Source organism: Chitinimonas violaceus, from assembly GCF_052601015.1.
Genome location: NZ_JBQXDJ010000005.1, coordinates 1 through 57,671, shown reverse-complemented (window position 1 = coordinate 57,671; position 57,671 = coordinate 1). Strand labels below are relative to the sequence as shown.

At 54.7% G+C, this 57,671-nt stretch carries 50 protein-coding genes, 1 tRNA gene, 1 other RNA gene and 1 riboswitch (1 of these 53 running past the window's edge); of the genes, 23 read left to right on the top strand and 29 right to left on the bottom strand.

Annotation, left to right across the window (positions count from 1 at the left end):
* The 9 genes in view from ftsW to mraZ are tightly spaced (at most 30 nt apart) and all read right to left on the bottom strand, a layout consistent with a single transcriptional unit that may run on beyond the window.
* On the bottom strand, positions 1-352 hold the start of the coding sequence (gene ftsW / locus ACUHMQ_RS03045) for a putative lipid II flippase FtsW (protein ID WP_445293972.1). It extends 818 nt beyond the left edge of the window; the window shows 352 of its 1,170 coding nt (coding positions 1-352); the start codon lies at positions 350-352; its stop codon lies beyond the left edge, outside the window.
* 30 nt (positions 353-382) lie between these two features.
* Positions 383-1,759, bottom strand: a complete 1,377-nt coding sequence (murD, locus tag ACUHMQ_RS03040; RefSeq protein ID WP_445293971.1) for a UDP-N-acetylmuramoyl-L-alanine--D-glutamate ligase — start codon at positions 1,757-1,759, stop codon at positions 383-385.
* 12 nt (positions 1,760-1,771) lie between these two features.
* Positions 1,772-2,857, bottom strand: a complete 1,086-nt coding sequence (mraY, locus tag ACUHMQ_RS03035) for a phospho-N-acetylmuramoyl-pentapeptide-transferase (RefSeq protein ID WP_445293970.1) — start codon at positions 2,855-2,857, stop codon at positions 1,772-1,774.
* 1 nt (position 2,858) lies between these two features.
* Positions 2,859-4,244, bottom strand: a complete 1,386-nt coding sequence (locus ACUHMQ_RS03030) for a UDP-N-acetylmuramoyl-tripeptide--D-alanyl-D-alanine ligase (protein WP_445293969.1) — start codon at positions 4,242-4,244, stop codon at positions 2,859-2,861.
* A gap of 3 nt (positions 4,245-4,247) precedes the next feature.
* Positions 4,248-5,738: a UDP-N-acetylmuramoyl-L-alanyl-D-glutamate--2,6-diaminopimelate ligase gene (locus ACUHMQ_RS03025; protein WP_445293968.1), complete on the bottom strand. Its 1,491-nt coding sequence runs from the start codon at positions 5,736-5,738 to the stop codon at positions 4,248-4,250.
* Complete coding sequence (locus tag ACUHMQ_RS03020; RefSeq protein ID WP_445293967.1) at positions 5,735-7,474, bottom strand: peptidoglycan D,D-transpeptidase FtsI family protein; 1,740 nt, start codon at positions 7,472-7,474, stop codon at positions 5,735-5,737. The genes ACUHMQ_RS03025 and ACUHMQ_RS03020 overlap by 4 nt, the downstream gene beginning before the upstream one ends.
* On the bottom strand, positions 7,471-7,749 hold the full coding sequence (gene ftsL / locus ACUHMQ_RS03015; RefSeq protein ID WP_445293966.1) for a cell division protein FtsL: 279 nt from the start codon (positions 7,747-7,749) through the stop codon (positions 7,471-7,473). Before ftsL ends, ACUHMQ_RS03020 begins: the two co-directional genes overlap by 4 nt.
* A complete protein-coding gene (gene rsmH / locus ACUHMQ_RS03010) occupies positions 7,746-8,708 on the bottom strand; it encodes a 16S rRNA (cytosine(1402)-N(4))-methyltransferase RsmH (protein WP_445293965.1) in 963 nt (320 codons plus the stop codon). Before rsmH ends, ftsL begins: the two co-directional genes overlap by 4 nt.
* Positions 8,705-9,151 (bottom strand): division/cell wall cluster transcriptional repressor MraZ, encoded by a 447-nt coding sequence (gene mraZ / locus ACUHMQ_RS03005; protein WP_445293964.1) that lies wholly within the window; start codon positions 9,149-9,151, stop codon positions 8,705-8,707. The genes rsmH and mraZ overlap by 4 nt, the downstream gene beginning before the upstream one ends.
* Positions 9,152-9,452: 301 nt before the next feature.
* Here mraZ and ACUHMQ_RS03000 point away from each other — a divergent pair, with 301 nt between their 5' ends.
* The 3 genes from ACUHMQ_RS03000 to msrP all read left to right on the top strand — a co-directional run bounded on the left by ACUHMQ_RS03000 (position 9,453) and on the right by msrP (position 11,035).
* Positions 9,453-9,788 (top strand): hypothetical protein, encoded by a 336-nt coding sequence (locus ACUHMQ_RS03000; protein ID WP_445293963.1) that lies wholly within the window; start codon positions 9,453-9,455, stop codon positions 9,786-9,788.
* 15 nt (positions 9,789-9,803) lie between these two features.
* Positions 9,804-9,983 (top strand): protein MIGRI, encoded by a 180-nt coding sequence (locus ACUHMQ_RS02995; protein ID WP_445293962.1) that lies wholly within the window; start codon positions 9,804-9,806, stop codon positions 9,981-9,983.
* A 110-nt stretch (positions 9,984-10,093) separates the two neighbouring features.
* Positions 10,094-11,035 carry a protein-methionine-sulfoxide reductase catalytic subunit MsrP gene (gene msrP, locus ACUHMQ_RS02990; RefSeq protein WP_445293961.1) on the top strand — a complete coding sequence of 314 codons (942 nt, stop codon included), beginning with the start codon at positions 10,094-10,096 and terminating at the stop codon, positions 11,033-11,035.
* A gap of 335 nt (positions 11,036-11,370) precedes the next feature.
* Here the strand turns inward: msrP and rnpB are convergent.
* Positions 11,371-11,780, bottom strand: an RNA gene (gene rnpB, locus ACUHMQ_RS02985) — RNase P RNA component class A.
* A gap of 106 nt (positions 11,781-11,886) precedes the next feature.
* On the opposite strand from rnpB, the gene ACUHMQ_RS02980 reads away from it, so the two are divergent.
* From ACUHMQ_RS02980 to ACUHMQ_RS02970, 3 genes are all read left to right on the top strand, one after another.
* The gene (locus tag ACUHMQ_RS02980) at positions 11,887-13,131 is read left to right on the top strand and encodes an ATP-binding protein (protein WP_445293960.1); all 1,245 of its coding nucleotides are present in this window, start codon (positions 11,887-11,889) and stop codon (positions 13,129-13,131) included.
* Complete coding sequence (locus ACUHMQ_RS02975) at positions 13,131-13,673, top strand: response regulator transcription factor (RefSeq protein WP_445293959.1); 543 nt, start codon at positions 13,131-13,133, stop codon at positions 13,671-13,673. Before ACUHMQ_RS02980 ends, ACUHMQ_RS02975 begins: the two co-directional genes overlap by 1 nt.
* A gap of 95 nt (positions 13,674-13,768) precedes the next feature.
* The gene (locus ACUHMQ_RS02970) at positions 13,769-14,563 is read left to right on the top strand and encodes an inositol monophosphatase family protein (RefSeq protein WP_445293958.1); all 795 of its coding nucleotides are present in this window, start codon (positions 13,769-13,771) and stop codon (positions 14,561-14,563) included.
* 79 nt (positions 14,564-14,642) lie between these two features.
* Here ACUHMQ_RS02970 and ACUHMQ_RS02965 read toward each other — a convergent pair whose 3' ends face one another.
* Entirely contained in the window at positions 14,643-15,083 is a 441-nt protein-coding gene (locus tag ACUHMQ_RS02965) for a hypothetical protein (RefSeq protein WP_445293957.1), read from the bottom strand.
* A gap of 401 nt (positions 15,084-15,484) precedes the next feature.
* On the opposite strand from ACUHMQ_RS02965, the gene ACUHMQ_RS02960 reads away from it, so the two are divergent.
* The 3 genes from ACUHMQ_RS02960 to ACUHMQ_RS02950 all read left to right on the top strand — a co-directional run bounded on the left by ACUHMQ_RS02960 (position 15,485) and on the right by ACUHMQ_RS02950 (position 18,167).
* A complete protein-coding gene (locus ACUHMQ_RS02960; RefSeq protein ID WP_445293956.1) occupies positions 15,485-15,955 on the top strand; it encodes an RcnB family protein in 471 nt (156 codons plus the stop codon).
* Between the two features lie 311 nt (positions 15,956-16,266).
* Entirely contained in the window at positions 16,267-17,196 is a 930-nt protein-coding gene (locus ACUHMQ_RS02955; protein WP_445293955.1) for an esterase/lipase family protein, read from the top strand.
* Complete coding sequence (locus ACUHMQ_RS02950; protein WP_445293954.1) at positions 17,196-18,167, top strand: lipase secretion chaperone; 972 nt, start codon at positions 17,196-17,198, stop codon at positions 18,165-18,167. The genes ACUHMQ_RS02955 and ACUHMQ_RS02950 overlap by 1 nt, the downstream gene beginning before the upstream one ends.
* 68 nt (positions 18,168-18,235) lie before the next feature.
* Here ACUHMQ_RS02950 and ACUHMQ_RS02945 read toward each other — a convergent pair whose 3' ends face one another.
* From ACUHMQ_RS02945 to yihA, 14 genes are all read right to left on the bottom strand, one after another.
* Entirely contained in the window at positions 18,236-19,729 is a 1,494-nt protein-coding gene (locus ACUHMQ_RS02945) for a cobyric acid synthase (RefSeq protein WP_445293953.1), read from the bottom strand.
* Positions 19,730-19,746: 17 nt separating this feature from the next.
* Complete coding sequence (aroQ, locus tag ACUHMQ_RS02940) at positions 19,747-20,319, bottom strand: gamma subclass chorismate mutase AroQ (RefSeq protein ID WP_445293952.1); 573 nt, start codon at positions 20,317-20,319, stop codon at positions 19,747-19,749.
* A 269-nt stretch (positions 20,320-20,588) separates the two neighbouring features.
* Positions 20,589-21,371 carry an ABC transporter ATP-binding protein gene (locus ACUHMQ_RS02935; protein WP_445293951.1) on the bottom strand — a complete coding sequence of 261 codons (783 nt, stop codon included), beginning with the start codon at positions 21,369-21,371 and terminating at the stop codon, positions 20,589-20,591.
* Positions 21,368-22,387 (bottom strand): FecCD family ABC transporter permease, encoded by a 1,020-nt coding sequence (locus ACUHMQ_RS02930; RefSeq protein WP_445293950.1) that lies wholly within the window; start codon positions 22,385-22,387, stop codon positions 21,368-21,370. Before ACUHMQ_RS02930 ends, ACUHMQ_RS02935 begins: the two co-directional genes overlap by 4 nt.
* Positions 22,357-23,226 carry a cobalamin-binding protein gene (locus tag ACUHMQ_RS02925; protein WP_445293949.1) on the bottom strand — a complete coding sequence of 290 codons (870 nt, stop codon included), beginning with the start codon at positions 23,224-23,226 and terminating at the stop codon, positions 22,357-22,359. The genes ACUHMQ_RS02930 and ACUHMQ_RS02925 overlap by 31 nt, the downstream gene beginning before the upstream one ends.
* On the bottom strand, positions 23,223-23,825 hold the full coding sequence (cobO, locus tag ACUHMQ_RS02920; protein ID WP_445293948.1) for a cob(I)yrinic acid a,c-diamide adenosyltransferase: 603 nt from the start codon (positions 23,823-23,825) through the stop codon (positions 23,223-23,225). Before cobO ends, ACUHMQ_RS02925 begins: the two co-directional genes overlap by 4 nt.
* Positions 23,826-23,950: 125 nt before the next feature.
* A complete protein-coding gene (gene cobT / locus ACUHMQ_RS02915; RefSeq protein ID WP_445293947.1) occupies positions 23,951-25,009 on the bottom strand; it encodes a nicotinate-nucleotide--dimethylbenzimidazole phosphoribosyltransferase in 1,059 nt (352 codons plus the stop codon).
* 335 nt (positions 25,010-25,344) lie between these two features.
* Positions 25,345-27,234 (bottom strand): TonB-dependent receptor domain-containing protein, encoded by a 1,890-nt coding sequence (locus ACUHMQ_RS02910; RefSeq protein WP_445293946.1) that lies wholly within the window; start codon positions 27,232-27,234, stop codon positions 25,345-25,347.
* A gap of 169 nt (positions 27,235-27,403) precedes the next feature.
* A riboswitch (cobalamin riboswitch) is annotated at positions 27,404-27,605 on the bottom strand.
* A gap of 201 nt (positions 27,606-27,806) precedes the next feature.
* Positions 27,807-33,908 (bottom strand): Hpt domain-containing protein, encoded by a 6,102-nt coding sequence (locus ACUHMQ_RS02905; RefSeq protein ID WP_445293945.1) that lies wholly within the window; start codon positions 33,906-33,908, stop codon positions 27,807-27,809.
* 79 nt (positions 33,909-33,987) lie between these two features.
* Entirely contained in the window at positions 33,988-36,222 is a 2,235-nt protein-coding gene (locus ACUHMQ_RS02900; RefSeq protein ID WP_445293944.1) for a methyl-accepting chemotaxis protein, read from the bottom strand.
* Between the two features lie 97 nt (positions 36,223-36,319).
* Positions 36,320-36,835 (bottom strand): chemotaxis protein CheW, encoded by a 516-nt coding sequence (locus ACUHMQ_RS02895; protein ID WP_445293943.1) that lies wholly within the window; start codon positions 36,833-36,835, stop codon positions 36,320-36,322.
* A 12-nt stretch (positions 36,836-36,847) separates the two neighbouring features.
* Positions 36,848-37,213: a response regulator gene (locus tag ACUHMQ_RS02890; RefSeq protein ID WP_445293942.1), complete on the bottom strand. Its 366-nt coding sequence runs from the start codon at positions 37,211-37,213 to the stop codon at positions 36,848-36,850.
* A gap of 27 nt (positions 37,214-37,240) precedes the next feature.
* Positions 37,241-37,624: a twitching motility response regulator PilG gene (pilG, locus tag ACUHMQ_RS02885; RefSeq protein ID WP_445293941.1), complete on the bottom strand. Its 384-nt coding sequence runs from the start codon at positions 37,622-37,624 to the stop codon at positions 37,241-37,243.
* Between the two features lie 281 nt (positions 37,625-37,905).
* Positions 37,906-38,511, bottom strand: a complete 606-nt coding sequence (yihA, locus tag ACUHMQ_RS02880) for a ribosome biogenesis GTP-binding protein YihA/YsxC (protein ID WP_445293940.1) — start codon at positions 38,509-38,511, stop codon at positions 37,906-37,908.
* Positions 38,512-38,686: 175 nt separating this feature from the next.
* Here yihA and ACUHMQ_RS02875 point away from each other — a divergent pair, with 175 nt between their 5' ends.
* From ACUHMQ_RS02875 to ccsB, 3 genes are all read left to right on the top strand, one after another.
* Positions 38,687-39,307, top strand: a complete 621-nt coding sequence (locus ACUHMQ_RS02875) for a c-type cytochrome (protein ID WP_445293939.1) — start codon at positions 38,687-38,689, stop codon at positions 39,305-39,307.
* Between the two features lie 90 nt (positions 39,308-39,397).
* Positions 39,398-41,422 carry a cytochrome c biogenesis protein ResB gene (locus ACUHMQ_RS02870; RefSeq protein WP_445293938.1) on the top strand — a complete coding sequence of 675 codons (2,025 nt, stop codon included), beginning with the start codon at positions 39,398-39,400 and terminating at the stop codon, positions 41,420-41,422.
* Positions 41,419-42,579 (top strand): c-type cytochrome biogenesis protein CcsB, encoded by a 1,161-nt coding sequence (gene ccsB / locus ACUHMQ_RS02865; RefSeq protein ID WP_445293937.1) that lies wholly within the window; start codon positions 41,419-41,421, stop codon positions 42,577-42,579. Before ACUHMQ_RS02870 ends, ccsB begins: the two co-directional genes overlap by 4 nt.
* Positions 42,580-42,697: 118 nt before the next feature.
* Here ccsB and ACUHMQ_RS02860 read toward each other — a convergent pair whose 3' ends face one another.
* On the bottom strand, positions 42,698-43,420 hold the full coding sequence (locus ACUHMQ_RS02860; RefSeq protein ID WP_445293936.1) for a 16S rRNA (uracil(1498)-N(3))-methyltransferase: 723 nt from the start codon (positions 43,418-43,420) through the stop codon (positions 42,698-42,700).
* Between the two features lie 11 nt (positions 43,421-43,431).
* Between ACUHMQ_RS02860 and ACUHMQ_RS02855 the strand changes: the two genes are divergently transcribed.
* The 3 genes from ACUHMQ_RS02855 to gabD all read left to right on the top strand — a co-directional run bounded on the left by ACUHMQ_RS02855 (position 43,432) and on the right by gabD (position 47,177).
* On the top strand, positions 43,432-44,067 hold the full coding sequence (locus ACUHMQ_RS02855; RefSeq protein WP_445293935.1) for a thioredoxin family protein: 636 nt from the start codon (positions 43,432-43,434) through the stop codon (positions 44,065-44,067).
* Positions 44,068-44,443: 376 nt separating this feature from the next.
* Positions 44,444-45,712 (top strand): 4-aminobutyrate--2-oxoglutarate transaminase, encoded by a 1,269-nt coding sequence (locus ACUHMQ_RS02850; protein ID WP_445293934.1) that lies wholly within the window; start codon positions 44,444-44,446, stop codon positions 45,710-45,712.
* Between the two features lie 10 nt (positions 45,713-45,722).
* Positions 45,723-47,177 (top strand): NADP-dependent succinate-semialdehyde dehydrogenase, encoded by a 1,455-nt coding sequence (gene gabD, locus ACUHMQ_RS02845; protein ID WP_445293933.1) that lies wholly within the window; start codon positions 45,723-45,725, stop codon positions 47,175-47,177.
* Between the two features lie 192 nt (positions 47,178-47,369).
* Here the strand turns inward: gabD and ACUHMQ_RS02840 are convergent.
* Together ACUHMQ_RS02840 and ACUHMQ_RS02835 are read right to left on the bottom strand one after the other, a co-directional pair.
* Positions 47,370-47,446: transfer RNA gene (locus tag ACUHMQ_RS02840), tRNA-Pro, on the bottom strand.
* A 56-nt stretch (positions 47,447-47,502) separates the two neighbouring features.
* A complete protein-coding gene (locus ACUHMQ_RS02835) occupies positions 47,503-48,471 on the bottom strand; it encodes a polyprenyl synthetase family protein (RefSeq protein ID WP_445293932.1) in 969 nt (322 codons plus the stop codon).
* Between the two features lie 234 nt (positions 48,472-48,705).
* On the opposite strand from ACUHMQ_RS02835, the gene rplU reads away from it, so the two are divergent.
* From rplU to ACUHMQ_RS02795, 8 genes are all read left to right on the top strand, one after another.
* Positions 48,706-49,017 carry a 50S ribosomal protein L21 gene (gene rplU / locus ACUHMQ_RS02830; RefSeq protein ID WP_184198959.1) on the top strand — a complete coding sequence of 104 codons (312 nt, stop codon included), beginning with the start codon at positions 48,706-48,708 and terminating at the stop codon, positions 49,015-49,017.
* Between the two features lie 17 nt (positions 49,018-49,034).
* The gene (gene rpmA, locus ACUHMQ_RS02825; protein ID WP_445293931.1) at positions 49,035-49,307 is read left to right on the top strand and encodes a 50S ribosomal protein L27; all 273 of its coding nucleotides are present in this window, start codon (positions 49,035-49,037) and stop codon (positions 49,305-49,307) included.
* A 455-nt stretch (positions 49,308-49,762) separates the two neighbouring features.
* Positions 49,763-50,887 carry a GTPase ObgE gene (gene obgE, locus ACUHMQ_RS02820; protein WP_445293930.1) on the top strand — a complete coding sequence of 375 codons (1,125 nt, stop codon included), beginning with the start codon at positions 49,763-49,765 and terminating at the stop codon, positions 50,885-50,887.
* Between the two features lie 14 nt (positions 50,888-50,901).
* Positions 50,902-52,167: a hypothetical protein gene (locus ACUHMQ_RS02815; RefSeq protein ID WP_445293929.1), complete on the top strand. Its 1,266-nt coding sequence runs from the start codon at positions 50,902-50,904 to the stop codon at positions 52,165-52,167.
* Between the two features lie 55 nt (positions 52,168-52,222).
* Positions 52,223-52,870: a hypothetical protein gene (locus ACUHMQ_RS02810; protein ID WP_445293928.1), complete on the top strand. Its 648-nt coding sequence runs from the start codon at positions 52,223-52,225 to the stop codon at positions 52,868-52,870.
* A 65-nt stretch (positions 52,871-52,935) separates the two neighbouring features.
* Positions 52,936-55,755, top strand: a complete 2,820-nt coding sequence (locus ACUHMQ_RS02805; RefSeq protein ID WP_445293927.1) for an ATP-binding protein — start codon at positions 52,936-52,938, stop codon at positions 55,753-55,755.
* A 22-nt stretch (positions 55,756-55,777) separates the two neighbouring features.
* Positions 55,778-56,149: an MmcQ/YjbR family DNA-binding protein gene (locus ACUHMQ_RS02800; RefSeq protein ID WP_445293926.1), complete on the top strand. Its 372-nt coding sequence runs from the start codon at positions 55,778-55,780 to the stop codon at positions 56,147-56,149.
* A gap of 19 nt (positions 56,150-56,168) precedes the next feature.
* Positions 56,169-57,323 (top strand): THUMP domain-containing class I SAM-dependent RNA methyltransferase, encoded by a 1,155-nt coding sequence (locus ACUHMQ_RS02795; RefSeq protein ID WP_445293925.1) that lies wholly within the window; start codon positions 56,169-56,171, stop codon positions 57,321-57,323.
* A 154-nt stretch (positions 57,324-57,477) separates the two neighbouring features.
* On the opposite strand, the gene ACUHMQ_RS02790 is transcribed toward ACUHMQ_RS02795, so the two are convergent.
* The coding region (locus ACUHMQ_RS02790; RefSeq protein ID WP_445293924.1) for a hypothetical protein at positions 57,478-57,671 on the bottom strand (194 nt) is incomplete at its 5' end.

Genomic DNA, 57,671 nt, shown 5'->3' with positions numbered 1-57,671 from the left:
GCCAGCGCTTGGAGCCATTGACCTCCCGGCCGATCCCGGGAATCAGCACCAGAATCAACAACCCCGCACCGAACAGGAAGATATAAGGCGAGTATTGCTGCCACATCCGCGTCGGGACCTGGAATGCCACAAAAGCCGCCACAAGACTCACGAAAAGGAAGATGCTGTGGCGGATAAGGAAATAGCTGGAGCGAAAGCCGGTGTCGTGGTCGACTTCCGCTGCAGCGATCGAGGCTGAATAGACCATGATCAGGCCGATCGCGAGCAACAGCAGCACCGACCAGACCAGGGAAAGGTCATAGCCATGCATGCTGGGGCGACGCTTGAAGGCCTGATAAAACTGCTTCACCAAACGGACTCCTGTTTATCTCGGTTAATCCACTCAGCCGTTGCCGAGCGTCCGAACCGCGGAGATGAATACTTCTGCGCGATGCGTGTAGTTCTTGAACATGTCGAAGCTGGCGCAGGCCGGGGACATCAGCACTGCGTCACCAGCCTGGGCTTCCTGGGCGGCTGCCTTCACGGCTTCGTCCATACTGGCGGCATCGATCAACTTGACGGAGGTATTGGCCAGTGCGGCGCGAATCTGCGGGCCGTCACGGCCGATCAGAATGGCGCTGCGCACCTTGCCTTTGCAGGCTGTAGCCAATGGACTGAAGTCCTGACCCTTGCCATCGCCACCGGCGATAAGGACAACAGGTTGTCGCATGCCCTTTAACGCGGCTTCGGTAGCGCCGACATTGGTACCTTTTGAGTCGTCGTAGTAACGAACTCCTTTCACTTCCGCGACAAATTCCACTCGATGTGGCAGGCCCTTGAAACGCTTGAGGGCTGATACCAGCGGCAAGGTGGGTAGGCCAATGGAGCGTGTCAGCGCAAGCGCAGCCAGTGCGTTGGCTGCGTTATGTAGGCCGGCCAGCGGCAATTCGCTTGCCAACATCAACACAAAATCGCCGCAGACGAGCTCGTAGTCGTTCCCTACCTTGTGCAGGCCGTATTCGGTGGGTGTACGTGGCGTATCGAGGCCAAACCAGAACACCTGACGACCCGGGCGTGCCATGCCGCGGCAGTAGCCGTCTTCACGGTTCAATACCATTGCGCCAAGGCCTTCGAACACGCGGGCTTTGGCCATCGAGTAGTGCAGGATTGAATCGTAACGGTCCAGATGGTCTTCGCTGACGTTTAGTACTGCCGCTGCATCAGGGGCGAGGCTGAAAGTGGATTCGAGTTGGAAGCTCGACAATTCAAGCACCCACACATCCGGTTTGGGACGTGTTTCAGTCTCGATCTCAGTCAAGGCATCCAGCACCGGGGTGCCGATATTGCCGGCTACGATCGTGTTGAGGCCGGCGGTTTCGCACATTGCCCCAACCATGCTGGTGACGGTGGACTTGCCGTTCGAGCCGGTAATCGCGATCACCTTTGATTTGGGGTCGATCACCTCTCTGGCGCGGGCGAACAGCTCGATATCGCCCATGATCTCGACACCGCGTTCTGCGGCAGCCACGATGTATGGTTCGGAAAGCGGCATGCCGGGGCTGACAACCAACAACTCTGCCCCATCAAACGTCGAGTCGCTAAATGCACCAAGCATTGTGGGTATCTGCGGCAGCAGTGTGCGCAAGTCATCCAGCCCTGGCGGGTTATCGCGACTATCGGCCACGCTGACCACGGCGCCATGTCGGCTCAGCCATTTGGCGGTCGACAACCCGGTGATGCCCAAACCCACAACAGTGACGTGCTTGCCTGCTAGGTGCATAGCGTTTTTTCCTTAACGCAGTTTCAGGGTGGCAAGGCCGGCAAGTACCAGCAGCATGGTGATAATCCAGAAACGCACCACGACCTGGGTCTCTTTCCAGCCTTTTAATTCGTAGTGATGGTGTAACGGGGCCATACGGAACACCCGTTTACCAGTAATCTTGAAGCTGGCTACCTGAATCATCACGCTCAGCGCTTCGACCACGAATACGCCGCCCATGATGGCCAGAACGATCTCCTGCCGTACGATGACCGCGACAGTCCCCAATGCCGCACCCAGCGCCAGCGCACCCACGTCGCCCATGAATACTTCGGCTGGATAGGCGTTGAACCACAGGAATCCGAGACCTGCACCAGCCATGGCGGCGCAGAAGACAGTCAACTCCCCGGCACCCGGAATGTGTGGCAGCAGCAAGTAGTTCGCGAATTTCACGTTACCGGCCACATAGGCGAAGACCGCCAAGCCGACCGCCACCATGACGGTGGGCAGAATGGCGAGACCATCCAGTCCGTCAGTCAGGTTGACAGCGTTGGAGGTGCCGACGATGACGAGGTAGGTCAGCACCAAAAAGCCGATCGTGCCGAACGGATAAGCGATGTGCTTGAAGAAAGGCACGATCAGTTCGGTATTGGCAGGCAACGTGGCGGTATTGGCGAGGTAGTAACCTGCGCTGATCGCAATCAACGACTGCCAGAACAATTTCTGTCGGCTGGTCAAACCTTTGGGGTTCTTCAGCGCCACTTTCTTGTAGTCGTCGATAAAACCGATGATGCCGGTACTCAGCGTGACCAGAAGCACAACCCAGACATATTTGTTATCCAGGTCTGCCCACAGTAGAGTGGTGAGCCCGATCGACAACAGGATCAGGGTACCGCCCATGGTGGGCGTACCTGCCTTGACCAGATGGGTTTGCGGTCCATCATTACGCACAGACTGGCCAACCTTCATGGCGGTGAGCTTGCGTATCACCCAGGGGCCGAGCATGAAGCTGATGAACAGCGCAGTCATGGTGGACAGCACGGCTCGCAAAGTGATGTAGTTGAAGACGTTGAAGGCGCGAACCGAATCACCGAGCCAATTGGCAAGAAGCAGCAACATGTTATTTTTCCCCCATGCCGGCGGCCGGCTGGGTTAAAGCACTTACTACGCGCTCCATTTGCATGAAGCGCGAACCCTTCACCACCACGGTGGTATTGGGTGTAATTTCGGTACGTAAAGCAGTAATCAAGGCAGAGTGGTTGGCAAACCAGTTTGCACCATCACCAAAGCTGGCGACGGCCTGCTGCATCTGCTCGCCGATGGCAAACAGTCGTTCGATACCGTGTTGGCGTGCATAAACACCGATTTCACGGTGCCGTTCGGCGATGTCTGCGCCAATCTCACCCATATCGCCCAATACCAGGAGGCGTTTGCCGGACTGGGCTGCCAATACATCTACCGCAACATGCATGGAGTTCGGGTTGGCGTTGTAGCTGTCGTCGATGATCAGCGCGCCATTACCCATGCGTTTTTGCTGCAAACGCCCTTTGGTGCCGGTATAGGTACCGAGACCCGCAGCAATTTCCTTTGGCATCAGGCCCATGGCGACAGCCGCGGTTGCTGCTGCAAGCGCATTACGAACATTGTGCTCGCCCGGCACTTTGAGCGTGACAGCGGCCTCACCGGCAGGCAGGCGAAGCAGGAACTGGCTACCTAGCGGATCGAGATGCAAGTCAGCGGCATGCACATTGCCCTGCTGCAAACCAAAGTCCAGCACGGTACGTTGCTGGGCAAGTTCACGCCAGAGCGGGGCGTAGGTGTCGTCGGCGTTGATGACGGCGATGCCATTTTCCGCAAGCCCTTCGAAAATCTCACCCTTGGCGCGCGCAACACCTGCGATGGAACCGAGGAATTCCAGGTGCGCAGCACCGGCGTTATTCAGCAATGCAACATCGGGCTTGGCGATATTGGTGAGGTAGCTGATCTCGCCAAAATGATTTGTGCCCATCTCCAACACGGCGTATTGGTGCTCGGCTGTCAGGCGCATGAGCATCAAGGGCAGGCCGATATGGTTGTTCAGGTTGCCGGCAGTGGCCAGGACTGCTGCTTCACCCACTTTGTGGCGCAGGATGGCGGCCAACATCTCCTTGACGGAGGTTTTGCCATTCGAGCCGGTGATGCCGATCACCGGGATCTTGAATTGCCGACGCCAGAAGGCAGCGAGTTGACCGAGCGCAGCCAGGGTGTCGCCGACTTCGATGTAATTGCCTGTCAGTTCAGGCAAACGACTGGTTTCGATCAATACACAGGCAGCGCCTTGCACTAATGCCTGGGCGGCGTAATCGTGGCCATCGAAACGGTCACCACGCAGGGCGACAAACAGGTCGCCTGGCTGGATGTCGCGACTATCGGTGCTTACGCGGGTGAAACTGGCCGCAGCGTCGCCACGCAGCTGGCCGTTGATGGCGCTGGCAGCAGACGACAGGGTCAGTATGGGCTTGCTCATCTTCTACAACGCTTTCCAAACCGCGAGTGCGGCTTCTGCTTCTTTTACATCGCTGAATGGCGTTTTCTCGCCATTCGCGTCTTGGTATTCCTCATGCCCTTTGCCGGCGATCAATACGATATCGCCAGGTTCAGCCAGTTCTAATGCTGAACGGATGGCGGCAGCCCGGTTGCTCTGAATGCTGTAGTCGCCCCGGCTGATGTGTTTGGCAGTGACACCGTCTACCCCCACGAGAATGTCGCGGATAATGGCCTTGGGGTCTTCCTTACGCGGGTTGTCGCTGGTGATGATCACCGTGTCGGCCAACTGGCAGGCAATCCGGCCCATCTGGGGTCGCTTGCCCTTATCGCGGTCGCCACCACAGCCAAAGATGCAGAACAAGCGACGGCCTTCCGGCAGGACTTCGCGCAATGTACTCAACGCTTTTTCCAATGCATCGGGGGTATGGGCGTAATCGACGACGACCTGAGGTTTTTTCCCACCACCCAATCGCTGCATACGCCCCTTGGCTGAGACGATCTGGCCAAGCACACTAGTGGCATCGGCAAGTGGCACACCACTTTTCAGCAGCACGCCCAAGCAAGCCAACAGGTTGGAGGCATTGAATCTACCGAGCAGCGGGCTCTTGAGTTCAGCTTCGCCCCAGGGCGAACTGACATGCATATAAATACCGCTCAGACTGCATGTCAGCTTGCTGGCACGTAAGTCACCATTGTCCAGGCCGTAACTGAGCGCCAGCGACTTAGGGACGTGTGTCAGCAGATCAATGCCAAATGGGTCGTCAGCATTGATGACAGCAGCCTGTAGCCCTTCCCACTCAAACAACTTGCGCTTGGCGGCACCATAGGCTGCCATGCTGCCGTGGTAATCCAGATGGTCCCGCGTCAAATTGGTGAACACGGCGATATCAAACGCCACACCATGGGCCCGAGCCTGCTCGATGCCGTGCGAACTGACTTCCATCGCCAAGTGGGTGGCACCGGTGTCGCGGAACTCGGCCAACATATTCTGCAGGCGCAGTGCATCTGGCGTGGTATGGGTGGCTTCGTGCAATGCATCCAACGGGCCATATCCCAGGGTGCCAAGCAGTACCGGCTGCTTTCCAAGTAGGGTAAATGCTTGTGCCAACCAATGCGCACAGCTGGTTTTCCCATTGGTGCCGGTAATGCCTATTGTCCAGAGCGATTGGCTGGGGTCGCCCAGCAGGTGGCTGGCGATAATGCCGGCCTGAGCACGCAACTGTGGAATGGGGAGATTGGGTACTTGCCACTCAGCCGGCCAATTGAAATTCTCCGCTTCCCACAGAATGCAACCAGCGCCTGCAGCGATGGCATGGTCGATATGGGTACGGCCATCGCTGTATTCGCCCGGAAATGCCAAAAAGGCGTCGCCGGGTTTGACCCGGCGGCTATCAGCAACGAGGCGGCGATTGGCGGCTATGGCATCAATCGCGCTCCAGTCGAGGGAAGGTAGGTTCCAGCTGGCTGGCTTCATGTTTCCTCCTTTACCTCGGGTTCTGACGGATCGGGCAACAGAATATTGTTCATGGGGGCATCGGGTGGGACGCCCAACATCCGCAGGCTGCCGGCGACAACACTGCTGAAGGTTGGTGCGGCCACAACACCGCCGTAGAAGGCGCCACTGGGTTCGTCGATCATCACTGCCACAACAAGACGTGGGTTGGAGATCGGAGCGATGCCGACGAAGGAACCCACATAGGATTTGACGTTGGTGTAACTGCCGCCAACCAGCTTCTTGGAGGTTCCGGTCTTGCCGCCGACGCGATAGCCCACCACCTGCGCGCGCAGGGCGGTACCGCCAGGCTGGGTAACGGTTTCGAGCATATTTCTGACTTCTTCGGCGGTCTGTGCGCTCATTACACGCTTGCCAGGCAATGGCGCTACCTGCTTCTGGAAGGTGACAGGACGTATTTCGCCATCGGTAGCGAAGGCCTGATAAGCCTTGGCCATTTGCAATAGGCTGACTGACAAACCGTAGCCGTAGGACATCGTGGCTTGTTCAATAGGACGCCAGGTCTTCCAAGGGCGAAGACGGCCCGATGCTTCGCCAGGGAAGCCGCTACGAGGTGCTTCACCTACGCCAACCGAGTCGTAGAAGTTCCACAGGTATTCCCGTGGCAGTTCCAGCGCCACCTTGGCGGTGCCGACGTTGCTCGACTTCTTGATGATATTGGCCAGACTGAGCGGACCATAGGCATGGACGTCACGCACGGTTGCAGGGCCGATCGTTAAGGTACCGTTGTTGGTGGACATCACGGTTTCAGGCTTGAATTTGCCGCTCTCCAGCGCTGCCGAAATACTGAGCGGCTTCATGGTCGAGCCCGGCTCGTACAAGTCGGTAATCGCACGGTTACGGCGGGCGGCTGGGTCATACTTACCGCGGTTGTTCGGGTTGAAGCTTGGGTAGTTGGCCATAGCTAACACTTCGCCGGTGCGTGCATCCAGTACGACAATGCCGCCCCCCTTGGCCTGATGGGTTTCCACGGCATTCTTCAACTCACGGAAAGCCAGGTATTGGATCTTGCGGTCGATGGAAAGCGTCAGCGTCTGGCCGTCACGGGGCTTTTCGATGCTGGTCACGTCCTCGACGATGTAACCGCGCCGGTCGCGAATCACATGGCGGCTGCCGGCTTTACCGGCGAGCATGCTCTCACGTGTCAGCTCGAAGCCTTCCTGGCCTTTGTTGTCGATGTCGGTGTAGCCAATGATATGGGCCATCACTTCGCCAGCCGGGTAGTAACGGCGGTATTCAGCCTGCTTGGAAATACCGGGAATGCCCAAGCCGATGACCCGTGCTGCAGCCTCGGGGCTCATCTGCCGTTTCAGGAAGACAAAGTCACGTTTCTTATTGGCCAGCCTTGCCTTGATGTCCTCGGGGCTCATATTGAGTTCCTTGGCCAAGGTTTGCAGATGCTGGTGGCTCATCGGCGGCATTTCGGACGGGCTGGCCCAGATGGACTGCACAGGCGTGGAGATAGCCAGGGGTTCGCCGTTGCGGTCGGTAATCATGCCGCGGTTGGCTTCCAGCTTAAGCTTACGGAAGTAACGCGCCTCACCTTGCTCACGCAGGAATTCTTCCTTGTAAGTCATCAGGTAGGTGGCGCGGCCAACCAATACCATGTAAAGGGCAAGCAACCCCGCCAACACGAGCCATGCACGCCACATCTGCAGCTTGAGGACGGGGTTGGATGCGGTGCGGTAGGCTGTCACTGTCCGCTCTCCTTGGCGACAGGTACAACCTGGGTGTGGTTATTGTCCGGCACGCGCATGTTGAGTCGGTTTGCCGCCTCGGTTTCAATGCGGGAATGCATAGCCCAGGTGCTTTGTTCCAACTGGAGCTGGCCCCACTCGACTTCCAGGCGCGATGACTCGTTCTGCGCCTTCTGCAACTCCATATAAGCCCTGCGCGCCTTGTGCTGGGACGTAACAACCCCCAGCGCACAGGCGATCAGGACACAGAGAAGGAGCAGATTCAGACGTGTCACTGGATGGATTTCTGCGCCGGCATCGGCGCACGGCTGCGTTCGGCGACGCGCAGTATGGCGCTACGCGCACGAGGGTTCTCGTCGATTTCCGTCTCACTGGCGCGGGCAGCTTTGCCGATCAACTTCAGTGGCGCTTCGCCGATATCGGCGGCACGGACAGGCAGGCGGCTCGGCAGTTTGTCAGCAGTGGCGGCATCGGCCATGAAGCGTTTGACGATGCGGTCCTCCAGCGAATGGAATGCGATGATGGATAGCCGGCCTGCTGTATTCAGGCGTTTGAGCGCCTGTGGCAGGGTCAGCGACAATTCCTCAAGCTCACGATTGATGTAAATCCGTACAGCCTGGAAGGTGCGCGTCGCCGGATCCTGGCCCGGCTCCCGGGTGCGGACGGCCGTTGCCACGATCTTGGCAAGCTGTCCTGTTGTGTTGATAGGGCCGATCGCCCGTGCCGCAACAATCGCGCTTGCAACCTGTTTAGCAAACCGTTCTTCGCCATAGTCCTTAATCACCTCCGCGATATCGGCCTGTTCAGCCGTTGCCAACCATTCCGCGGCTGTTTGGCCGCGGGTTGTATCCATGCGCATATCCAGCGGCGCATCAAAGCGAAAACTGAAGCCGCGGGCGGCTTCGTCAATCTGTGGCGATGACACGCCAAGATCCATCAGTACCCCGTCGACCTTGTCGATTCCGAGGGCATCCAATGCACTGTCGAAGCTGGAAAAACCTTCATGCACGATGTGAAACCGAGGATCGCCAATAGTCCGGGCATTGGCGACTGCCGCGGGATCGCGATCGAACGCAATCAACCGGCCTTGTGGGCCCAGCTGCGAAAGAATCAAACGGGAATGGCCACCGCGGCCATAGGTACAGTCGACGTACACCCCATTGGGCTGCACATTCAATCCCGCCACCGCTTCAGTCAACAGCACTGTGCGGTGGGTAAAAACAGCGACGCTCACAGCACAAAACCTTCCAGTTGCGCGGCGATATCGTCGGGTGACATCGCCAGGGCGGCAGCCGTCTGGGCCTGCCATTTTGTTTCATCCCACAATTCGAACTTGGAACCGAGACCGACCAGCGCCACAGCACGGTCGAGCCCGGCGAAGGCGCGCAGGGCGGGGGAGACAAGAATACGACCAGCCGAGTCCAGTTCCACTTCTTCAGCGTGACCGAGAATCAGGCGCTGCAGAGCCCGGGCCTGAGGATTGAAAGCAGGCAGGTTGTTCAGCTTCTCCCGCACTGGCTCCCAGGCTGGTTGTGGATAGATCAGCAGGCACTGGCTGGGGTCGACGGTAACAGTAAGCCGGCCGCCACACCCTTGCAGCAAGGCGTCGCGATGCTTGGCCGGTATGGCCAGACGCCCTTTGCTGTCGAGGTTGAGTGTGACTACGCCACCGAACATAAAATACCGCCAATTTTTCCCATTCAGGGACTGAAACCAAGGCAGGCTACCAAGTAGGGGGTAGCGAGCCCGAATTCCTGCATTTGGGGGCGGATAAAACACTTTTCACCACTTTGCCCCACTGTGTCCCACTATAGGGCAACATTTCGACACTGGTCAAGGGTGGAAAGTGGAAATTTTGTTTCTGCTACAATCACTTAGCACTAATTTGTAAATTCAGAACCAAATGCAATAATCCTTTGCAAATAAGGGTTTATAAAAAACCATGAATCCATAACTTTAACTTCGGGTATAAAACTTCATGTCTTACCGGATTTGTTTGGTGGTTTTGACAATGCTGATGGGCCTGATCGGCTGTTCACAACTGAGGCAAACGGGACAGACTGTTGTGGACAGCAACGGTGTGCTGCAGGACAGTACTGAACGTTATCTGGGCAATCACCAGTACCGTGTCCGTGTAACTGGCTCAACCATTGTTTTCAACGGCCAGGCGGAACAATTGTTCCGCCGGCGGGCTGAGCAATACACTGCATCACTGGGTTGCCGTAGTTGGAAAGTGCTTGAGTACAAAGCGGGTACGGAGAACACGTTGCTGGGTGCCCGCCAGTATGCCGAAGGGGTTGTGGAGTGTCTGTAAAGCTGGGGCTGGCCGATGCTGGCTAAATTTATCCGTTTGGCCTTGTTTGCGTTGGCGGCTTTGTTGATTTGGAACGCGATACTCAAGCCGGATACGCGACGGCGCTTTCGGAGCTATATCGAAACCTTGGCCTTTGCTTTGCTGGCTTCATCGGTATTGATGATGGGGTGGCATTGGTGGCGGCATGGCTCCTGAAGTACTGTTCTAAGTACCTGTTGTAGCTTGGGTAGATACGTACGTCAGAAAGCCCGAACGGGCACGACCAAGTGGGTGTCGAAGCCGCTAAAAGATGCAGGAGCCCAACCATGTCCGTTTACCGTCCCCCCGAAGTTGCACCAAGCGAAATCACCCCCGAGCACATCTATCTGAATCGCCGTGAATGGATGCAGGGTGCGGCGGCAGTTGCCGTGGCCAGCATGTTGCCGTCGGTGGAAGCGGCTGCGCCGCCAAAAGCGGCATTGCCCACTTTTTACAAGAGCCGCTTTAGTACGAATGAGCAGAAGAACAGCCAGGCTGAAATCACCAGTTACAACAACTTCTACGAGTTTGGTACCGATAAGTCGGACCCGGCCGAGCGGGCACATACCTTGAAGACAGAACCCTGGGTCGTGAAGGTTGAAGGTGAAGTCGCCAAGCCACGCAGTTTTGATATCGACAGTCTGCTCAAGTTCGCTCCGCTGGAGGAACGTATTTACCGGCTGCGCTGCGTTGAAGGTTGGTCGATGGTGATTCCCTGGGTGGGGTTGCCATTGAGTGCGTTGCTTAAGTTGGTGGAGCCCACTAGCAAGGGCAAATTCGTCGAGTTCACCACGTTGCAAGCACTCGACCAGATGCCCGGCCAGCGGACTGGCTCGTTAGACTGGCCGTATGTGGAAGGCTTGCGTATCGACGAAGCTATGCACCCTTTGACCATTCTGGCAGTGGGTCTGTATGGCAGGCCCTTACCGAAGCAGAATGGCGCGCCTGTTCGCCTTGTCGTGCCGTGGAAGTACGGCTTCAAGAGCATCAAGTCGATTGTGAGAATACGTTTGGTGGAAAAGCAGCCAGTTAGCAGTTGGACGCGCGCTAATGCCACCGAGTATGGCTTCTACTCGAATGTGAACCCTGAGGTAGACCACCCACGCTGGAGTCAGGCCAGTGAGCGGCGTATTGGCGAGTTCTTCAAGCGCAAGACCTTGATGTTCAACGGCTACGCAGAGGAAGTCGCCAGTTTGTACAAGGGGATGGATTTGCGCGCCAATTTCTAGGAACCTACCTACGCTCTTACTGCGCAGCCGTGATCAGGGTTCATGTGCTGCTCGAAATCCTCATGTACCTAAGTACATTCCGGTTTCTGCGCTGCGCTTCACCCTGCTGACAGCTGCTCGCTACAGATCGTAAACATGTTCTAAGTGCGACCAACAACATCCTTCTGGCGTTGTTGTGCAAACTTGCCGTACTCATACGTACTGTCTGCGTTTGCACGCCTAGCCAGAACCACTTCGTTCGGTTTTGTTAACCGCTCCAACAGTCTGGGTTGTACCCTACACTCCCGAAAAGCAAAAAGACGCGAAGCCATTCGCGTCTTTTCTATTTAAACCAGGGGCGAAGTCGGCCTATAAGCCGGGTCCTGTGACATGGCGGTTTCCCGCCACCGACAGTCATTCCTCTAGGACGGCCATTACTGGCCGCCTCAAGCAACCTACCCGCAAGCTCAGGGGGCCCCGTCAACGCTTGCCTATTTGGTCTTGCTTCGGATGGGGTTTAGCCTGCCTCGTCCTGTCACCAGTCGAGCGGTGGTCTCTTACACGAAGGCTTTGCAGCCCACCACGCTTGTTTCAAAGCGTGCGCCTTTTCACCCTTGCCACCGCGGTTGCCCGCAGTTCGGCGGTTCAGCTCTCTGTTCCACTTTCCGTCGCCTCGCGACGCCTGGCCGTTAGCCAGCATCCTGCCCTATGAAGCCCGGACTTTCCTCCCCCCATTTGCATGGGCGGCGACTGTCCGGCCGACTTCGCCTTGCTAGTCTACCACTGCGGTCAAGCCCCCCTGGAACCTGTTCACGCTCTTACTGCGCAGCCGTGATCAGGTTCTTAACTGCGGCCAAGCGCCGCAGCCGCATATGCCGCTACCCGTTTACAATACCGCGATGCCTTCTAACGCTTTAGTTTCCGTTCTGCACCGCCTGGTGCTGCTGCGCGCCGTGACCATTTCGGCCTATGTGGCCGCTGTCTTGTTTGCGGTCCTGGTTTTCAAATGGTCACTGCCGTTGTTGTCGCTCGGCTTTGTCTGCCTATTACTGATGGCTTACAACCTGCTCAGCGTGCTGCGCCTTCGTTTGGCGCGAAAGCGGGGTTACGCCATAACGGCGGGTGAAGTAGCCCGCCAGTTAAGCATCGATATCCTCGGGCATGGCTTATGGCTGTTTTTCATTGGTGGAGCGAGTAATCCGTTCACAGCCTTGTTTCTGTTGCCGCTGGTTATTGCCGCGGCGACTTTGCCGGCGCGATTTGTCTGGCCATTGACCGGGCTTACTCTGCTGACCTACAGCACTTTGTTGGTTTGGTACCTGCCGTTACCGCTGTCCGAAGAGTCGATGGCACAGGCTTTTTTCCTGCATACGCTGGGTATGTGGCTGGCCTTTGTGGCGGCTGCGCTGATTGTGGCGGGTCTTGTCACCCGCATTGGCCAACAGCTGCGTAGCCAGGAACGTGCGCTGGCTGAGGCGCGCGAAGCCGGATTGCGTCACCAGCAAGTATTGGGTCTGGGTTTACAGGCTGCTGGTGCGGCGCATCGGCTGGGTACACCCCTGGCGACGATGACGGTTCTGGTCGATGAACTAAGCGATGAACATAGCGAGAACCCGAGTTTGCGTGCTGACCTCGACTTGTTGAGGCAACAGTTGCAAGCCTGCCGTGCAGAGCTGGGGCGTTTACGTGCCGGCTGCGAACAGCCACTGCCACAAACTGTTGATACTGCTTTGCTTGGGCTGTTGGAAGACTGGCGTGTGGTAAGACCTGCTGCGCAGACCGAAGTCGCTGTGTTAGGTGCCCAACCTCCGGTTATGGCTTGGTCTTTCGATCTGCGCCAAGCGTTGTTGAATCTGCTGGACAATGCCGCAGATGCAAGCACCGCATGGCAGCGGGTTTCGCTTGACTGGACTGAGCATCAGTTACGAATCCGGATTGAAGACCGAGGCCCCGGCTTTGACGGTGTAGTGATCGAGCCCAGAAGGGGAGGGCTGGGCATGGGTATAGCGCTTGCTGTATCAGCCGTGGAGCGTTGTGGCGGCAAAGTGGTTTGGCAAAAACGTGCAGAAGGCGGTACTGCTGTAGATGTCAGTTTGCCGTTGGCGGAGGCCGCCTGATGCAGCACATTCTGTTGGTTGATGACGACCCGGCATTGCTTGCTGTATTGCAGCGGGCATTTGTACGACGTGGCTGGCAGGTCAGCACTGCGCTGGATGCAGCCAGTGCATTGGCGGTGGCGCAATCTGCTATGCCGTCCTGTGCAGTAGTGGACTTGAAACTGGGTAACGATTCGGGCCTTCGGCTTGTGCCATCGCTGCTGGCGGTTGTGCCGGATTGCCGTATCGTTATGTTGACCGGATACGCCAGCATCGCTACGGCTATCGAGGCCATCAAACTCGGCGCAGTGCATTACCTGGCCAAGCCTGCCGGCATCGATGAGATTTTGGCGGCCTTGGAGAAACTTGCGGGTAATGCCGAAGCCGAGGTCGAAGCGCAGCCATTGACGGTGGACCGACTAGAATGGGAGCACATCCAAAAGGTATTGGCCGAGTACGAAGGCAATATCAGCGCTACGGCCCGTGCTTTGAACATGCACCGTCGAACCTTGCAGCGCAAGCTTGTCAAGCGGCCCAGCCCCAATCCGCCAGAGCGCAGTTGATTGAGCCACATTAGGGGGATTCCTAGGCGGGGTCGGCCGCGAAATTGCTTACTTTGCGTTTAGAATCGTCGCTCGTTTCCGCAAAGGTGTCGTCCATGTCTGCAGTCAGCCCACTCGATCTCGTCATCGCCGCCGTGCGTGAAGTGGCGGCCACCGAGGTGATGCCGCGTTTTCTGCGGGTGGGTGGCAGTCGCAAGGAGGATGGCACCTTGTTTACCGAGGCCGATTTGGAAACTCAGCGTGCCTTGGTCGAACGCCTGCCCCGTATCGTGGACTGCCCGGTTCTGGGTGAGGAAATGACGAGCGAGGCGCAGGAAGCGCTGTGGAAGGCCAATGACCGGATCTGGGTTATCGACCCTATCGATGGCACTACCAACTTCGTACATGGCCTGCCGTATTTTGCGATCTCAGTTGCGTTGATGGAGCGTGGTCGACCTTTGCTGGCCGTTATCTACAACCCGGTGGCGGACGAGATGTTCACTGCCCAGGTTGGTAAAGGTGCTCACCTGAACGGTCAGCCACTCCCCCTGAAAAAGCATGTGCCGCTTATGCCGGAGGCAATTGCCGGCGTGGAGGTGAAATGGCTCGGTGGCAAGCTGCCCCAGCGCTTGGCTGCGCTTCCACCATTTGGCAGCCAGCGTAACTTTGGTGCTTCTACGCTCGACTGGTGCTACCTCGCTGCCGGCCGTTTCGATATCTATGTACATGGCGGCCAACGCCTGTGGGATTACGCCGCCGGTTGCCTCATCCTGGCTGAAGCCGGTGGTCAAATGACCAGTCTGTATCACAACGACTTCTGGGCAGATAAGGTCTGGCAACGTTCAGTGATTGCTGCGCTGAACCCGGGCTTGTTCGGGCAGTGGACGAAGTGGGTTAAGCACAATCTGTAGCTTACCAATTTAACAATAATGCGTTTCTCGGTAATTAAATGAGGGAGATTCAATGTTGGATCTCTCTTGCATGAAACTATCAATCGGGTAGTTTTGGTGGGCTCCATCTGCAACTGATTTTTCCAATAAATGCAGCGAATAAATAAATACCGCTCCACCAAATGAGGCGTTCGGTAATTATAGGAAGTATGGAATGCTTCATTGTTTTATATACAGATAACCAAGGCACAGGAACTGGCAGGCTTGAATTGCCAGAACTTACCACCGGCGTGGCTATTGTATAAAGGAACATAAGAGGAATTCCGAAAATGATCGCTGCGATAAGCGACCAGCGTGCTTGAAACCCCATGACTGCAGCAATCATTGGTGTGACTACCCATTCAAGAATAAGGTAAGGAATTATTAGCATCCCAAATCCCAAAACGATAGTAATAATTGGAACTAACTCACCCAGGAGGAAGGTTAGAGCTGCATATAAAATGATGAATGCGTATAAGACTACTACGTATTTAATATGCATATAATTCTCACTTTCAAATGCAGATTACTTACCGGTAGGAATGTGATTGAATGAATTACTTCTTTCGTAGATATATGTTTGGCTAATTAGTACTAAGTGGTTAAGTCATGGTAAGACGCCAAATGCGATAATTTCACTTAAGTAGTAACCTAATTTAGTGCACTTTCCAACCTCATCTGAACCCAAAGATTTCGTTATTTACCGTGGATAGTCTAGATGAGGTGAGGCGTAACTTGAAGTACATACTCAAAGTGCGATATTAATTTGATTGCTAATGCACACTTGACGACTCTCTGTTCGTTTCAGCTGAGCTTCATCGGGGTTGCATTAGTCTCGCGATTGAGCATCTAGACTGTATCTGGTGCCTTCATCGTCCAATTACGCAGCGGGGAGAGAACATCATGAAAAACCATGTCTCACTCATTATTCTGAGTTTAGTCAGCGCGCTTGTGGTGAATGGAACGGTGTTGGCAGACAAGCCTGCCTGGGCGGGGGGCAATAAGCATGGCAAAGACAAGCATGCCGAGAAGCACCATGAAGATCGTGATGATACGAAGGTGGCGTTCCATTTCGACGATGACGAACGCCGCATTATTGGTGACTACTATGGTAAGCAGGCGAGCAGAGGGAAGTGCCCCCCGGGTCTTGCCAAGAAGAACAATGGTTGTATGCCACCCGGGCAGGCAAAAAAATGGAGCCGGGGTCGCCCACTACCGCCCGATGTCCGCTATTACGAGCTGCCGGGTGATTTGCTGAGGCGTTTGCCGCCACCACCACCTCGTCACCGCTATGTCCAGATTGCGGGAGATATCCTGCTGATTGCCATCGGTACCAGTATGGTGATCGATGCGGTTGAAGATATTTTGCGCTGAGAACCTATTTACGATCTTACTGCGTAGTCGTGATCAGGACTTATGTACTGCTTTACACACTGCTGACAGCTGCTCACGACAGATCGTGAACAGGTTCTGAATTCTTCTGCATCGATTCTTAAAGCAGTTTGTGTTCGTTATCCAGCCCATGTCTCTGCGTGGGCTTTTTCTCGTTAAGTGTTGGGGGAATCAGTCGTTTTTTCATTTGCCGAGCGATTGCTCTATGTTTTTGTAGCGCCATTATCTAAGTTACATAAGCCGCCACATCAGAAAGGCGGGCCAGGTACTTAAATTGATGGAGGGGAACATTGATGAATCGTATCGTCACCCTGCTGGCGGGGTTGGGGCTCGCTTGTGCTTTGGCCATGCCCGCCCAGGCGTCTTCTACCGGTTACACCCAAACCAAATACCCGATTGTGCTTGTACATGGTCTGTTCGGTTTCGATCGGGCTATGGGTGTCGACTATTGGTATCGCATACCGGCCGAACTGCAAAAAGATGGGGCCAAGGTCTATGTGGCGCAGGTATCGGCAACCAATAGCACCGAGATGCGGGGTGAACAGCTGCTGACGCAGGTAAAGCAGATACTGGCGATCACGGGTGCCGGTAAGGTGAATCTGATCGGACATAGTCATGGCGGCCCTACTGCACGCTATGTCTCAGGTGTCGCACCGGATCTGGTGGCATCGGTAACCACCGTGGGTGGCGTCAACAAAGGCTCGAAAGTCGCCGACATGGTGCGTGGCGCGTTACCGCCCGGGTCAGTATCGGAAACCATTGTGGCCGGTGTGGCCAAGGGCTTGGCGGGGTTGATCTCGCTGGTATCGGGCAGTAATGACCTCCCGCAGGATCCGGTACAAGCGTTGGAAGCGTTGACCACACAAAAACTGGCTGACTTCAACCGCCGCTTTCCTGGTGGCGTGCCAACCAGTGCCTGTGGTGAGGGTGCTTACATCCATAATGGCGTACGCTTTTATTCCTGGAGCGGCGCATCTGTTGTGACCAATATTGTGGACCCTGGTGACGGCATGTTGGGCTTGATTGGCCTGTTGCATGGCAGCCCGAATGATGGCTTGGTGACCAGCTGCTCTAGCCGGCTCGGGCAGGTGATTCGCGATGACTACCGCATGAACCATGTCGATGAGATCAACCATTTCTTCGCCATAGTCCATCTGTTTGAAACCGACCCGGTAACCCTGTACCGACAGCATGCCAACCGGTTGAAGAATGCGGGGCTGTGATGCATAAGTCCGTATACGCATTGCCTATCCTGGTGGCTGGTGCGGTATTGGCAGCAGTATGGCCCGAGCCTGTACAGCCTGCCTTGGTGATCAACCCAAAGGCACAGCCTTTTGCCCCTTCACTGGTGGGTACCATACCCGATGGCACACCCGTGCCTCCACCCGTAGTGGAAGCCCCCGTCGTTAAGCCTGTCGTACCTGCGCCGCCACCGCGCGAAGTAATCCTGGTGCTTGATGAAAACCTGCGCCGGTTGTTCGATTACTACCTGTCTGTACAGGGCGAGCAGCCCTTGCGCAACATCATCAAGGCTGTGGATATTTGGCTGGACAAGCGATTTGCAGCGGCTGCCGCGAAAGACGCCAAGAATCTGTTTCGCCGTTATCTCTATTTCAAGCGGGCTCTGGCAACGCTGGAAGCCGACCCAAACATCCAGGGCAACGCATTGGTCATTGCACGCAAGCGGCTTGATTCGGCGCGTGTGCTGCGTAGCCGTTACTTCAGCCAACCGGAAGTTGCTGGCTTATTTGGCTGGGGAGACCGGTACGACGACGATGCCATGGCGAGAATGGAGATCCAGCAGGACCGCAGGTTGACGGATGACGTGAGGCGCAGTCGTCTGACAGCGCTTGACGGCAAGCTCGACCCGGAAACGCTGGCTGCGCGGCAGCAACCGGTGGAATTCCTGGCGCTGGCCGAACAGGTGGCAATAGCACGCAAACAGGGAGCGGATGATGCTGCTGTGTTCAGGCTGCGTGCAGCTAGTGTAGGGGAAGATGCCGCGGTGAAATTGGCTGCGCTTGATCGCGAAGAGATTGAATGGAAACGGCGTATCGAGCACTACAAGCAGTCGCTGGTGCCGGTACGCAATAACTCAGCGCTTGATGAGAGCCAGCGGCAGGTGGTGATCACCGCCATGCGTGAGTCTTATTTCAATGCACAGGAGCGATTGCGGTTGGTGGCTTACGAATAACAAAAGAGGAAGAGGAACCTGGCAATGCCAGGCGGGGGCAGGGCGGCTAAACACCGCCCTGTTTCCATTTACACCGGTAGGCCGGCGGCTATGGCTTTTTCCCAGTCCAGTGCAGTATCGAGTGCATCGGCCAGCCGGTCCAGTTCAGCTTCAAGCTGGGCATTGGCGCTTTGTACTACCCTCACGCCGCATCCAGCCCAAGCCAACAGGGCAGTCAATGCCTCTGACTGGTCGAACAGGCCATGCAGGTAACAGCCAAGCACTTGTCCATCTGCCGACATCAAACCGTCGTAGCGCCCGTCATCAAGCTCGATAAGTGAAGGCAGATTCGCATCCAAAACTTGGCTTTCGCCATGGTGAATTTCGTAGCCGGTTAAGGGGATGGGACTGACAGGGCACGCGCTGTGTTCGCTATTGGCAGCCAGGTGTTGCGCTTGTATGTGGCCCGTAACATTACGTAGCTGCTTTTCTGCCGCCAGTGTGGTTGCCAGCGGCAAATAGCCAAGCCCTTTGCTGCTGCCGACATCACCTTCCAATCCAAGCGGGTCGGTTATGGTCTGGCCCAGCATCTGGTACCCACCGCAAATACCGATGACCTTGCCGCCATAGCGCAGGTGACGTGCAATGGCAGCATCCCATCCTTGCTCGCGTAGCCAGGCCAGGTCACCCCGGGTGTTTTTACTGCCGGGCAGGATGTACAAGTCGGCAGCCGGCAAGGGCTGGTTGGGTGTTGCAAAGCGGCAATCCACCTCGGGTAACCGACGTAATGGGTCGAAGTCGGTATGGTTGCTGATGTGCGGCAGGGTGAGGATAACGATACGAAACCCGCCAACTTGGCTTGGCGTGCGCGGCACAGCGTCTTCGGCGGCAATGTCTAGGCCATGCAAATAATGCATCACAGCCAGCACTGGCTTACCGGTCTGAGCCTCCAGCCAATCCAGTCCACCTTGCAGCAGGCTTATGTCGCCACGGAACCGGTTGATGATGAACCCGCGGATGCGTGCCTGCTCGGTTGGCGACAGGCAAGCCAGTGTGCCCACGATATGAGCGAATACACCGCCGCGATCGATATCAGCCACCAGCCAGACGGGGCAATCGGCCTCTTCGGCGAACCCCATGTTGGCGATATCGTTGGCGCGCAGATTGATCTCGGCGGGGCTGCCGGCCCCTTCCACCACCACCCAGTCATACTGTTGGCAGAGTCGCCGCCATGCATTGAACACAGCGCTTTTTGCTTCGCGCTTATAGGCGTGATAGTCGACCGCATCAAGATTACCGATAGCCCGGCCATTGATGATGACCTGCGCACGGCAATCACTGCTGGGTTTCAGCAAGACTGGGTTGTGGTCGGTATGGGGGGCTATGCCGCAGGCTACAGCCTGTACAGCTTGCGCCCGGCCAATCTCACCGCCATTTTCGGTAACGGCGCTATTGAGTGCCATATTCTGCGGTTTGAAAGGAGCCACCCCCAAACCACGCCGATGCAATAGCCGGCCGAGTGCAGCTACCAAGGTGCTCTTGCCAGCATCGGAAGTACAACCTTGAATCATCAGCGTGGGCATGGATGGACTACGCCTGTTTAGGAACAGAGGCGGCTTATTGCTTGGCCAAGTGCACGGGTATGCAATTCATCCAGCCCCTTGGCTTCGACTTTGGCCTGGGCCTGCTGAGCTAGCCGTTGTTGGCAATCGGCCTGTTGGCGATCCTGTCGGCTTTGTAATAGGCCCTTCAACAATTGTGCTTGCACAAGATCCAGCTTGGGGCGAACTTCGCGGACCAGATCGGGCACCGGGCCAGTTGGTGCTGGGCCTGCCTGCCACTTGGTTATCAGCCCTTGCTGCACTATTTTGTTGGCGGTCATTTGCTGCCGGAACAAAGACTCTACCTCTTGCTCTGCCAATCCGTTCTCTTTTCCGGCAGCGACGGCTGTGGCGATAACCAAGGCCTCACGCGGCAGGTCTTCAACGGCGACCTTGTTGACGAACTTGTAATGGGCCACAGCATCTGCAAGTTGCAGGCGCTCGATACTGGCATCAATCAAGAGGTCGATATCTGCCGGGGCTGCCTGGGCGGTAAGCCCGCAAACAGCCAGGCAGGCCAACATCAGGTTCACATAGCGCTTAGGAATTGGGGAAAGCTGGCTTTGTTTCATGGGTATGCATCTCTCGATTTAGGAATATGGACTGAAGGCTTGCTCTCAGCCGACAAGGCATAGGCTATGGGAACAGCTTAGCGTTCCGCTGTACTGATCTGACCGGCCCCAGCCAATCATGTGGCTTGATCAATGACAACAGCACCTTGCGGCAGTTATTCATGCAGGATAGGTACTATCCTAAGCCGGCGTTGTCAGAGCGCCATTGCCGATTCCCCACCACCCCTGGCGATAGCGTAAGAATTTCGGTAGCCACGTCATTCAATCAGTCACGGTGCCTTGCCGGCCGGCGCTGGTAGAAACCACGGCTGGCCTTCTACCAGAATGCTACGTACCGGGTGGCGATACAAATCGCTGAGGTTAGCTTCAGTCAAGGTGTCGTGCACCGGTCCTGCTATCCAGCGGCCGTCGCCAAACAGCAGCAGTACATGGCTGGCAAAGCCATGGGCATGGTTAGGGTCGTGGCTGACGAGAACCAGACTGCGGCCAACATCGGCTTCGCTACGCAGTACCGCCAGAGCCTGTTGCTGGTGCCGTAGATCGAGCTGTGACAGCGGTTCGTCCAGCAGCAATAATTCGGCCTGCTGGGCCAATGTCGCCGCCAGACTCGCACGTCGGCGTTCTCCGCCCGACAGGGTGGCAAGGTCTCGCCCAGCCAGTTCGGCCAAGTCCAGCCGTGCCAACTGGTGCCGGGCAACGTTGATGTCTTCATCGCTTTCCCAGTTCCAGCGATTCAGATGCGGATGGCGACCTGTCAGCGCTTTTTCGAGTACGGTCAGCGGAAAGGCGGTGTCGTCCTGTTGGGTCAGCCAAGCCACCCGCTTTGCGCGTTCCCTGCTGGGCCAAGCTGGCAGTGGCTTGCCTTGCAGGCTGATTTGGCCGGATTGCGGTGCATGCCAACCTGCCAATGTCGCCAACAGCGTGCTCTTGCCGCTGCCATTTTCCCCAAGCACCAGCCAGCACTCCCCGGCTGTGATCTGAACGTCCAGGGCGTTACAGAGCATGCGCTGGCCCTGCTGTATGCTGAGTTGACTGGTGGAGAGCACGGTCATCGCGCGCCTCCACGTTGTTGCAACAGCCAAAGGAACACAGGCACGCCAGCCAGTGCGGTGACTACGCCAACGGATATTTGTTGGGGGGCCAGTAAGGTACGCGAGACAATATCTGCAGCGAGTAGCGTACAGCCCCCGCCAAATACGGTGGCAGGCAGGAGCAGACGCAGATCCTGACCCAACAACAACCGCAGGGCGTGCGGCACGATAAGGCCGACAAAGCCGATAAGGCCGGCGCTGGTGACGGCCACTGCGGTGGCAATGGACGAAGCAAAATACAACAACCATTGCAGCTGGCTGGTGTGGTTGCCCAATGCATAGGCAGCTTGCTGACCGTGGCTGAGGATATTGAGATCCCGCGCGAAAGACCAAAGCAGCGCCAACATCATCAACAGAGCTGGCGCAGCGATGTGCCATGGCGCGCCGGCAAGGTCACCCAGCATCCAGAACACCATACCGCGCAAAAGCCCGTCTGGCGCAATACTGAGCAGGAGAGAACTGAGTGCGCCGGCGAATGACGCCACGGCGATACCGGTAAGCAGAAGCCGCGACTGTTGGCTGGAATGGTCGTGCCGGGCAAGGGAAAAAACCAGCAAAGTACTGGCCAGAGCTCCCACTCCTGCCGATATCGAAGTCATTGCACTGCCGGCCCCCAGCAACAGGGCTGCCAGCGCTCCAACGCTGGCGCCGCCTGATGTACCGAGGACATAAGGGTCAGCCATCGGGTTGCGCAATAGTATTTGTTGCGATAGACCAGCTATTGCGAGCAGGCCGCCAATTGCCAGTGCTGCCAAGCTACGCGGTAGCCGCAACTGCAGTACCACATCGCGCGCAAGTTGTGCATCCGGTGTGGTTTGCCAGAGCTGCCACGGTCTGTAAGCAGTACTGCCGATACAAAGACTGGTAACAAGCAAGGCCAAGGTAAGCAGAGCCAAGGCGGCAATAACGAAGCCAAGCCGTTGCCGTGACAGGGGTTTACGTTCTTTCACTGTCTGGCCTTGTCGACGGCGGCGCATAGGGCTTCAGCTCCTTCTACGAGGCGCGGGCCCATACGGCTCAGGAGGTCTGGCGGCAGCATATAAAGCTGTTGGTTGGCGACAGCCTTCAGGCGGGGAAAGCGAGCCCAGCGTTGCAGCCAGTCATTCTTGGCTGTGCTGTCGCCGCTGGTAGCAATCAACTCCGGGTTGGCTTTGAGCACTGCTTCTTCATCGACCGTTGGTGCACGTGAGGGCAGTTCGGCAAATACATTTACTGCGCCACAAAGGCGCATGACGTCCGATACTACTTGCTCGCCGTTGATAGTCATTAATGGTCTATCCCATACCTGGTAGAACACGCGAACCGCACGTTTGCCTGCGTGATGCTGGGCAAGTGCCGCAGTACGGTCGCGTAACCGGGTTGCGGCCTGGTTTGCCACATTGGTCTGGCCCGTCAATACACCCAGCCGCTCCAGTACATGGGGTATATCGGTCAGCTTCTTCGGGTCATCGTAATAAAGCGCAATACCGAGCGATTCAAGCTGCGCCAATTGGCGCACCGGGTTGCCGCTAGGCCAGGCAACGATCAAGTCCGGCTTGAGAGCACGGATCTGCTCAAGGTCGAAGCTGTTATAGCTGCCAACCTGTGGAATCTGCTTGGCAGCGGCAGGGTAGTCGCTATAGCTTGTTACGCCTACGATATTGGGCCCGGCGCCGATGGCGAACAGGTCTTCAGTCAGGTGAGGTGCAAGGCTGATGATGCGCTGTGCCGGTTTATTCAAGCGTACTGTACGACCGTGGTCATCTTGCACGCTCACGGCCGCATGTGCGGTGCCGAGCAACAAGGACAGCAGCACCGCCGGGCAACCGATTTTCACCACTCTATGCCCTTTTGTGCACGGATTCCTGAGGCGTAGGCATGCTTTTCGTTTTCGAGGACAGAGATCGTATCGGCGATTGCCAGCAATTCCTTGGCGGCAGCGCGACCAGTGACGACCACATGCTGCATTTCGGGGCGGGACTCCAAGTCGGTCAGCACCCTGGCTTTGTCGAGGTAGCCATAGCTCAGGCAGTAGGTGAGCTCATCGAGTACGACCAAGTCATAGCTTGGGTCGGCAAGCATACGGTGGGCGATTTCCCAAGCTTCTTCCGACTTTTTGGTGTCGGCTTCCCGGTTTTGGGTATCCCAGGTAAAGCCATCTCCCATGACATGCCATTCACAATGTTTGCCCAGGAAAGCTTCCTCGCCGGTATCGGTACGGCTCTTGATGAACTGCACTACACCCACCTTCATACCGTGACCAATGGCTCGTGCCACCATGCCAAAGGCGGAAGAGGACTTGCCTTTGCCATTGCCAGTAAGCACGAGGAGGATGCCGGTGTCGATATTGGCCTCAGCGATGTGGGCGTCGATCAGCGCTTTTTTGCGTGCCATGCGGTCTGCATGGCGGGCGTTGCGGAGGTTGTCTTCGGTCATAATTCCTAAAATTCTCATAACTTACTTACGATCTGTCGCGAGTAACCGTCAGCAGGGTGTAGTGCAGAAGCCGGAATGGACTGGAGCACATGAGCCCGGAACACGGCTGCGCAGTAAGATCGTACTTAGTAGGCATCACGGTTACTGACCCCAGCTTGTGCAAAAGTAGCCATCTCGCTATGTAGTGAACACGCTAGCTGTAACAATGGGAAGGCCATGGCAGCGCCGCTGCCTTCGCCCAGGCGCATACCGAGCTTCAGCAAGGGTTGGCCGCTGAGTTCAACCAATAAGCGCAAGTGGGCAGGTTCGGCAGATTGGTGGCCAAACAGCAGCCAAGGTGCAATCGTAGAATTCATCTTGCAGGCAGCCAGTGCGGCGACGGTGCTGATGAAGCCATCCACTAACACAGGTATGCCAGCCTGGGCGGCAGCGATATAGGCGCCGGTCAATGCGGCTATCTCAAAGCCGCCCAGAGTGGCCAGTATATTGGCAGGGCTGGCCAGGCGGGATGCATGCAGTTGCAGCGCGGTGCTCAGCATGCCTGCTTTACGTATTACTCCTGCTGGGTCCAGCCCGGAACCCGGACCGACGAGTTCGGCTGCTTCGCAGTTCATGAGCACTGCCCCAACTACACTGGCGCTGCTGGTGTTACCTATGCCCATTTCACCGCCAATAAAGCAGTCGGCTTCATCGGCTTGCGCACGCCGGACGGCAGCTTGGCCAACTTCGAGTGCAGCGTACAAGGATTCGATCGTCATGGCAGGCTGTTCAAGCAGATTGGCGGTGCCAAGGCCGATCTTGGCTTGAATCACATTGGGTAGATGGCTGGTATCGCCCGCCACACCTACATCGATGACTTCAAAATGAGCATGGATTTGCTTTGCCAGCACGCAAATGGCTGCGCCGCCATGGGCGAAGTTGGCCACCATCTGGGCTGTGACCGCTTGTGGGTAGGCCGACAGCCCCGCAGTTGCCAAGCCATGGTCTGCGGCGAAAATACTGATCCAAGGGCGGGAAAGGCTAGGGCATTCGCGACCTTGCAACCCGGCCAGGCGGATTGCGATGCCTTCCAGATCACCTAATGCGCCGGTGGGCTTTGTGAGGCAATTCTGCCGGTCGGCAGCGGCGGTTTGTGCAGCTTGGTTGACGGCTTGTGCAGGTGTTTGCCACCACATTGCTTGCATAAGGTTTTTCCTAGGTGCTGGATTATGTGATTTTCACTGGCATTGGAATGCCAGTGACCACCAAGATGATGGACTGCGTAAAGTTCGTAAACAGGCTCTAAGGGTATTGTCTCGAACAATGCCGAAGCCTACTTCTTGGTTGACCAGATACAACGTCCCAGGAAAATTGGCTACTGCCACCAGGAAAATATTACGTTCTGCCGCCCAGCCTGTTGCATTGCCGCGGCACAATCAATTCGATATTCATAGGTAATTGAACAGGTTCTTAGAACCTGTTCAATTATCTGCGGTGCACGCGTGATCAGGGCTTTTGTGTTGCTTTGGGCTCCTGGGGGTCATTTCGGCTGCCAGCGCAGGCTGACTAAGCCATTACGGCCCAGCGTCCCGTAATCGGCAACTTGGACATAGTCTTTATCAAAGACATTGTTAAGCCGGGCACTGAGCTGCCACTCGCGCGTCAGTTCCCAGTTGGCAGCTAGGTTGACCAGACTGTAACCCGCCAGCCGAACTTTATTGGCAGCGTCATCAAAGCGTTTGCCCTGGGCTTGTACTTCCAGTCTGGTATCGACCTTGCCTAGTTTGACGCCACTATAAAGGGTGCCCGTTTGGCGTGCTCGCCGGGCCAGTTGTTTGCCACTGCTGCTGGTACCTGAGGCATCCTTGGCATCCAGCCAGTCCAGGTGACCGCCAGCCAGCCATTGCTTTGACTGCCAGTCCAGACTTAACGTTGCACCGGTCAGTTGAGCACGTCCGATATTGGCAGGCTTCCAGTTTGCACTGCCCGGGGCAGTGGGAGCCCAGGCGATAAGGTCACGTACAGTATTTCGGTATAGCGTCAGGCTACCTTGCAGGTTGTCTGTCTTGAAGCGGGTGAACAGCTCGCGGTTGAACGCTGTTTCTGGCTTCAGGTTCGGGCTTTCCGAGCCAGGCCAGTACAGATCGTTGAACGACGGAGCGCGAAAGCCGGTGCCGAGATTGCCACCAAGCTGCCATGTCGGGTTCAGTTGCCAACTGCTGCCAAGCTGCGCGCTGGTATGGTCGCCAAATTGTGAGTTGTCGTCGTATCGCAGATTGCTTTGAAGACGCAGCTGACCAAGATGGGCGAGATAGCCTGTGAAGAGGCTGTTGATGCGTCTTTGGCTGACGGAATAGGCGGTATCGCCGCTGACTTTTTGCTGCAGGGTTTCGATACCCAGCGTTGCTATGCCTGGGCCGGCTTTGATTTCGTTCTGCCAGCTGAGGGTTTGTTGTTGGGTATTGAGGTTGCGCTTTTTGTCGCTCAGGTCGTTGTAAGCCTGTGGGGTGTAGTTGGTGCCTTTATCGATACTGGAACCGAACTTGAGCTGAGTCTGCCATGTGTCGTTGACTTGTAGACGGGACCATATATTCATACTTCCCTGTTCGCCGCGATCACGATAGTCGTAGGCCTGGGCGACGGGGTTGAAAGCATTGTCGTAAACCGTGCCATCGTATTGGCTATACACCTTGGCGTAGAGCAGGCTTGCGCCCAGTTGGTGTGCATCGTCGATATGATGGGTGACCGACGCGCTGAAGTTGCTGTTGCGATAGCCATCTTTGTCAGCGTAGTAATTGAGGTTGCTTGGATTGGCAATGCTGCTGATGCCATCGGCTTTGCTATGCCCTAGCCCGATTGCATAGCGGGTGGTATTGACTTCACCACCCAGGTGGGCACTCAGGTTACGGCTGCCATGGCTGCCAGCCCCAATGTTGATGGCGCTTTGTTTTGCCTGTTTACCTGTGCGGGTAAATATTTGAACCACCCCGCCAATCGCATCCGACCCATACAAGCTGGCCGCTGCGCCACGCAGTATTTCGACACGCTCAATCTGGTCAACCGGCATATGTTGCAACGAAGCGCTGCCAAGCGTGGCAGAGCCAAAACGTATTCCGTCGATTAGGACGATTGTATGCCCTGCGTTTGCACCCCTTAGAAATAGGCTGCTGGACTTTCCTGGCCCACCATTACTGGTGAATTGCACGCCTGCCTGGGTTGGAAGCACCTCAGCGAGCATCTGCCCGCGGAATATGTCCAGATCTCCGCGGCTGAGCACGGTCAGATCACCAATGGTCTCGTTCTGCGCCTGAGGCAGGCGGGCTGCGGTGACAACCATCGTGTCGGCTTGTTGAATGCCTGATGTGGCGAGGGTTTGTAGACTTGCGGCGAGCAAACTCAGTGCAAAGGGATGACGGGAATGGAACAGCATGGTGGTCTCCTGAAACCAGGCTCGTACAGCGACGAAAGTAGGCAACAGAGAGACATGAGGCAGGTGTAAACATCAAACGACAGGCAGCCGTTGGCGTAAACCCGCTGCGTGCACCCTGCCGCGCGTCAATTTTCTGTGTATCCACCTGGGCCTGATAAAGCAGTGCCATGTGGGACAGTACTCAAAGGCCGGTATCCGGGCTTACAAGACTTGATTGATCGCCTTCCCATGGCGCAGATGGCCACAGTGGCATGAAAGATCAACCCACACTTGCTTACCGTTGCAGGGACAGCACAGGTATCACACCTGTTTCCCGTTTAACTGGCTACTTGGAATCTGCTCGCGATCTTGCCATTCAGTTGGCGTGATAGATCGCGCTCAGGCAGGTTCCAGTAGTCGGCACCTTAGAGGCGGCGGATTGTAACAGCGGTTGCTAATGTTTGCTCGATGTAGGAAGGGAAATGACAGATTACAGACACTGTCTATGAAGGCAAGGCGGTGAGAGGAAAAACAAAGCGCCCCGTTTAGGTAACGGGGCGCTTTGTTTGGGACGGGTTTGATGCTGGCGCGACTTAAGCTTCGCCGGTGAACTTACGAATATGCTCCAGCAACTCGTCTTCCTGATAAGGCTTACCGAGGAAGGCATTGACCCCCAGCTCGAAGGCGTAGTTCTTGTGCTTATCCGCAGTCCGTGACGTGATCATGATGATCGGAACATCACGCGTATCGGCATTGGCGCGCATATTCCGTGTCAATTCAAAGCCATCCATCCGCGGCATTTCAACGTCGAGTAGCATGACGGCTGGGCGAACATCCTGCAGTTTCTGCAAGGCGTCCACACCGTCCTTGGCAGTTTCCACCTGGTAGCCTTCACGAGCCAGCAGACGGCCTGTGATCTTACGCACAGTCAAGGAATCGTCGACCACCATCACGATAGGTGCAGCCTGTAACTGTTCTACCGGTGCTGGAATACCTGCAGCCATGGCTGTATCAAAGTCAGCTACCGGTGCTTCTGCACGGCGCTGCAGCAGCGCCAACGGGTTGAGCAACAGCACGATATCACCGTTACCAAGCACCGTTGCCCCGGCCACACCGGCAACCCGCACCAGTTGCGGACCAATGTTCTTCACCACAACTTCCTGGTTCTTCACGAGCTCATCGACGTGAATGGCAATGCGGCTGGAAGCTGAACGCAACAACATGATGGTGTTGTAACGCTTCTGCTCGGGTTGGGTGTCGTAATCGCCAATCAAGCGGGGCAGGTAGTGGAATGGATAGACATTACCCATCCATTCGAGCTGATGGCGTTGATAGAGCTGTTGAAGTGGGTCCATCTTCAACTCTTGCACCTGCTCGACCATCACCGACGGAATGGCGTATTGGTGGGCGCCGACCTTAATCAGCACGGCCTGCGTAACGGCAAGTGTAAGAGGCAGGTGGATGGTGAATGTGGTACCACGACCTGCTTCAGAAGCAACGTCTACACGGCCACCCAGGTCTTCAAGCTCGGTCTTCACCACGTCCATACCGATGCCACGACCGGACAACTGGGTAATCTGACTTGCCGTCGAGAAGCCGGCTTCGAAAATCAAGGCCATGATCTGGGCGTCAGTATATTGACCATCCGCCTCAATCAGGCGCTGTTCAATACCCTTCTGACGGATACGTTCCAGATTCAACCCTGCGCCATCGTCGCGCAGAGTCAGTACCAGTTCGTTACCTTCCTGGCGGGCTTCGACCACGATTTCACCGAATTCATTCTTGCCTGAAGCAATACGGACTTCGGTGCTTTCCAATCCGTGGCCGATACCGTTCCGCAACATGTGCTCGAACGGCGACATCATCTTTTCCAGCACGGAACGGTCGATTTCTACGCGACCGCCCTTGATTTCCAGGTTGACCTTCTTGCCGGTGTCTTTACCTGTCTGGCGAACAACGCGGTATAGACGTTCCGAGATCGAGGAGAACGGCACCATGCGTACCCGCATCAGTTCCTGCTGCAGGTCTCGTGTCATACGTGCTTGTTGGGTCAGGGCGGCTGCTGACTCATCAAGGTTCTTCAAGAGGTTATGCTGCACGGTTGCCACGTCGTTCACGCTTTCGGCCATGAAACGTGTCAGTTCCTGCAGCCGGCTGAACCGGTCGAACTCCAGCGGGTCAAAGTCGGGCATATCGCTGGCATGTGCCATGCGAGATTGCATTTGTGATTCGGCCTGAATTTCGATTTCACGCAACTGGCCGCGTAGACGTCCCACGTTATCTGTGAGGTCCAGGAGGGAGCGCTTGAGCGCCAGCATTTCCGATTCGATCCGTGTACGCGAAATCGATACTTCACCGGCTTGGTTTACCAGGCGGTCGATCAGATCTGCGCGTACGCGAACTGTGCTCTTACCAATATCCGGATCAACCAGACCCAAAGCTTGCACGGCAGGCCGGGCGCCAGGTTGGGCGGCTTCGGTTGCCTGCGTTGCAGCCCCGGTAGTTGGCACAGGCTGGTCTAGCGCTTCTTCATCAGGTACTGCAGGCTCGCCATTAATCAGGCGATCTTGCAGGGTATTGATGAGGTCGAAGTCTAAGTCCAGCTCTTCCATCAATGCTGGTACCAACCCCTCGGCAGCGTTAATCAGCCGGGTTTCCATGTTATGGGTGGCTTCACCCAGGCGCATGGCCCCCGCCATCCGCGCACTGCCTTTCAGCGTGTGCAGGACGCGTTTGAGGGACTCCATCGCTTCATGCCGCGATGATTCGTCACGCAATGCACGTAGGTCGGCCGAAATTTGGGGCAGTAATTCCTGGGCTTCTTCGATGAAGATGGGTAACAACTGCTCATCAAGTTCATCTATTGCGCCAATATCTGCCAGTCTGTCGCCACTACCTAGCGCAGCGATGCTGCCGATGCCGTCGGGTTCCGCTACGGTGGAAGGTGTTTCCACAGGTTCCGGTTCGGCCAATGCAGTTGCAAAGACCTGTACGGGTACAGCTTCGAGCGTCGGTGCTTCCAGTATGGGTGCGACGTAAACCTCGTCGGCTTTTGTTTCGAGGATGATCGCCTCGTCAACAGGGGCCAGCGGTACAGTAGCAAGTTCTTCTTCCAGTCCATCGAGCGTTACCGATGTGTCGATAGGCACCGAACCACTGTCGGTTGGTGCCGCGGTATCCAACTCGACTTTGGCATCGACGAGGAAGTCCGGTTCGCTGATATCTACTTCAACAGCGGGTTGGATATCTTCCGCTGCGGCAAGCGCAGGGAATTCTTCCTCAACCAAGTCTGCTGAAATTGCTTCCTGGCTGATACTGGGAGCATCCGTCGGAAGACTGATGTCATCGAGTTCAATATCCAGACTCAAGCCTTCAAGGTCTGGTGTGCTGATATCTTCCTGACTACCAGGAGCAATCTCTGGTTGTGCTTCCAGCGCGTCGAAGTTGAGATCCAGTACCAGCTCATCAGATGTATCGCTATCTGGCAGGGCAAGGTTTTCGGCTGTGGCTGGCTGCTCGTCATCCAGACTCAGGTCGAGCGGCGCATCCATATCGAAACTGAGACCCAGCGTCTCATCCACCGCTTCAATCGCAACAGGTTGCGGTGCGCTGATGATGGGTTCCAATACTGGTGCAGTTTGTGGTTTGCTGGCCGCGACCTCATCTTTCATGCGGTTGGCGAGCGCAACCAGCATGGCAACAGTTTGCGGTTCTTCCTGAGGCGCTTCGTAGCGGCTGATTTGACTCAGCATCACACCAACCTTGTCGATGGCCATCGACAAGGTGTCATAGTCGGCAGGGGTAGGCGGTGTACCGGCCTTTTGATAAGCGATCAATGCTTGCTCGGTGGCGTAACCAAGTTCGCCCAGATCCTGGAAGCCTGTGGTGTTCGCAATACCACACAGCGTATGCGCAGCATGGATAAATGCTGTCTGGACCTTACCACCAACATTGAAGTCCTTATAGGCTTCATTCAATGTAGCGAAATGCTTGTAGGCTTCATCCAAGAAAATACCGAACAACGATTTCGAGATACTGATTGAACCAATCTGTAGTTCGATAGAATCTGCAGCGTCCTCTTCTGCCAGTTCAGCAATGGCTTCAGGCTGAGGAGGAGCCAGCGGTTCTTCGATGCTTAGATCGAAATCAAGCGCCGGTTCTGTAGCCGTAACTGGTGTTTCTTCCACCTGCTCGGGTATATCCAGTCTGAGCTCGCTGGTGCTGACTTCAAGCACGGGCTCTGGTTCTGCTGTTACTACGGGCCTTGTTAGCGCAATGGTTTCCTCAAAGCTTGGCGCCGGGGTGCTGACAATTTCTTCAACCGCCGGTGTGGCTACGGGTGCGGCAACAGGGGTTGGTACTGGAGCTGGGACAGGAACAGGAACTGGTGCTGCAACAGGCGCAGGAGTTGGAGCGGGTGCAGGAGCACTCTGCACTGCAGGTTCAGCAGCATCCTCGCTACTGTCCGGATCACTTTTAAGCCGCTCGGCTTCAGCAAAGAGCGCTGCGGCATCGACCTGAGCAGTACCGCTCTCCTGCAGTTCGCTCACCCATGTTGCAAATTTCGCGGATGTGCCTTCCAACAAGTGTATTAGGGCTGGTGTTGCGCGCTTCTCATCTTGCAGCCATTTGTTCATGACCTGCTCAATTGCCCAGGCTACTTCCCCAAGCTGATTCAGGCCAACCATCCGGCCGCTACCCTTGAGCGTATGGAAGCCGCGACGGATGACCGTAAGCGCGTCTTTGTTACCAGTAGCATCCTTGATGATGAGAATATGGCTATCGATGGTAGCCAGTACCTCGACAGCTTCTTCCAAGTAAACTTCAAGCAGCTCCGCGTCGACAGCCGCTTCGCTGACGGCTTGGCTTACAGGAGCTGGCACTGGTGCTGCGGGTGCAGGCGCTGCGGGTACAGGGGCTGGCGCTGGTGCGGGAGGGTGGCTAATAACCTCTTCTTCCAGCTCATTGCTGGCATCTAACTCAGCCGCAACCTGTTCGGCTTGGGCCGGTGTCTGTGCGAGTGCGCTTGGCGCTACACTATGGCCGATCTTCTGCAACCACGGCGCAATCAGTTTGGCCCTGTCTTCTTCTTCGCGTTTCAATGCCTCGATATAGAAACCAAGGCTTGATAAGGCTTCCGCCAGGAATTCCAAGTCGCCCGGGGCGGGATCATGATCTTCAGACTGGCAGTTACGAATAATCGTGGCGCAGGCATCCAACAATGCCAGGGCATCACGTTCATCCAAAATAGTTAACGCACCACGAATTTGTCGTAGCGCGGCTTCTGTGTTGACCAGCTCGGACCGGGTACTGCTGTCACGGAAGAAGTCATCCAGAATTTGCTCGATCTGTGCCAGATTAGTCTGGATCTCCTGTGCAACTTGCGCCATCAGCAGGCGTTCCTGCGCACGGCGGGAGACTTCATCCAGCAGGCTGACCTCAAGTTCACCTACCGAGCCATTCCGCAGACGGGCCTGCATGGCTTCTGACTGAGCTGCAAAGTCAGAGGAACGCTCTGGATAAACCAGCAGGGCGTTTTCCAACAGCAACATCGCTGTGGCAACTTCCAAAGCCAATGCTTCGGTCGGAGTGCCATTCAGAGGCGCCAACACTTCGCTAACCGCTTGGGTCAGGGAGCCGAAGCCATCTATCTGCACTCGCTGACTGTGTCCGCGCAGGTCTACCAACTGTTGCTGGAAGATAGGTAGACGATCTACGGTACCGCCACCGATGCGCGCCCAGTTATCCTTGGCTTGTGCAACAAGTTCACGCAATTCCCGAACGAGGTGCAAGGTGGCTAATTGCTGAGCATCATCTTCCAATGCGCCCGCAGGTAGAAGCTTATCTAATTCGAACGCTTTACGTACGGCAGCGCATTGTGCGCTGCGTGTTCTGAGGTGGGCGACGGTATACAGCACGTCGCGGAACAAACGTTCTGCAACTTTGCCCCCACCTTCTGTGAGCTTTTTGAGCTGTTGGTTCAAACGGGCAAATAACTGCTTCAACTCGATATCGAGTTTGGCAGTGTTATCCATGGTTCCTTCAGCAACTGCGGCGGAGGCCCACCAAAAGCCTCGTTGTAGACCGCTTGATTGGCTGCGGGCAACGCCAAATAGCGCTTGCGCCATCCAAAGGCAGCCTTCTTTGGCATCTCCCTTGATCCATTTGAGTAGACCCGCTTCAAATCTGCTTCTGGCGGCTTTCAAATAGGCGAGGTGAGCTGCGTCGTCGCGTTTTTGTACCGACAACTGCTCAGGAAGTTCGGCAGTTAACGATGGGAAGAACAGATCGGCGCCGCTGGGTTGTGCCTCACCACGCTGCATTCTTACGCGTCGGTATGCAGGCAATAACTTGAGGGCAAGATCAGGTGAACCATTAACCAGGGCTTCTAAGTACTGGCTCAGGCTAGAAGCTGCTTCGGCAATCAGACTAAGCAGAGTAGGGCTGGCCTCTCCGCGTTCGACTGCGCCAACGGCGACCTCCAACTCTTCGGCAAAACGGGCTGCGCCCGAGAGGCCGACCATTTCAACTGCACCGCGAACTTGGTGCAGATGGGTTTGAACAAATTTAAGCTCTGCTGCATCTGCTTTGGCAGCATATTTGTCCAGGCATTGACGCGCCTTTTCCAAGGCTTGGTCAATTTCACCTTTGACCCAAATAAGTGATCCCAGGTCGAATTCGGTGTGCGCGCTCATCAGTATTGTCGTTCCGCGAGAGGGCTAAAAGAGTAGCTGGTCACCTTGCTGTGAAGCATGCAAGATGACCACAAGCAGATTAGAGCTTAAAGCCCGCGACCGAACCCTTCAGTTCGGCGGCCAGACCTGTTAGCTGACCAATCTGCACCGCAGTTTGTTTGGTACCGGCGGTGGTCTGCTCCGTAATGCGAAGAATGTCCTGCATCGAGACCGCCACTTTGTCAGCCAGCTGCTGCTGAGACTCGGTTGCTTTTGCGATTGTTTGAATCAGGCTGGCCAGTTCGTTCGACACCTGCCCGATCTCGTTCAGTGCTTGACCTGCAGCGTCAGACAGCTTGGCACCTTCAACCACACCCTGGGTGGAGAGTTCCATAGCGGCCACCGCATCGTGCGTATCCGCCTGAATGGTTTTTACAATGGCGCCGATCTGTTTGGTAGCCTCACCGGAACGTTCAGCTAGCCGCTGCACTTCTTCCGCAACCACCGTGAAACCACGCCCTGCTTCACCGGCAGATGCAGCCTGGATAGCAGCGTTCAGGGCCAGAACGTTCGTCTGCTCAGTAATGTCGGAAATCAGTTCCACAATTTCGGTAATTTCCTGTGAGCTTTCACCCAGACGCTTGATTCGCTTAGCAGTCTCTTGGATCTGTTCACGAATTTCATTCATGCCCTTAATCTGGTTTTGTACGGCCTCAGTACCCTTTGTTGCCGCTTGCAGAGACTGGCGGGCCACTCGGGCGGACTCTACCGTTGTACCCGACACATCGGTAATTGATCGGGCAATGTTCTGAACCACTTCGTTAGTATCGATAATTTCTTCAGATTGGCGCTGTGCAGCTTGTAGCAGCTCACCAGAAATCGCTTGGGCTTGTTGGGAAGCGGCTGTCACCTGATCCGTTGCGCGGTTAATACCGATAATCAGGCTTCGCAGCTCGTCAATCGTGTAGTTCATGGAGTCAGCGATAGCGCCGGTCAGGTCTTCTGTCACAGAAGCTCGAACCGTCAAGTCACCGTCAGCAAGATCCGACATTTCGTTCAGCAGGCGCAGAATGGCCTCCTGGTTACGTTTATTTTCCGCTTCGATTTCAAACCGACGACGTTGCGATTCGCCGTTATACACACGGATCAGGCCATACAAGCCTACGAAAGCAATGATTGCAAAGACAATTTCCAGAACAACAACGAAGATACCAGTAGCCTGTTTCTCATAGGCTTCAGTCAACGCACGGGTATCTTTCAGTAGCGTTTCGCTTTCCTTATAGATGGTCTGGTTGGCAAGACGGGTGTTAACCAAGTTCTGCATGTTACGGGAAAAGGCGCCCACAACCGTTTCAAAATCTTTGAACAGATCTCGAATTTCGACCAGTTTGTCTTTTACTTCGGCGTTACGAGCAGCAGGAATGCGCAATTCCTCACTTCCTTCAAGCATGCCTGTCAGGGTATCGCGGAAGGTATTGGTATCTTTACCCAGCAGGAACACCACTTCCGGGTTAATGATTTCACCTGCCAACATCGCGTTGGCGTTTTTGGCCATACGTTGTGACAGCATCACCTGCTGGTTGGCCAACTCTAACTCATGGGTAGATGCACCGGCTTCTGCAAGTAGGGATACAAGCTGTTGTGTCAGTTCTAGGAGTTTGGCGTCGTTACGGTTGATGTCATTCACGCTTTTTGTCACGGACACCAAGGTATCTTTTTGCTTGAGAATGGTCTCAACCGTCGGTTTCTTCTGGCTGGGACGGAAGTTGGTATCCCAGTTCTTCTTGACTTCTGCAAGTATCTTGGCAGCGTCGCCTTTAGAGGCAGGCAAGCCATCACCACCCTCTACGAGGCGTGTCAGTTCATCGTTGAACTGTCCGTAAGCTTCACCAAGAAATGAGAAGGCGTCGGCGTTACCTTGAATGGCTTGAGCGGATGAACGTGCCATCCGCTGTGAAAGCATCTGCATTTCCGTCGAGGTGGCGCGGTAGATGGCATCATGCCCAGAGGATCGCACCATCAAGATGGTGGTCACCGCGAACAGGATAACGAATATCACCATGACGGCTAGACAGATTTGAATCTGGGTGCGAGCGGGTAAGTGGCCGATCAGCGGCATTGGTGTAGTGCCGCCGGCTTCCGCCTGCGGACGAATACGATCGAGAATTGAGACTGTCCGAAGCGGATCGTAAGCTTTTTCCTGCTTGGAATCTGCGGAGGAAGGCCAAAATTTCAATTTGGACAACAGGCCGCCTTGTGCCGAAGCGGAGGCCCCGTGGTTAGCATCAGCGGCTTTATCCTTGCCGCGCGATTTCTTTTTGTCCAGCAGCGCCATATTCGCCAATCTCCCAGTTACTAATGTCTTTGCGGCTCTAACAGAGCCAATGCCATGTATTCAGGTAACTAACCTAACCGCTTACATGCGTAAAGCCTCAGATCGTACCGACTTGTAGGAACGGTGCTTGTTGCACCAATTCCGAAATCCGCAATTCACGCCACTCCCGGCCATCGGCATCCCTTCTCGTTGGTCCGCACCAAGGCACAGCCGGATCTGCCGGCGCCACTTCTTGCATATCTTGTACATTCCGTAAACCCAGCATGCGGTTGACCAGCAGGGCTGAGTTCATGATGTGGCGCGAATGAATCAGCAACAGCCGGCTCGAAACTGAGGTTTTTACAGGTTCGTCCCCGAGGAATCCGGGCAAGTCGACTACGCTGAAAAGATTGCCGCGAATATTCGCCAAGCCTTTAAACCAGCGACGGGTTAACGGCACGTGCGCCATGCCAGGCACCGGTAACACCTCACTGACGTCTGTGAGGTCCACTAGCCATGAGGAATCACCAACCTGAATACCAAGTTTGGTGGTGGCGGTGTGTGTGGCGGGCAGCGATTTAAGCCGCGCAACCACACTTTCCTGAAATTCGCGGAGACTGACGCGCTTGGCCATGGCTTGTCCGATTTAGCCGAGTGCGGCGATCTGTTGCAGCAATTCGTCGGGGTTCACCGGCTTGACGACATAACCGCGCGCACCCTGACGCTTACCCCAGACGATGTCAGTCTCCTGACCCTTGGAGGTACACATAATGATGGGTATGTGCTGGGTTGCATCGTCTTTGGAAATGGTGCGGGTGGCCTGAAAACCATTCAGACCCGGCATAACCACATCCATCAGAATTAGATCCGGCATCAATTCCTTGACGCGGGCGACGGCTTCTTCACCGCTTTCCAGAGTCATTACTTGAAAGCCGTTCTTGGTCAACAACTCGCCCAGGAAGTGGCGCTCGGTCGGTGAGTCGTCGACGATCAGAATTTTCTTGATAGTCATGCGTTTGTCAGTCCTTTGGTACTTACTCTAAGCGGGGGTTGTATGTGCACCCACCGCTTGAAGCAAGCTGTCTTTTGTGAATGGCTTGGTTAAGTATTCGTCCGAGCCGACCATTCGGCCGCGAGCTCGATCAAACAAACCGTCTTTGGAGGACAGCATGATGACCGGAGTGGACTTGAACTTTGGGTTTTTTTTAATTAGCGAACAGGTTTGATAACCGTCCAGCCTGGGCATCATCACATCAACAAAAATCACGTCCGGATGGTGGTCGCTGATTTTTGCCAGTGCGTCGAAACCGTCTTCGGCCAGAATGACTTCACATCCAGCCTGCCCGAGAAAAATCTCAGCGCTCCGGCGGATGGTATTGCTGTCGTCGATCACCATAACCTTAATGCCGGCGAGGTTCTGCATCGGCCTATCTCCTTTTGCCTCTTCCGTACAATAGGACACCGGAATAGCAAACGTTAACATAGCACAATGACAATCAAATCACTATCCAGGCAGAACAGAATTGATTCGCTTTTTTTAGGCTACGAATAAAATGCCCCAGCCATAAGGGGAGGTAGGCTGGGGCTTAAAATACCGGCTCGTATTCGATTGGCCGGATCCCGCTCAGGGAGGGGAAGCGGGAGGTGTGCAAACACCTGTGTAATAAGAGCGGTGGGCATGAGATTTAGTTCCCGACTTTTGTTTCAAGTCGATTCTGAGGTGGCTTGATTGAACCATTCACCGACTATTTTTTCGGCGTCTTCCATGCCTTGTTTTTTTAGGCTGGAAAATAACTGTACAGAACAATTGGGCCAAGCTTCCAATGATTTACGTACTTGCGCCAATGTTTTTGTTTGCTCTTGGCGCGTCAATTTATCGCATTTTGTGAGTAAAACATGGACGGGTTTGCCTGTTGGCAAAAACCAGTCGAGCATATTTACGTCCAGTGGCTTGAGAGGATGACGTGAATCCATGATCAGTACCAAGCCGATCAGATTTGGACGAGTTGCCAGGTAATTACCAAGCAATTGTTGCCAATGAGCACGAATCGCTTCCGGGACTTGTGCGTAGCCATAACCGGGGAGGTCTACGAGAAAGCGCTCACCGCCAAGATCGAAATAATTGATGTGCTGGGTGCGGCCAGGTGTTTTGGAGACAAAAGCCAGCCGAGTGTGGTTTGCGAGGGTGTTGATCGCACTGGATTTACCAGCATTGGAGCGACCGACGAAAGCAACTTCCACGCCGTTCTGTGGCAGCATATGCAGCTCGTTGACGGTTGTATGGAAGCGAAGTTGGCTGAACAGCGACATGGGAGCGAAATCTCGTTATGGTGCGTGCCTTTTGCGGCACCTGTAGGTTCGGATAGAATATCAGGTTTGAATCAAGGCATCGGCTTGGCTGGCCTCTGGGTTCTCGCAATACCACTTATAAACAGAGCAACGACGGCGAAATCGCCGCACCCATCGTCATCAAGGAGTTACCTCTATGAAACGTAGCGCGCTGGCAATTGTGCTTGGCTTAGCGGCTTCTGTGGCCTATGCGTCAGAAGCGCCTGCACCCGTGGCCAAGGCCGATCCGGCCAAGGGTAAAGCGATCGTTGAGCAAGTATGTGCTGCTTGTCATGGCATGGACGGTAACAGTGCCGCCAGCGCTAATCCGAGCCTTGCTGGTCAGCATCCGGAATATTTGTATGCCCAGTTGACCGCTTTCAAGAAGGGCGAACGTAAAGACCCGATCATGATGGGGCAGGTGGCGGCGTTATCTGATGCTGATATGAAGAACTTGGCAGCGTATTTTGGCGAGCAAAAACCAAAAGAGCGTGCGGGTACCAACAAAGTCTTGATAGAGGCAGGTAAGAAGATCTATCGCGGTGGTAACCGCGAAACCGGCGTGCCGGCATGTATGGCTTGCCACGGTCCTAATGGTAGCGGTATGCCGGTTCAGTTTCCGCGCCTGGGATCTCAGCACGCTGCATACATTGAAAAGTCCTTGAAAGACTACAAGGTAGGTACTGGGCGGGTAAATTTGATCATGAAACCGATCGCGGGCAAGTTGTCGGATGCGGACATGAAAGCTGTTGCAGAGTACATTGCGGGTTTGCGTTAAAGAAAAATGATCTGCCAGGGCGTTTTGTCCTGGCCCGATATACTCAAGGGGTGGCCTCGCCACCCCTTTGATTTGTTTACTGGAATCAAAGTGCGTCGCCTTACCTTCTGGCAAGCCGTTTATGAGTTGCTCAGTTCGATGCGGTTTGCCATCAGTCTGCTGAGCATCATCGCGATTGCGTCGGTGATTGGTACCGTATTGCAACAGAACCAGCCTTATACGAACTACGCGATCGAATTTGGCGATTTCTGGTTTCAGTTATTCCTGTGGCTGGGCCTGTTCGATGTGTACCACGCCAGCTGGTTTCTGGGCATTCTGGCGTTTCTGGTGGTGTCGACATCACTTTGCATCTATCGGCAATTGCCCGGTGTTTTGCGAGATGTAAAGCACTACCGTGAACAGGCTTCGTTGAAGTCGTTGAGGGCAATGCCACATCACGCCGAATTCGATAGCGATGGGTCTCAGTCGGCCCTTGCCGGTATACAGCCATGGTTGGCGACGCAAGGATATCGTTTTAAGCAGCAAGAGCGTACCGATGGGCAAATGCTTGCTGCCAAAAAAGGCAGTATGCAGCGGTTGGGTTATTTGCTGGCGCATGCTGCGATTGTCGTTATCTGTATTGGCGGATTGTTGGACGGAAATTTGCCGCTCAAGGTGCAGGAGGTATTTGGTCAGAAAGAGGTCGAACTCCGTAATGTGCCGCAAAGCCAGATTCCAGCAAAAAGCCGGCTAGATACCGGTAATTTGTCTTTCCGCGGAATGTTGGAGCTCCCAGAAGGTGCAGCGGGTGATGTGGTTTTTTTGAATGCTGGGCGGGGTTATTTCGTTCAAGAGTTGCCTTTTACGCTCAAGCTCAAGAAATTTCACATCGAGCATTACAGTACTGGCCAGCCCAAGTTGTTTGCCAGCGATATAGAGGTAACTGAAAAAGCAACTGGCAAGGTGACGTCGGCTACGGTTAAGGTCAACCACCCATTAATTGTTGATGGCATTGCGATTTATCAGTCCAGCTTTGGTGATGGTGGGTCTCAGCTTCAATTTGCTGTCTGGGATTTGTTTGGCAAGCAGTCGCAGTCAAAGCCGCTGGATGCAGTCTCCCAAAGCCAATTACCGTTGAAGTGGCAATCTAAGCCACTGACATTGGAGTTCGGTGATTTCCGCGCTTTCAATATCGAAAACCTGGGTGAGACAGCGCAAGAGCAGGGGATGAGTAAGCTGGTGCAGGATGTTCGACAGGTGAAAGCTGAGAAGAAGGTCAAGAATGTTGGCCCTTCGATCCAGTTTAAAGTGCGAGATGCGCAGGGGCAGGCACGCGAATACCTGAATTACCTGGCACCGTTTGAGCAGGATGGTCGTTATTACCTGATGAGTGGTGTTCGTAGCGAAGTAGCTGCTCCTTTTGCATTTGTTCGTATTCCATTGGATGGTGACCTGCAGCCAGACACGTTCATGAGGTTGCGCGCGACTTTGTTTGATTCCGCCGCGTGGTCGGAGATTGCCCGCCGTACGGCAGAGAAGGCGGAAAAGGACGGTGCTATTTCAGGCCCGTATCGGCGAGAGTTCGAACAAAGTCTGCAATGGGTACTGCAGCGATTCTCTGAAGGTGGTTTTACCGCGTTGGAGCGCTTTTTGGACGACAAGGTGCCGAAAGTCAAACGCCAGGCGGTGGCGCAGACTTACATCAAGCTTTTGCAAGGTGCGGTAATTGATGCGATGCGTTTGACGCAGGAGCGCGCCAACTTGCCCGTCGTTGAGTTGGACGAAGCGCATTACCGGTTTCTGATGGACAGTCTGGTAGCGGTATCGGCCAGCTTTGATTACGGCAACGACTTCTATTTGCAACCTGTCGGTTTTACCGAAGTGAAGTCGAGCGGCTTTCAGCTAACCCGCAGCCCAGGCAAGAACCTCGTGTACCTGGGGAGCCTCCTGCTGGTTCTTGGGATTTTCTGCATGTTCTATATTCGCGAAAATCGAATCTGGGTTTGGGCTGGCGAAGGGAAGGTGTTATTGGCTATGAGCGCCAATCGCCATGATGCGCAGACTGTACGTGAATTTGAATTACACACCGAAACGCTGGCCACATTGGTAGGGCGGCAAGAGGATGTCAAGACATGAACACCACTACCTTGGATGTAACCAAGTCCCGGCCGGCCAATCCGTTGTTTTGGCAAGGCTTGAAGTTGGGTGACCACCTTTTTGCAGCGTTGATGATCCTCGTCGCAGCCGTAGCATTTGGACGTTACCGCACATTCATGGATGGTTATGAACAGGCCATTTTGGTTGGCGTTGCATTAGGTGCTATTGCATTGGGTTGGTTCTGGAAGTCCGTAAGGGTGTTCCTGCCGGTGAGTGGTTTGGTTGCCCTGATCGGTATCGGTCTCTATGGGGATGATCTGGTACGTGGCCAGACGGCATTTTGGCTCAAGTATCTTCTTGCCAGCCAGTCGTTGGTGATGTGGATGTGTGTGTTGTTCGTGCTTGCCACAGGTCTGTATTGGCTGGGTTTGGCGCGCCGTTCAAACACGGCCGAAGCGATTGCCTCCGGGTTGACCTGGGCTGCAGCCGGTGCTGCCATGAGCTGGTTTTTTGTTCGGTGGTACGAGAGCTATCTGATCGGCCCGGATATTGGCCATGTGCCGGTATCGAACCTGTACGAAGTCTTCGTCCTCTTTTGCCTGATCACCTCGCTGATGTATCTGTACTACGAGCAACGCTTTGCGACACGGCGTATGGGCGGCTTTGTATTGCTGGTGATTTCTGCGGCGGTTGGCTTCATTCTTTGGTATTCCATAGATCGCCAAGCTCACGAGATCCAGCCGTTGATTCCAGCATTGCAATCGTGGTGGATGAAGATTCACGTACCTGCCAACTTTGTCGGTTATGGCGCGTTTGCTTTGGCATCGATGCTGGGTATCGCCCAGTTACTGGTTTCCAAGGGGATATTGGCAAGCCGTCTGCCAAGCTACGACACGTTGGGCGAGGTGATGTACAAGGCCATCGCTGTGGGCTTTCTGTTTTTCACCATTGCCACCATTCTCGGTGCAATGTGGGCCGCAGATGCCTGGGGAGGATACTGGAGCTGGGACCCCAAAGAGACCTGGGCGTTGATCGTTTGGCTGAATTACGCCGCATGGTTGCATGTGCGACTGGTAAAAGGCTGGCGGGGCAATGTACTGGCTTGGTGGGCGGTAATTGGCTTGCTGGTTACTACTTTTGCCTTTCTGGGCGTCAATATGTTTTTGTCGGGTTTGCATTCCTACGGTTCGCTTTAGGAGCGCATAGCAGGTCTACGCCGGAGCATTGGCACATGGCTCGCCAGGGTGACCTTCCGGGTTCTATGCTGTGCCTCACCCTGTGGATTGGTTGTGCAATAAGGTCCCGAGCTGGTACTCAAAAGTCACCATAGCGCGCTTGTAGCAACCCAGCGACAACCGGAGTTACCGATTCAGTTCGGAAAATCCGTGGGCCAAGTAGCAGTGGCATGAAACCTGCCGCTATTGCGCTGGCTTCCTCCTCTTGGGAAAACCCACCTTCCGGGCCGACCAGCACTTGTACAGTCTTGGCTTTGATTGGTAAGGCATCCAGCCTGTTTGCACCTGTGGGTGAGAGCAGTAGTTTCAAGTCTGCTGCTGGAGCCTGGTTTAACCATTGCTCCAGTTTGATTGGTGCTGATATCGTCGGGATGCGTGTTCGGCCACACTGTTCGGCAGCAGCCTGGGCAACGCCTTGCCAATGCTGTAAGCGTTTCTCTGCCCTGTCTGCTGCGAGTTTGTAGCCACAGAAGGCCGACTGCACAATCTGGATACTGTTTACACCCAGTTCAGCCGCTTTCTGTACGGTGAAGTCCATCCGCTCTGTTGCGGAGAGCGCTTGAACCAATGTCAACTGCAGCGGTGATTCACGCTCTACGTCATTGAAGCTGTCTACCCTGACCTTTACGTGTCGCTTGCCCATTTCCATTACATGCGCGGTGTATTCGCCACCTTCACCATTGAATAGCGTCAGTTCATTACCGGGTTGCAAGCGTAGAACTTGTACGTGTCGTGCGTTGGTATCAGGGAGGTCGAACTCAAGCCCGCAGGCAAGTGGGGAGGCAAGATAGAGGCGTGGCATGGGGTAAAGGAATGCTTTTCAATGATGTCGATTATGCCAGCCAAGCCGGACCTATACTGCATCCATTACCTGTTTATGGGAGTTACCAGATGACCAGCGTGACCACGCCCGTTTGCCAGTTTGGCCTCGCTGCGCCTGACTTCAGCCTGCAGGCTACTGACGGCCAGTATTACAGTCTGGCTGCGGTACAGGGGTCTGGTGGCTTACTGGTGATGTTTATCTGTAACCATTGCCCTTATGTGAAGGCAATACGTGAGGAATTGGTAAAGACTTGCCAGGAGTTACAGCGCTATGGCATTGGTTGTGTGGCGATTAACAGCAACGACCCAACCGCTTATCCGGACGATGACTTCGAGAATATGAAGGCATATGCCAAAGCCTATCACTTTGGCTTTCCTTATCTTTATGACGAGACTCAGGACGTTGCGCGAGCTTACGGTGCGATGTGTACACCAGACTTTTTTGGTTACAACAGCGATTTGCAACTGCAGTATCGGGGCCGTTTCAATGATTCAGGCCGTACTCCCGGCCGCCAAGGAGGTTCACGCGATTTGTTTGAGGCAATGAAGCAAATTGCCATGACGGGCGAGGGACCTAGGCAGCAAGTGGCCAGTATTGGTTGTTCGATCAAGTGGCGTCGGGCTTAACGCTTACTTCGTGAGTTGGCTTTTAAGAAATCAACTTGTTTGATCCAGACGGGTTGTACTTCGATCTAGTTAGGGAAACGCAATGGTCGGGCTGAATCTTTACTGGCCTACATCCGCTAACTAAAAGTGCAATGCTCGGTAGTCTGTTCTGTTGGTTTCTTTCCCCAAGTTCAAGGCTGATGGTGCAGTGGGTAGCCATACCCCGTGACATCTGGAAGGTCTTGATTATCAGCAGGAATGTTCGGATTTCTTTAGTCAAATCATGGCGTTATATGTTGCGCTGCAGCGATGAATTTATTCACCGCATGTGATGAATTTATTCATCGCTTGTGATTAAATCCGCACCAACTCTACTCCGAACTGCAAGGAAGCCATCATGCCCAAGAATGCCGCTCTTCACGCTCGTCGACTTGCTGCCACGCCGCGTGGCGTAGGGGTACTGGGGGACTTCTTTGTCGAGCGTGCTGAAAATGCGGTGCTCTGGGATATGGAGGGATGCCGTTTTATCGATTTTGCTGCGGGTATCGCAGTACTGAATACGGGTCATCGTCATCCCAAACTGGTAGCGGCGGTAAAAGCGCAGCTCGATGCATTTACACATACCTGTTACCAAGTTGTACCTTACGAGGGTTATGTTCAACTGGCTGAGAAGTTGAATCAGATAGTGCCGATTGATGGCCCAAAGAAGACGGCTTTCTTTTCGACGGGGGCGGAGGCTGTTGAGAATGCAGTCAAGATAGCCCGTGCTGCTACCGGCCGTAGTGGCATCATTGCTTTTTCGGGAGGCTTTCATGGCCGGACCATGATGGGTATGGCACTGACCGGAAAGGTGAATCCATACAAGCTGAATTTCGGCCCTATGCCGGCAGACGTTTTTCATGCTCCTTTCCCTGTCGATCTGCACGGGGTTTCTTCGGCTGATTCGCTCAAGCACCTGCACATGCTGTTCAAGGCAGACATCGATCCTAAGCGGGTTGCTGCCATCATCATCGAGCCGGTACAAGGGGAAGGTGGTTTTTACTCAGTACCTAAGCCCTTCTTTACCGAGTTGCGAAAGCTATGTGACGAACACGGCATTTTGCTGATTGCCGATGAAGTACAGACGGGTTTTGCTCGTACCGGGAAAACCTTCGCAATGGAACACTACGATGTGAAGCCAGACTTGATGACTATGGCCAAGAGTCTGGCGGGCGGTTTTCCACTTTCAGCCGTTACTGGCCGTGCGGATTTGATGGATGCTCCGTCCCCGGGTGGATTGGGTGGTACCTATGCAGGCAGTCCGTTGGCAATCGCAGCAGCATTGGCAGTTCTTGATGTGATCGAAACGGAGCAGTTGAACGCGCGGGCAGAACGTTTAGGCGCTGCGTTGAAAGAAAAGCTGGCTAGCCTGAAGCCGGTAGTGCCGCAAATCGCAGATATTCGTGGCTTGGGCTTTATGGTGGCGGTGGAATTCAACAAGCCGGGCAGTGACGAGCCTGATGCCGATTTTGCCAAGAAAGTGCAAACCGAAGCCATTAAGCGCGGTCTGATTCTATTGACCTGTGGTGTGTATTCGAACGTGATTCGATTCTTGGCGCCATTGACGATAGACGATGCAACGTTTGCCGAAGCGCTCGATATCCTTGATGCCGCGATGAAAGCCTGAGGAGGAAACCATGTTGAACCTGAAAGATCCTAGTTTGCTCAAGCAACAGTGCTATATCGATGGTCAGTGGCTTGGGACGGATTCTGGCGAAACGATCCCGGTCAATAACCCGGCCACGGGCGAGATCATCGCTCATGTACCGAAGATGGGCGCCACAGAAACCCGACGTGCTATTGAGGCTGCAGATAAAGCTTGGCCTGCCTGGAAAGCCAAGTCCGCCAAAGAGCGTGGTGCCGTATTGCGCAAATTGTTTGACTTGATGTTGGCCAATCAGGATGACTTGGCAGCTATTTTGACAGCCGAGCAAGGTAAGCCACTGGCGGAGGCTAAGGGCGAGATTACTTATGCGGCGTCCTTTTTTGAATGGTTCGCAGAGGAAGCCAAGCGAGTCTATGGCGAGACGATTCCATCTCCGTGGGGTGACAAACGGTTGATGGTGATCAAGCAACCAATTGGTGTTACTGCCGCCGTAACGCCATGGAACTTCCCTACCGCCATGATTACGCGTAAGGCGGGTCCTGCATTGGCGGCAGGTTGTCCAATGGTCATCAAACCCGCCAGCCAGACACCGCTTTCCGCATTGGCCATGGCTGAACTTGCCCACCGTGCTGGTGTTCCGGCAGGCGTACTGAGTGTTGTTACTGGTTCGGCAAAGGCTATTGGTGGTGAGTTCACGACTAATCCGATTGTGCGCAAACTCAGTTTCACCGGTTCAACCGAAATCGGTCGTGAACTGATGGCGGCTTGTGCGCCGACTATCAAAAAAGTGTCGTTGGAGTTGGGCGGTAATGCACCGTTCATCGTATTTGATGATGCTGATCTGGATGCCGCTGTAGAGGGCGCGATCGCTTCGAAATATCGTAATGCTGGGCAAACCTGCGTTTGCGCCAATCGGATATATGTCCAAGCCGGTGTTTACGATGTATTTGCCCAGAAGCTGTCAGCAGCTGTTGCTCAGCTCAAAGTCGGCAATGGTGCAGAACCTGGTGTGACCCAGGGGCCGATGATCGACATGAAGGCCGTTGAGAAAGTGGAAGAGCATATTGCCGATGCCCTTTCCAAGGGGGGCAAGCTGTTGGCTGGGGGTAAACGCCATGCGTTAGGTCACAGCTTCTTCGAACCAACCATCATTTCTGGTGTTACCGCAGAGATGAAAGTTGCTCGTGAGGAAACCTTTGGTCCACTGGCCCCGCTATTCAAGTTCGAAAGCGAAGCGGAAGTGATTGAGCGAGCCAACGATACAGAATTCGGCTTAGCGGCTTACTTTTATGCCCGCGATATAGGGCGCGTATGGCGGGTGGCAGAAGGTTTGGAATATGGCATGGTTGGTATCAATGCTGGCCTGATTTCCAACGAAGTGGCGCCATTTGGCGGAGTAAAGCAATCTGGTTTGGGCCGGGAAGGTTCGCGTCACGGCATCGAAGATTACCTTGAAATTAAATACCTATGTCTTGCAGGAATTTGACTTCGGCGCTACGATTACATCAATCGCACTAGTTTTTGGGTGCGAACCGTTTCCTCCTCCTCTTCCCGCCTTAGGTCTTCGGACCGGCGGGAACTTTTTTTCCAGAATCGCCTAAGTTAAGGTCGCTTTTCTAGGAAAAACAAGGAGGTATCAACAAAAAAAGCCGATGAATAAGCATCGGCTTTTTACCTTTGGTCGGCGTGAGAGGATTCGAACCTCCGACCCCTTGCTCCCGAAGCAAGTGCGCTACCAGGCTGCGCCACACGCCGAAACGAGTCGCGCATTATGGCGACTCACCCAATGGCTGTAAAGCCAGGTAAGACGCTTAACTATTCCTTTCCACAGCGAATCTGGCGAGCTCGCGCAGTGCCTGGGATGCTGGGTTGTTCGGCAGGCTGGCAATTGCGTCGAGTGCGAATTGTGCTTCAATGTGGGCTGCCTCCATGGCGGCATTTAGCGCACCACTGGTCCGTACTACTTTTAGGACATCGGCAAAGTTCTCGCGCTGGGCATGGACAATGGCGTCGCGCACGATACTGGCTTGTTTTTCGTTACCAAGGCGCATGGCATGAATCAATGGAAGCGTGCACTTCCCTTCTGCCAAATCGTCCCCCAGATTCTTGCCTATTTCACCTGCCTCGCCTGAATAGTCGAGAACATCATCAACAATTTGAAATGCAGTGCCTAGGTGCATGCCGTAGCTTGCCAGCGCGGTCTCGACATTTTTGTCTTGCTTGGTCAGCAAGGCGCCAAGACGTGCCGCGGCCTCAAAGAGTTTGGCAGTCTTGTAGCGAATGACTTTCAGGTAGGCAGCCTCGTTGAGTTCGGCATCACCAATATTCATCAGCTGCAAAACCTCACCTTCAGCGATGACATTGGTGGCGTCCGCCAGCACTTGCATTACCCGCATATCGTTAACGCCAACCATCATCTGGAAGGCACGCGAGTATAGGAAGTCGCCTACCAGCACAGATGCGGCATTGCCGAACAGCGCGTTGGCGGTATCGCGTCCTCTGCGCAAGCTTGACTCATCTACGACGTCATCGTGAAGCAGGGTTGCCGTATGAATGAATTCCACTACGGTGGCAAGCTCTATGTGGTGGTGTCCGTTGTAGCCCAGTGCTTGGGCGGACAATAGCGTAAGGGCTGGGCGTAAGCGCTTTCCACCAGAGGAAATGATGTACTCCGCAACTTGGCGTACCAATATCACCTCGGAGTGAAGACGATCGCGGATCAAGGCATCCACGGCTTGCATATCGGCGGCGATAACGGTTTTGACGAATTCGATGGTCACGGCGGCAGGCTGGGATGGGAAAACAAAACTGGGCGATTATAGCCGAGCCTACGCAGCCTGAATCGGTAGCTCGATAAGTCTTTATGGGAACAAAGGAATGCCCCGTGTTTATACGTCGACTTGATAGAATATCAAAGGCGGTGGAATGGTAAAAACTTGACCAAATTCAGCGACTTCCGTATATTCGCCGGCTCCCTGCGCCCTGCGTTGGGATTACTAATTAGGAGCCCAGTCATGTATGCGGTCGTAAAAACCGGTGGCAAGCAGTACAAAGTTGCTATCGGCGAAAAACTCAAAGTAGAACAGATTGCCGCCGACATCGACGCCCAAATCGTGCTTGAAGAAGTATTGATGGTGGTGGACGGTGAAGCGGTTTCTGTTGGCACCCCCCTGGTTGCTGGCGCGACGGTCAAGGCAACGGTTGTTGCGCATGGCCGTGGCGAAAAGGTCCGCATTTTCAAGATGCGTCGCCGTAAGCACTACCAGAAGCGCCAAGGGCATCGTCAGAATTTCACCGAAATTCGCATTGACGCCATCGTCAAGTAAGCTAAGGAGTCTGAAACATGGCACATAAAAAAGCCGGCGGTAGTTCGCGCAACGGTCGCGACTCAGAAGCCAAACGACTGGGCACCAAGGTTTACGGTGGTGAATTGATCAACGCTGGTTCGATCATCATCCGTCAACGTGGTACCCGTTTCCATGCAGGCGATAACGTTGGCATGGGTAAGGATCACACTCTGTACGCCAAGGTTGATGGCTACGTGAAGTTTGTGGTCAAGGGTCCGCTGAAGCGTAAGACCGTTGTGGTCGAGCCCTACACCGGTGTTGAGGCCTAAGTCTCCCCGGTAAGCGAAACGCCGGCAACTGGGTGTTTCGCTTAAAATCGAAGCCCTATCGCCAGATAGGGCTTTTTCATTTAAGAATCAGATTTCTTAGAACCTGTCTAAAGTCTCGCGAGCTAGAGCAAGATAAGGCGAAAACAGTCGAGAAAGCGGAGTTTACTCATGGTAAATGAGCATTTCGAGGGTGTTTTCAACGCCGTATTGCTGACGCACAGCAGACTTTAGACAGGTTCTTAGAACCGGTTACGACCTGCCGCGAGCAGCAGATAAGCCCTAGTCACGGTTGCGCAGTAAGATCGTAAACAGGTTCTTAAGTAACCCAGGCTGGGTATTTGCAAAGGTACAGCAGGCTACTTACGGTAGCGGGATGCTGCCAGTAGCATTGCTTCTAATTATTTTTGTTTCGACCGCAATGCGGTGTTTAACCACTTATCCGGAATGACCCGACCATGAAATTTATCGACGAAGCCCGCATCGAAGTGATCGCCGGCAAGGGTGGCAACGGCTCGGCCAGTATGCGGCGCGAGAAGTTTGTGCCACGTGGCGGTCCGGATGGTGGAGATGGCGGCCGAGGCGGCAGTATCTGGGCTGTAGCGGACAAGGACATCAATACCCTGGTCGACTACCGTTTTGTAAAGCAATACCGAGCCCTGCATGGTGAGAATGGTCGCGGTGCCGATTGCTATGGCAAGGGTGCGGACGACATTTTCCTGCGTATGCCTGTTGGTACGGTGATCAGTGACAATGAAACCGGTGAACTGGTAGCTGATTTGGCTCAGGACGGTGAGAAGATCCTGATTGCCAAGGGTGGAAAAGGGGGGCTGGGTAACCTGCACTTTAAAACTTCCACCAATCGGGCGCCGCGTAAGTTCACTTATGGCGAAGAGGGCGAGCACCGCGAGTTGCGGCTGGAGCTGAAGGTATTGGCGGATGTGGGTCTCTTAGGTATGCCAAATGCCGGCAAGTCCACGTTTATCCGGGCGGTGTCTGCCGCCAAGCCCAAGGTTGCGGATTATCCATTCACTACCTTGCATCCAAATCTGGGCGTGGTGCGTATTGATCATAATCGCAGCTTTGTGATCGCGGATATTCCTGGGTTGATTGAAGGCGCAGCGGAAGGTGCGGGTTTGGGACATCGGTTCCTCAAGCATCTGGCGCGGACTGGTGTGCTGTTGCATCTGGTGGATCTTGCTCCCTTCAATGAAGAGACTGACCCCGTACGTGAGGCGAAAGCGATTGTTGAAGAGCTGCGCAAGTACGATGAGGCGCTATATCTTAAGCCGCGTTGGCTGGTGCTCAACAAAGTAGATATGTTGGCCGAGAATGAGCGCGAGCAGCGTGTGAAGGATTTCCTTGTAGCATATGGTTGGACTAGTGCGGAACCAGATCCGTATGCGCCCTTTGATCCAAACGCGCAGCGGGTGTTCACGATCTCCGGGTTGACTGGCGAAGGTACTCAACAATTGTGCTGGTCGTTGATGGAGTATCTGGAAGCAATTCGTCCTAAACGTGAAGTAGAAGTTGCCCCTCAAGACCAGCCTGCTTATGAGCCCTACGACCCGACTAAGTCCTGATTCGGCCCAATACCGTGTCTGACGAGAAGCTTGCCGATTTTCTGGCCGCAGGGCTTAACCCGGTCGATGTCCCGCCGCTGGCGGACTTGCTGCAGTCACGGCCGTTGATCAATGCCTTCATCACGCTGTTTCATGGCAATGAAGAACAGGTATTGATGCGGTTGATGGTATTGCGAGAGATCGGCGCTCGTGGTCAGGAACCTCGTTGGTCGCCTGCTCAGCTGGAGGCGCATTTTGCTTATGTGAATTCGATCAAGCTGCGTACGGTCTTGAGTCGGCTGCGCGAGAATGGGCTGTTGTTATGGGATGGTGATGAAGGCCTGTATCAGATTGCTGAAACAGGCCGTGTGGCATTAGCTGCCGTTTCCACCTTGTTGGCTTTCTCTGATCAGGATGCAGAGCTGGGATATCTAACCTCGCAAGCAGTCGGTCAGCAACAAATGGGTAGGGTAACCAATGAAACCCTGCAGCATTTGCTGGCAAGGTTGAATGAGCTCTACAAGTACTTCGAGGATGCGCTCGAGTCACAGTCCGAATTCCAGATTCAGAAAGCTCAGAAGCGGCTTGAGTCAGTTTGGCGTTGGGTACAAAAGGGTACGGAAGTCATACGCAGTATGTTCGAGGACGAAAACCTTGAACGCCGGGTGTTGGACCAAGTGCAGGCAATTGGTATGGCGCAGTCGCGAATTCTGCGTTTGACGGGTAGCTTCCAGCGTCGTCTCAACCAGCTCCAGGCACAGCGTGTACATTTGGGTGCATCTGGCCTGACTTCCAGCGATATCGCAGAATGGTTGCGTACTGCCAGTCAAGCAGACTTGGCCGGTATGGCGTCCAACATGCTGTGCTTCTCGCCGCAGCTGGCCCTAGTGACAGGGGCGGAAATGGTGGATATCGCAGAGTTCGAATTGATTGAGCGTGAGCGTGTCGCAGCCCAAAGCAATGTATTGCCAGAGAAAGTTGCAGCTCCTTCCTTGAGTGCACCAGAAGCAGAGCGCCTGTTTGAAGCTGAGTCGCTGTATGCGTTGTTGGCCGGGTTTTCTGTGCCGACAGATATTTCCGATGCTGTGGTTGTGGATACCTACCCCGAAACTGCCTATCGCCTATCGCTGCTTTCACTGCTTGGTGATGCCGAAGCTGCGTTGGAGCAAAGTATTGTCGGCGATATGGTGAATCTGCCTTTGCGTCTGCAGCATGATGCAGAAGTTGTTGAGCTTGATCATCCCGAAGTGGCCGCCATCAGTCGTGGTGAGCTGGTCCCTATTGAAAACACTGAAGCATGAAAGGTGAAGTGTTCGTTGTGGCGGTTGTGACGCCAACGAATTTCACTCGTCCCCTATGAACGATGCTCTTTCCATTCTTAGCGCCCGTCTGATCGCCCACCGATTTATTGCCCGTACAGACCCATTGGCCCGGCGTGCCCTGGTTGACGAGGACTTTCGTCGTTCCTTGGAATTGAGGCTGAACGAGGTGGGCCTTACCCTGCTTGAGAACCCCTATGCCGAGCATATTGCGGTGGGTTTGCAGCAGGACATGGAGGCTTTTGTGTTTGGTGAAGGCGAAGCCTGGCTAAGCAATAACATGAGTCTGCCACGCGACGCGATTGCATTACTGATCGTACTCTGGTCGTTGATCATTCTGCCCAAGCGTGAGCGTCAGGTCAGTCGGGCCGAAATCGAGCGTGAGGGGCAGGCAGATATGTTCGGCGCGGCAAAGCCGCTGGCACAGGGTGAGGATGTATCTGTCGGTGTGCCGGAAGATGCCTTGTTTGCCGATTTTCGGGAAAAGCTGGGCGGCAAGACGCGTATGAATGCCAACCTGGGGCAGCTGGCTCGGCTTGGATTTATCGAGCGGCGCAATAAGATGGTCCACGAGGGACCGTTGCTGGATTTGATGCTCGACTACAGCGTACTGGCCCCGCGCATCATCGAAGGCGCATTGGCTGAAGTGCTGAAGCGTCGTGCCACCGAGCCAGCAGTCCAGTAGTAATTCATTGCCCTTTACCCGCTGGTGTCTGCTCGTGAGCAGGCTCTAAGAAAGACCGCCTTACTATGTTCCAATTCCGAAAACTCGAAATGCGTAACTGGGACTTCTGGCAAAGCATTGAAGTCCCACTGGATGCTCAGATCGTCACGATTGTCGGTCCGAATGGATCAGGTAAGACGACACTGCTTGATGCCTTGCGAACATTACTGGCTTTGCCGTGTTCGGGTCGGCGGGACTATAAGCGCTATGTACGGAATGCCTCCGAGCCGGTCGCGTGGTTGCGTGCGGTCGTGGATAACCCCGCAATGAAGTCGGGCGACTTTTTCCGGCAACGTCCCTTCTGGGCAATTGCGGAGGATGCAGTTACCTTGTTCTGTCGCGTTTCCAAGCAGGGCGGAGACTGGGTACGCCACTATGCGATTGCGTCTGGCGTGGTCGAGTTGAATGCAGACGCTGAAAAAAGTCTTACCTGGCTGGGGGTGCGTGATTACAAACTGAACCTTGAGCAAGCTGGGCTGACCCGGGCGATTGCCGAAGTGCTTGCGTTGGAGCAGGGTGATACGGACAAGCTGTGTGAGTATGGCCCCAAGTCGCTGTTGGACTTGGTGTTCCAGGTATTTGGCGATAAAGCGGTACTCGACAACTATCAGCAAGCCAAGAACGAGCAACGTGAGGCGGAAAACGAGCTTCAGGAACTGACTCGTCAGCTCGACGGCCTGGAAGTCCGGGTCAACAATATGCGCAGTCGCGCTCAGCGCTATATGGATTGGCAGGCTTTGGAGCACGAGGTTCACCAGTTGGAACATAGTGTGTTGCCGGCACTGCGCTATCTGGAGTCTTATGACTCGGTAATGGGCTATGTCAGCCAGTTCAAAGGTATGCGCCGGGTACTGAAGTCACGTCAGGATGAGCTGGCGAAGGTTGATACGGAGTTGCGAACCCAGGCCGAGACCGCGGAAGCGGTGATTGCTGCTGAATTGACCGCTGACGCCAGCTACAAGCAATTATGGGAGCCTTTCCAGCAAGCCAAGACTGAAGCCAAGGCTGCAGAAAAGCTATTGGAACAGCGGGATAAGATGAAGGCGCTTGCCGAAGCCGAGTCGGGTACCGACGCAGCAGAGTTGGGTGAGACATTAGGGCGGCTACGTGGTGAGCAGGCCGAGCTGCAGCTGCAAATCAAGGAGGCTAAACGCGAACGTGAGCAGCTTTCAGAATTACAGTCTGCCTTGCAAGGCGGCCGTCAGCCCTGCGAGCCTTTTGTACGCCAGATGCGCGCCGCATTGGATGAAGCAGGCATTGGCCATCAGTTACTGAGCGAGATTGTCGAGGTGCAGGACAATAGCTGGCAAGCCGCAGTGGAGGCTTTGTTGGCACCTTATCGCCACATTATTTTGCTTAATCGCGATGCAGACCGCCAAGTGGCGTTCCAGATTGGTCAGCGGTTGCAGTATCGGCATTTCATTGTTCCGGAACGCGAGGCGCTACCCAAGGCGGTTCCTGGCTCGATTCTGGAAGTCCTGAATATCAAGGCGGATGTGCCGGGCTGGTTAACGCGGCAGCTTAATCAGGTGCAACGGGTAAAGTCGATTGAGGCGGCGGCAGCTGTTGTTGGTGATTGGATTACGCGCGAGGGGTATCACAAGGAACGGCGTGGTGGTCGGCATATCGGGGTAGATCCGCGAGAGCATCACTTTGGAGAAGGTGCACGGCAGTCGCGGTTGGCTGAAGTCAGCCGACAGCTGCGCGACCTGAACCAGCAGGTGCTGGATTGGGAGGGGGCTTCGGTAGAGCTCGGCCGTAAGGTTTCTGCTTTGCAATTGCAATTGGCAGGTATGGATGCAGTGCAGCAGTTGGCGGCCCGGCGTGATGAATTTGATGCTGCCGAGAAAATGTTGCCCGAGCTGCGAAATGAAGCGCAGCGTTTGGGAGAGGAGTTGGCGAGTCAGCAGCAGACTCTGGACCAGATGCGCCAAGCGGGTATGGATGCGCGTTTGCGTTTGAAAGAGATTGAAATTGCGCGTAACGGCCTACTCAAACAGGTCGATGAGCTGTCATCTCAGGTGGAAAGTCGTCAGCAGGAGCAAACCCGACTTATTGAAGAAGCCAAACGATTACGTGCGGGCCTGATTGAGCGGGGATTGACCACACAGTCGTTACCCGCCTTACGGGAAGAGTGGAGCTCAGTACAGAATGTGCGTCACGATATTCAACGGCAGCATGAACGTCTGGAGCAGGGCGACTGGGAGAAAGATGCCAGCGTGTTGGAGCTGCGTGAAAAGATGCAGCAGGACTATGAGCAGCTGGCCAATGAAACGGCAGCGCGCGGTCGTGAAGTAGAGCGGGCACGGGAACTGACCGACGAAGCGCGTAGCGCCTATATCGCCAAGCTTCGTGCCACGGTACGGGCCTATAGCGCCAATATTAAGCGCTTGGGTGAACTGTCTGGCATTGTGGTGGAGGTTGATCCGCCACATCTGGATAACGACGACATTACCCTGGGGCAAGCCGGTTTGTCGGTGCGTTTCGATTTTGACCAGAAGGGCATGATGGGCCTCAACGATGGCGAGGCCTCGGGTGGTCAGCAGGTCATGAAGTCGCTTATCTTGCTGATAGGCTTGATGATGGACGAAAGCAATCCGTCCGGCTTTGTGTTTATCGATGAACCATTTGCTCACCTGGATGTATTGAACATCGATAAAGTCGGTGCTTTCCTCAAAGCCACCCAGGCACAGTACCTGATTACGACGCCCCTTACCCACAACGTCAACGCTTTTGCACCTAGTGAGCTTACCTTGTGTACATATAAGAAGCGGCCGGGTGAGCGTTGGGCACCTGTGATCAGCCAAGCTCGTCGGCGTGTTGTGCCCAATAGCAGGGCGGCGTGAGTGATCGGGTGTTATTAGCTTAATGAGAAGGGTGGTTCAAGTGACGCATGCCGAAGTTGAAGCAATATGTTTGGGTTACCCTGGCGTCACAATGGATATCAAGTGGAAGACCGAACGTGTGTTTTCGATAGGAAGCAAAATGTTCTGTGTTTGCTGTGCGGACCCTGATCAATCGCCCGGTTTGTCTTTTAAAGTTGAACCAGCCCGTTTTCTGGAGTTAACGGACCAACCAGGAATTAAGCCCGCACCCTATTTGGCGCGCTATCACTGGGTCCGTTTAGACTCCCCTGCGGTATTGCCCGCTGAGCAACTCAGCAAATTGTTGTACCAAGCCTATTTATTGGTGCGCGCCAAACTTCCTAAAAAGCGGCGCGACGCTTTACCTGCGCTGTGAATCTGATCGGATTGTCTGCATGAAACAAGTATTCCATTACTTTGCCCCTTGCCCGAGAGGGCTCGAAACAGTTCTGGCACAGGAACTGGCTGAATTGGATGCGCAAGGTATTGTGCCCACTGATGGTGGGGTGATCTTTCAGGGTGATTGGGCATTAATGTATCGGGCTAATCTTCATAGCCGGATTGCTAGCCGTATCCTCTGGCGCTTAGTCGAACGTAGCTACCGTAGTGAAGACGATATCTATAAAGCAGCGCGAAGTATTGAATGGCCTTCATTGTTTCCTGTCTCATGCACCATCAAGGTGATGGTGACGGGCATTGGTAGCAAGCTGCGTAGTCTTGACTTCATTGCATTAAAAGTTAAGGACGCCGTCTGTGATGGTTTCAGAACCGCGTGTGGCGAGCGGCCAAGCGTAGATACTGCGAAACCGGATATCAGAATCCATGTTTTTCTGACGGATCGGCAACAAACTATCTATGTCGATACCAGTGGTGAAGCACTGTTCAAGCGTGGTTATCGACGTGAGACTGGTGATGCGCCACTACGGGAAAATCTGGCTGCAGGTATCTTAAAGCTGGCTGGATGGCAGGTGGATGAGCCATTGCTGGACCCAATGTGCGGTAGTGGCACTTTTCTCGTTGAAGCAGCGATGATGGCTAAGCGTATGGCCCCAGGTCGTTGGCGCAGTTTCGCTTTCGAGCGGTTTATGCAATTCGATGCTGCTTTATGGAATGAGATCAAGCAGCGTTCGTTGGCGGAAGAGCTACCTAGTGCATCCTGTGCAATTTATGGCAGCGACGACACACCAGCTGTGCTGGCAGCTGCCCGCGCTAATTTGGAAGCCGCGGGTGTTAGCAATGCTGTAGTACTGGAAGAAGCGGACGCACTTGAGCGTGAGGCACCGCAAGCTTCGGGTGTCTTAATCTGCAATCCTCCTTATGGTGTTCGATTGGAGGAACAGACTTGGCTTGATGCGTTGTACCCAATGCTTGGGCATGCACTTAAGCAACGTTTTGCTGGCTGGCGCGCATATTACTTTACTGCTGACCTACGCTTGGCGAAGTTGATCCGGCTTTCTGCAAGTAAACGAACAGTATTGTTTAACGGCGCTTTGGAATGCCGACTGTTCGAATACCGCATGGTAGCTGGTAGTAATCGCAAGCCTGGGTAGGACAAGGATGTGTTTCACGGTAAGCACTACTTCCAAACACACATATATTATAACTAACAGCGCTCCTAATGGGGCGTTGTCCATTTCGGAACTGTTATTTGGCAGTGCTTTGAGGCGAGATTCGTTGCTGTAGAACAGGGGTTGGTGGGGCGGCTCAATTATTTTGTCTGGCTGATTCGTTATAAATCAGCGAGTTGTTGATAGGTGAAGGCTTTGGCGTTAAAAAAGTGTTGTGTGGGAGTTGACGAGTGTTGGGGCGGTGCGTATAGTTCGCCTCTCTGCTGCTGACGCAGACAAAAACGAAGCGAAACTGATGAGTGTAGCTGAGTGGGTCTGAATAGGCAAACG

Excerpts from the sequence above, each read along its gene's own strand:
- ACUHMQ_RS02960 (WP_445293956.1), top strand. The coding sequence starts at position 15,485 with ATGAAAAACCATGTCTCACTCATTATTCTGAGTTTAGTCAGCGCGCTT.
- ACUHMQ_RS02905 (WP_445293945.1), bottom strand. The coding sequence starts at position 33,908 with ATGAGCGCGCACACCGAATTCGACCTGGGATCACTTATTTGGGTCAAA.
- ACUHMQ_RS02895 (WP_445293943.1), bottom strand. The coding sequence starts at position 36,835 with ATGGCCAAGCGCGTCAGTCTCCGCGAATTTCAGGAAAGTGTGGTTGCG.
- ACUHMQ_RS02850 (WP_445293934.1), top strand. The coding sequence starts at position 44,444 with ATGCCCAAGAATGCCGCTCTTCACGCTCGTCGACTTGCTGCCACGCCG.
- ACUHMQ_RS02935 (WP_445293951.1), bottom strand. The coding sequence starts at position 21,371 with ATGACCGTGCTCTCCACCAGTCAACTCAGCATACAGCAGGGCCAGCGC.
- ACUHMQ_RS02875 (WP_445293939.1), top strand. The coding sequence starts at position 38,687 with ATGAAACGTAGCGCGCTGGCAATTGTGCTTGGCTTAGCGGCTTCTGTG.
- ACUHMQ_RS02975 (WP_445293959.1), top strand. The coding sequence starts at position 13,131 with ATGCAGCACATTCTGTTGGTTGATGACGACCCGGCATTGCTTGCTGTA.
- ACUHMQ_RS02930 (WP_445293950.1), bottom strand. The coding sequence starts at position 22,387 with ATGCGCCGCCGTCGACAAGGCCAGACAGTGAAAGAACGTAAACCCCTG.
- ACUHMQ_RS03000 (WP_445293963.1), top strand. The coding sequence starts at position 9,453 with ATGTCTTACCGGATTTGTTTGGTGGTTTTGACAATGCTGATGGGCCTG.
- ccsB (WP_445293937.1), top strand. The coding sequence starts at position 41,419 with ATGAACACCACTACCTTGGATGTAACCAAGTCCCGGCCGGCCAATCCG.
- murD (WP_445293971.1), bottom strand. The coding sequence starts at position 1,759 with ATGCACCTAGCAGGCAAGCACGTCACTGTTGTGGGTTTGGGCATCACC.
- ACUHMQ_RS02805 (WP_445293927.1), top strand. The coding sequence starts at position 52,936 with ATGTTCCAATTCCGAAAACTCGAAATGCGTAACTGGGACTTCTGGCAA.
- gabD (WP_445293933.1), top strand. The coding sequence starts at position 45,723 with ATGTTGAACCTGAAAGATCCTAGTTTGCTCAAGCAACAGTGCTATATC.
- cobT (WP_445293947.1), bottom strand. The coding sequence starts at position 25,009 with ATGCAAGCAATGTGGTGGCAAACACCTGCACAAGCCGTCAACCAAGCT.
- mraY (WP_445293970.1), bottom strand. The coding sequence starts at position 2,857 with ATGTTGCTGCTTCTTGCCAATTGGCTCGGTGATTCGGTTCGCGCCTTC.
- ACUHMQ_RS02800 (WP_445293926.1), top strand. The coding sequence starts at position 55,778 with ATGAGAAGGGTGGTTCAAGTGACGCATGCCGAAGTTGAAGCAATATGT.
- pilG (WP_445293941.1), bottom strand. The coding sequence starts at position 37,624 with ATGCAGAACCTCGCCGGCATTAAGGTTATGGTGATCGACGACAGCAAT.
- obgE (WP_445293930.1), top strand. The coding sequence starts at position 49,763 with ATGAAATTTATCGACGAAGCCCGCATCGAAGTGATCGCCGGCAAGGGT.
- aroQ (WP_445293952.1), bottom strand. The coding sequence starts at position 20,319 with ATGAAACAAAGCCAGCTTTCCCCAATTCCTAAGCGCTATGTGAACCTG.
- ACUHMQ_RS02945 (WP_445293953.1), bottom strand. The coding sequence starts at position 19,729 with ATGCCCACGCTGATGATTCAAGGTTGTACTTCCGATGCTGGCAAGAGC.
- ACUHMQ_RS02810 (WP_445293928.1), top strand. The coding sequence starts at position 52,223 with ATGAACGATGCTCTTTCCATTCTTAGCGCCCGTCTGATCGCCCACCGA.
- ACUHMQ_RS02970 (WP_445293958.1), top strand. The coding sequence starts at position 13,769 with ATGTCTGCAGTCAGCCCACTCGATCTCGTCATCGCCGCCGTGCGTGAA.
- ACUHMQ_RS02995 (WP_445293962.1), top strand. The coding sequence starts at position 9,804 with ATGCTGGCTAAATTTATCCGTTTGGCCTTGTTTGCGTTGGCGGCTTTG.
- ACUHMQ_RS02890 (WP_445293942.1), bottom strand. The coding sequence starts at position 37,213 with ATGACTATCAAGAAAATTCTGATCGTCGACGACTCACCGACCGAGCGC.
- mraZ (WP_445293964.1), bottom strand. The coding sequence starts at position 9,151 with ATGTTCGGTGGCGTAGTCACACTCAACCTCGACAGCAAAGGGCGTCTG.
- ACUHMQ_RS03030 (WP_445293969.1), bottom strand. The coding sequence starts at position 4,244 with ATGAGCAAGCCCATACTGACCCTGTCGTCTGCTGCCAGCGCCATCAAC.
- ACUHMQ_RS02965 (WP_445293957.1), bottom strand. The coding sequence starts at position 15,083 with ATGCATATTAAATACGTAGTAGTCTTATACGCATTCATCATTTTATAT.
- msrP (WP_445293961.1), top strand. The coding sequence starts at position 10,094 with ATGTCCGTTTACCGTCCCCCCGAAGTTGCACCAAGCGAAATCACCCCC.
- ACUHMQ_RS02860 (WP_445293936.1), bottom strand. The coding sequence starts at position 43,420 with ATGCCACGCCTCTATCTTGCCTCCCCACTTGCCTGCGGGCTTGAGTTC.
- ACUHMQ_RS02955 (WP_445293955.1), top strand. The coding sequence starts at position 16,267 with ATGAATCGTATCGTCACCCTGCTGGCGGGGTTGGGGCTCGCTTGTGCT.
- ACUHMQ_RS02795 (WP_445293925.1), top strand. The coding sequence starts at position 56,169 with ATGAAACAAGTATTCCATTACTTTGCCCCTTGCCCGAGAGGGCTCGAA.
- ACUHMQ_RS02910 (WP_445293946.1), bottom strand. The coding sequence starts at position 27,234 with ATGCTGTTCCATTCCCGTCATCCCTTTGCACTGAGTTTGCTCGCCGCA.
- ACUHMQ_RS02950 (WP_445293954.1), top strand. The coding sequence starts at position 17,196 with ATGCATAAGTCCGTATACGCATTGCCTATCCTGGTGGCTGGTGCGGTA.
- cobO (WP_445293948.1), bottom strand. The coding sequence starts at position 23,825 with ATGACCGAAGACAACCTCCGCAACGCCCGCCATGCAGACCGCATGGCA.
- rpmA (WP_445293931.1), top strand. The coding sequence starts at position 49,035 with ATGGCACATAAAAAAGCCGGCGGTAGTTCGCGCAACGGTCGCGACTCA.
- ACUHMQ_RS02900 (WP_445293944.1), bottom strand. The coding sequence starts at position 36,222 with ATGGCGCTGCTGGACAAAAAGAAATCGCGCGGCAAGGATAAAGCCGCT.
- ACUHMQ_RS03025 (WP_445293968.1), bottom strand. The coding sequence starts at position 5,738 with ATGAAGCCAGCCAGCTGGAACCTACCTTCCCTCGACTGGAGCGCGATT.
- yihA (WP_445293940.1), bottom strand. The coding sequence starts at position 38,511 with ATGTCGCTGTTCAGCCAACTTCGCTTCCATACAACCGTCAACGAGCTG.
- ACUHMQ_RS02855 (WP_445293935.1), top strand. The coding sequence starts at position 43,432 with ATGCTTTTCAATGATGTCGATTATGCCAGCCAAGCCGGACCTATACTG.
- ACUHMQ_RS02980 (WP_445293960.1), top strand. The coding sequence starts at position 11,887 with ATGCCGCTACCCGTTTACAATACCGCGATGCCTTCTAACGCTTTAGTT.
- rplU (WP_184198959.1), top strand. The coding sequence starts at position 48,706 with ATGTATGCGGTCGTAAAAACCGGTGGCAAGCAGTACAAAGTTGCTATC.